Source organism: Mesorhizobium sp. LSJC285A00 (assembly GCF_000503155.1).
Lineage (GTDB): Bacteria > Pseudomonadota > Alphaproteobacteria > Rhizobiales > Rhizobiaceae > Mesorhizobium.
On record NZ_AYVK01000054.1, the window covers coordinates 1 to 41,201 of the forward strand.

General features: G+C 62.9%; 46 protein-coding genes and 1 pseudogene. 24 read left to right on the forward strand and 23 right to left on the reverse strand.

The features are described from left to right. A partial coding sequence (locus tag X726_RS140130; protein ID WP_023673246.1) for a winged helix-turn-helix domain-containing protein occupies window positions 1-325 on the reverse strand: 325 nt, incomplete at its 3' end. Window positions 326-394: 69 nt separating this feature from the next. Here X726_RS140130 and X726_RS140125 point away from each other — a divergent pair. The 3 genes from X726_RS140125 (at window position 395) to X726_RS140115 (ending at window position 1,381) form a co-directional block, all read left to right on the forward strand. Next, window positions 395-598: a DUF1127 domain-containing protein gene (locus X726_RS140125; protein WP_023673247.1), complete on the forward strand. Its 204-nt coding sequence runs from the start codon at window positions 395-397 to the stop codon at window positions 596-598. A gap of 85 nt (window positions 599-683) precedes the next feature. Further along, on the forward strand, window positions 684-1,040 hold the full coding sequence (locus tag X726_RS140120; protein WP_023673248.1) for an NIPSNAP family protein: 357 nt from the start codon (window positions 684-686) through the stop codon (window positions 1,038-1,040). Continuing rightward, on the forward strand, window positions 1,037-1,381 hold the full coding sequence (locus X726_RS140115) for an antibiotic biosynthesis monooxygenase (RefSeq protein ID WP_023673249.1): 345 nt from the start codon (window positions 1,037-1,039) through the stop codon (window positions 1,379-1,381). Before X726_RS140120 ends, X726_RS140115 begins: the two co-directional genes overlap by 4 nt. Before the next feature lie 160 nt (window positions 1,382-1,541). On the opposite strand, the gene mbfA is transcribed toward X726_RS140115, so the two are convergent. After that, a complete protein-coding gene (gene mbfA / locus X726_RS140110; RefSeq protein WP_023673250.1) occupies window positions 1,542-2,525 on the reverse strand; it encodes an iron exporter MbfA in 984 nt (327 codons plus the stop codon). Window positions 2,526-2,690: 165 nt separating this feature from the next. Here mbfA and X726_RS140105 point away from each other — a divergent pair, with 165 nt between their 5' ends. Further along, window positions 2,691-3,011, forward strand: a complete 321-nt coding sequence (locus X726_RS140105; protein WP_031215514.1) for a hypothetical protein — start codon at window positions 2,691-2,693, stop codon at window positions 3,009-3,011. Window positions 3,012-3,127: 116 nt separating this feature from the next. Here X726_RS140105 and X726_RS01000000167625 read toward each other — a convergent pair. The 8 genes and pseudogenes from X726_RS01000000167625 to X726_RS140075 form a co-directional block, all read right to left on the reverse strand. After that, a pseudogene (locus X726_RS01000000167625) lies at window positions 3,128-3,499 on the reverse strand (endonuclease domain-containing protein). Window positions 3,500-3,595: 96 nt separating this feature from the next. Next, window positions 3,596-3,967, reverse strand: a complete 372-nt coding sequence (locus X726_RS140100; protein WP_023673253.1) for a hypothetical protein — start codon at window positions 3,965-3,967, stop codon at window positions 3,596-3,598. A gap of 316 nt (window positions 3,968-4,283) precedes the next feature. Beyond that, window positions 4,284-4,631, reverse strand: a complete 348-nt coding sequence (locus X726_RS140095; protein WP_023673255.1) for a hypothetical protein — start codon at window positions 4,629-4,631, stop codon at window positions 4,284-4,286. 338 nt (window positions 4,632-4,969) lie between these two features. After that, on the reverse strand, window positions 4,970-5,434 hold the full coding sequence (locus tag X726_RS1000000170850) for a hypothetical protein (RefSeq protein ID WP_023673256.1): 465 nt from the start codon (window positions 5,432-5,434) through the stop codon (window positions 4,970-4,972). Between the two features lie 87 nt (window positions 5,435-5,521). Further along, window positions 5,522-6,349 (reverse strand): hypothetical protein, encoded by an 828-nt coding sequence (locus tag X726_RS140090; protein ID WP_023673257.1) that lies wholly within the window; start codon window positions 6,347-6,349, stop codon window positions 5,522-5,524. A 4-nt stretch (window positions 6,350-6,353) separates the two neighbouring features. Then, window positions 6,354-8,075 carry an HD domain-containing protein gene (locus tag X726_RS140085; RefSeq protein WP_023673258.1) on the reverse strand — a complete coding sequence of 574 codons (1,722 nt, stop codon included), beginning with the start codon at window positions 8,073-8,075 and terminating at the stop codon, window positions 6,354-6,356. An 88-nt stretch (window positions 8,076-8,163) separates the two neighbouring features. After that, the gene (gene lepA / locus X726_RS140080; protein ID WP_023673259.1) at window positions 8,164-9,969 is read right to left on the reverse strand and encodes a translation elongation factor 4; all 1,806 of its coding nucleotides are present in this window, start codon (window positions 9,967-9,969) and stop codon (window positions 8,164-8,166) included. Window positions 9,970-10,108: 139 nt separating this feature from the next. Further along, complete coding sequence (locus X726_RS140075; RefSeq protein ID WP_023681256.1) at window positions 10,109-10,480, reverse strand: endonuclease domain-containing protein; 372 nt, start codon at window positions 10,478-10,480, stop codon at window positions 10,109-10,111. A gap of 380 nt (window positions 10,481-10,860) precedes the next feature. Between X726_RS140075 and X726_RS140070 the strand changes: the two genes are divergently transcribed. From X726_RS140070 to msrA, 3 genes are all read left to right on the forward strand, one after another. Further along, window positions 10,861-11,532, forward strand: a complete 672-nt coding sequence (locus tag X726_RS140070; RefSeq protein ID WP_023673261.1) for a DUF1223 domain-containing protein — start codon at window positions 10,861-10,863, stop codon at window positions 11,530-11,532. A 79-nt stretch (window positions 11,533-11,611) separates the two neighbouring features. After that, window positions 11,612-11,896 (forward strand): hypothetical protein, encoded by a 285-nt coding sequence (locus X726_RS140065; RefSeq protein ID WP_023673262.1) that lies wholly within the window; start codon window positions 11,612-11,614, stop codon window positions 11,894-11,896. A 111-nt stretch (window positions 11,897-12,007) separates the two neighbouring features. After that, window positions 12,008-12,733: a peptide-methionine (S)-S-oxide reductase MsrA gene (gene msrA / locus X726_RS140060; RefSeq protein WP_023673263.1), complete on the forward strand. Its 726-nt coding sequence runs from the start codon at window positions 12,008-12,010 to the stop codon at window positions 12,731-12,733. 165 nt (window positions 12,734-12,898) lie between these two features. Here the strand turns inward: msrA and X726_RS140055 are convergent, their stop codons facing one another. Next, window positions 12,899-13,903 carry a cytochrome d ubiquinol oxidase subunit II gene (locus X726_RS140055; RefSeq protein ID WP_023673264.1) on the reverse strand — a complete coding sequence of 335 codons (1,005 nt, stop codon included), beginning with the start codon at window positions 13,901-13,903 and terminating at the stop codon, window positions 12,899-12,901. Window positions 13,904-14,011: 108 nt separating this feature from the next. Beyond that, on the reverse strand, window positions 14,012-15,373 hold the full coding sequence (locus X726_RS140050; protein ID WP_023673265.1) for a cytochrome ubiquinol oxidase subunit I: 1,362 nt from the start codon (window positions 15,371-15,373) through the stop codon (window positions 14,012-14,014). Between the two features lie 269 nt (window positions 15,374-15,642). Between X726_RS140050 and X726_RS140045 the strand changes: the two genes are divergently transcribed. Both X726_RS140045 and X726_RS140040 read left to right on the forward strand, forming a co-directional pair. Then, the gene (locus X726_RS140045; protein ID WP_023681262.1) at window positions 15,643-16,569 is read left to right on the forward strand and encodes an ABC transporter ATP-binding protein; all 927 of its coding nucleotides are present in this window, start codon (window positions 15,643-15,645) and stop codon (window positions 16,567-16,569) included. Next, complete coding sequence (locus X726_RS140040) at window positions 16,566-17,327, forward strand: ABC transporter permease (RefSeq protein ID WP_023736973.1); 762 nt, start codon at window positions 16,566-16,568, stop codon at window positions 17,325-17,327. Before X726_RS140045 ends, X726_RS140040 begins: the two co-directional genes overlap by 4 nt. A gap of 94 nt (window positions 17,328-17,421) precedes the next feature. Here the strand turns inward: X726_RS140040 and X726_RS140035 are convergent, their stop codons facing one another. Further along, entirely contained in the window at window positions 17,422-18,453 is a 1,032-nt protein-coding gene (locus X726_RS140035) for a phosphatidylglycerol lysyltransferase domain-containing protein (protein WP_023673268.1), read from the reverse strand. 133 nt (window positions 18,454-18,586) lie between these two features. Here X726_RS140035 and X726_RS140030 point away from each other — a divergent pair, with 133 nt between their 5' ends. The 3 genes from X726_RS140030 to X726_RS140020 all read left to right on the forward strand — a co-directional run bounded on the left by X726_RS140030 (window position 18,587) and on the right by X726_RS140020 (window position 21,353). Next, window positions 18,587-19,789: an NAD(P)/FAD-dependent oxidoreductase gene (locus X726_RS140030; protein WP_156940727.1), complete on the forward strand. Its 1,203-nt coding sequence runs from the start codon at window positions 18,587-18,589 to the stop codon at window positions 19,787-19,789. A gap of 401 nt (window positions 19,790-20,190) precedes the next feature. Next, on the forward strand, window positions 20,191-20,676 hold the full coding sequence (locus X726_RS140025) for a MarR family transcriptional regulator (RefSeq protein ID WP_023673270.1): 486 nt from the start codon (window positions 20,191-20,193) through the stop codon (window positions 20,674-20,676). Beyond that, window positions 20,673-21,353 (forward strand): GNAT family N-acetyltransferase, encoded by a 681-nt coding sequence (locus X726_RS140020; RefSeq protein WP_023673271.1) that lies wholly within the window; start codon window positions 20,673-20,675, stop codon window positions 21,351-21,353. Before X726_RS140025 ends, X726_RS140020 begins: the two co-directional genes overlap by 4 nt. A 15-nt stretch (window positions 21,354-21,368) precedes the next feature. Here the strand turns inward: X726_RS140020 and X726_RS140015 are convergent, their stop codons facing one another. Then, window positions 21,369-21,593, reverse strand: coding sequence for a hypothetical protein (locus X726_RS140015; protein ID WP_023673272.1), 225 nt, complete (start codon window positions 21,591-21,593; stop codon window positions 21,369-21,371). Between the two features lie 240 nt (window positions 21,594-21,833). Here X726_RS140015 and X726_RS140010 point away from each other — a divergent pair, with 240 nt between their 5' ends. The 4 genes from X726_RS140010 (at window position 21,834) to X726_RS139995 (ending at window position 25,249) form a co-directional block, all read left to right on the forward strand. Continuing rightward, entirely contained in the window at window positions 21,834-22,175 is a 342-nt protein-coding gene (locus tag X726_RS140010) for a hypothetical protein (protein ID WP_023673273.1), read from the forward strand. 4 nt (window positions 22,176-22,179) lie between these two features. Further along, window positions 22,180-22,890, forward strand: coding sequence for a phosphatase PAP2 family protein (locus X726_RS140005; RefSeq protein ID WP_023673274.1), 711 nt, complete (start codon window positions 22,180-22,182; stop codon window positions 22,888-22,890). Window positions 22,891-23,178: 288 nt separating this feature from the next. Then, window positions 23,179-23,448, forward strand: coding sequence for a helix-turn-helix transcriptional regulator (locus tag X726_RS140000; protein ID WP_023673276.1), 270 nt, complete (start codon window positions 23,179-23,181; stop codon window positions 23,446-23,448). Between the two features lie 79 nt (window positions 23,449-23,527). Then, window positions 23,528-25,249 (forward strand): SulP family inorganic anion transporter, encoded by a 1,722-nt coding sequence (locus tag X726_RS139995; protein WP_023673277.1) that lies wholly within the window; start codon window positions 23,528-23,530, stop codon window positions 25,247-25,249. Between the two features lie 18 nt (window positions 25,250-25,267). Here the strand turns inward: X726_RS139995 and X726_RS139990 are convergent, their stop codons facing one another. Then, the gene (locus X726_RS139990) at window positions 25,268-26,125 is read right to left on the reverse strand and encodes an SMP-30/gluconolactonase/LRE family protein (protein ID WP_023673278.1); all 858 of its coding nucleotides are present in this window, start codon (window positions 26,123-26,125) and stop codon (window positions 25,268-25,270) included. A 115-nt stretch (window positions 26,126-26,240) separates the two neighbouring features. Between X726_RS139990 and X726_RS139985 the strand changes: the two genes are divergently transcribed. After that, on the forward strand, window positions 26,241-27,041 hold the full coding sequence (locus X726_RS139985; protein WP_023673279.1) for a helix-turn-helix transcriptional regulator: 801 nt from the start codon (window positions 26,241-26,243) through the stop codon (window positions 27,039-27,041). Between the two features lie 174 nt (window positions 27,042-27,215). Next, window positions 27,216-28,592 carry an adenylate/guanylate cyclase domain-containing protein gene (locus X726_RS139980; protein ID WP_023673280.1) on the forward strand — a complete coding sequence of 459 codons (1,377 nt, stop codon included), beginning with the start codon at window positions 27,216-27,218 and terminating at the stop codon, window positions 28,590-28,592. Window positions 28,593-28,734: 142 nt separating this feature from the next. Here X726_RS139980 and X726_RS139975 read toward each other — a convergent pair whose 3' ends face one another. Then, window positions 28,735-29,031, reverse strand: a complete 297-nt coding sequence (locus X726_RS139975) for a YciI family protein (protein WP_023673281.1) — start codon at window positions 29,029-29,031, stop codon at window positions 28,735-28,737. A 64-nt stretch (window positions 29,032-29,095) separates the two neighbouring features. Further along, window positions 29,096-29,923 (reverse strand): oxidoreductase, encoded by an 828-nt coding sequence (locus tag X726_RS139970; protein WP_023673282.1) that lies wholly within the window; start codon window positions 29,921-29,923, stop codon window positions 29,096-29,098. A gap of 123 nt (window positions 29,924-30,046) precedes the next feature. Here X726_RS139970 and X726_RS139965 point away from each other — a divergent pair, with 123 nt between their 5' ends. Next, window positions 30,047-30,637, forward strand: a complete 591-nt coding sequence (locus X726_RS139965; protein WP_023673283.1) for a TetR/AcrR family transcriptional regulator — start codon at window positions 30,047-30,049, stop codon at window positions 30,635-30,637. Window positions 30,638-30,644: 7 nt separating this feature from the next. Here the strand turns inward: X726_RS139965 and X726_RS139960 are convergent, their stop codons facing one another. From X726_RS139960 to X726_RS139950, 3 genes are all read right to left on the reverse strand, one after another. Beyond that, on the reverse strand, window positions 30,645-31,445 hold the full coding sequence (locus tag X726_RS139960; protein WP_023673284.1) for a hypothetical protein: 801 nt from the start codon (window positions 31,443-31,445) through the stop codon (window positions 30,645-30,647). A 41-nt stretch (window positions 31,446-31,486) separates the two neighbouring features. Then, window positions 31,487-32,422 carry a CHAD domain-containing protein gene (locus tag X726_RS139955; RefSeq protein WP_023673285.1) on the reverse strand — a complete coding sequence of 312 codons (936 nt, stop codon included), beginning with the start codon at window positions 32,420-32,422 and terminating at the stop codon, window positions 31,487-31,489. Window positions 32,423-32,508: 86 nt separating this feature from the next. Beyond that, complete coding sequence (locus X726_RS139950) at window positions 32,509-33,006, reverse strand: CYTH domain-containing protein (RefSeq protein ID WP_023673286.1); 498 nt, start codon at window positions 33,004-33,006, stop codon at window positions 32,509-32,511. A gap of 92 nt (window positions 33,007-33,098) precedes the next feature. On the opposite strand from X726_RS139950, the gene X726_RS139945 reads away from it, so the two are divergent. The 4 genes from X726_RS139945 to X726_RS139930 are packed head-to-tail and all read left to right on the forward strand — an operon-like array spanning window position 33,099 to window position 36,803. Further along, a complete protein-coding gene (locus X726_RS139945) occupies window positions 33,099-33,803 on the forward strand; it encodes a CerR family C-terminal domain-containing protein (RefSeq protein WP_023673287.1) in 705 nt (234 codons plus the stop codon). Continuing rightward, window positions 33,800-34,753 carry an HlyD family efflux transporter periplasmic adaptor subunit gene (locus tag X726_RS139940; protein WP_023673288.1) on the forward strand — a complete coding sequence of 318 codons (954 nt, stop codon included), beginning with the start codon at window positions 33,800-33,802 and terminating at the stop codon, window positions 34,751-34,753. The genes X726_RS139945 and X726_RS139940 overlap by 4 nt, the downstream gene beginning before the upstream one ends. After that, complete coding sequence (locus X726_RS139935) at window positions 34,750-35,670, forward strand: ABC transporter ATP-binding protein (RefSeq protein ID WP_023673289.1); 921 nt, start codon at window positions 34,750-34,752, stop codon at window positions 35,668-35,670. Before X726_RS139940 ends, X726_RS139935 begins: the two co-directional genes overlap by 4 nt. Further along, window positions 35,667-36,803: an ABC transporter permease gene (locus X726_RS139930; RefSeq protein ID WP_023673290.1), complete on the forward strand. Its 1,137-nt coding sequence runs from the start codon at window positions 35,667-35,669 to the stop codon at window positions 36,801-36,803. The genes X726_RS139935 and X726_RS139930 overlap by 4 nt, the downstream gene beginning before the upstream one ends. Before the next feature lie 4 nt (window positions 36,804-36,807). Here the strand turns inward: X726_RS139930 and X726_RS139925 are convergent, their stop codons facing one another. The 3 genes from X726_RS139925 to X726_RS139915 are packed head-to-tail and all read right to left on the reverse strand — an operon-like array spanning window position 36,808 to window position 38,791. Continuing rightward, window positions 36,808-37,407: a DNA-3-methyladenine glycosylase gene (locus X726_RS139925; RefSeq protein WP_023673291.1), complete on the reverse strand. Its 600-nt coding sequence runs from the start codon at window positions 37,405-37,407 to the stop codon at window positions 36,808-36,810. A gap of 17 nt (window positions 37,408-37,424) precedes the next feature. Beyond that, window positions 37,425-37,805: a nuclear transport factor 2 family protein gene (locus X726_RS139920; RefSeq protein WP_023673292.1), complete on the reverse strand. Its 381-nt coding sequence runs from the start codon at window positions 37,803-37,805 to the stop codon at window positions 37,425-37,427. An 8-nt stretch (window positions 37,806-37,813) separates the two neighbouring features. Next, on the reverse strand, window positions 37,814-38,791 hold the full coding sequence (locus X726_RS139915) for a threonine/serine dehydratase (protein WP_023673293.1): 978 nt from the start codon (window positions 38,789-38,791) through the stop codon (window positions 37,814-37,816). Window positions 38,792-38,984: 193 nt separating this feature from the next. Between X726_RS139915 and X726_RS139910 the strand changes: the two genes are divergently transcribed. After that, window positions 38,985-41,006 (forward strand): hydantoinase/oxoprolinase family protein, encoded by a 2,022-nt coding sequence (locus X726_RS139910; RefSeq protein WP_023673294.1) that lies wholly within the window; start codon window positions 38,985-38,987, stop codon window positions 41,004-41,006. Window positions 41,007-41,201: the final 195 nt, after the last annotated feature.

Genomic DNA, 41,201 nt, shown 5'->3' on the forward strand with positions numbered 1-41,201 from the left:
CGCGCATGGCGCCGTCGCGCGGGCCGGGCCGCACCCGCTTGGGGCCGACCGCTTCGGCCACCCCGGTGATCGCCTCGATCATGCCTGCCACCTGCGGCCCCGCGAGGCCGTAATAGCGATGCCGGCCCTGGCTGGCCAAGGTCAGCAGCCCACCCTCCATCAGCTTCGACAGATGCGAGGACGCCGTCGGCAGCGAGACGCCGGCCTCCAGCGCCAGTTCGCTGGCCGTCAAAGCCGTGCCTCCCATCAGCGCATTCAGCATGTTTGCCCGCGCCGGATCGCCGACCAGGCTGGCGATGCGGGCAATGTCGGGTCCTTCACGCATAGTTAGGTCTCCATCGAAGCATTCTTGTCAGATAAGCATTATTGTCGGGCGAGATCAAGGAGAACGCCGATGCCAACCGCTTCCGCCCCACTCGCCAGCCGCCGGCCGTTTCCATTCGTCACCTGGCTGCAACGGCGGCTGCTCGCCCGCTGGTACGACCGCCACCTGCAGCGGCTCGGCCTCGCGGAGATGGACGACCATCTGCTGCGCGATCTCGGCCTGACCCGTGAGGATGTGCGCCGCGAATGCGCAAAATCCTTCTGGCAGGCCTGACCGCCAGCGCTTTTGCTTAGCAGACCCTGCGGCACAACGTTTCGACGCCGCTCGAACTATCCACGCGAAACCCAAGGAGATCACGATGACCATCACCTGCTTCATCCGCTATGAGATCGACCCGTTCGGCAAGCCGGCCTTCGAGCAATATGCCAAGGCCTGGGGCCAGGCGATCCCGCGCTGCGGCGCCGATCTGATCGGCTACTACGCCCCGCATGAGGGCTCGGCCACCACCGCCTACGCCGCCTACAACATCGATAGCCTCGCCGCCTACGAAGCATATCGCGCCCGTCTCGCCGCGGATCCGGCGGGCAAGGCCAATTACGAATTCGCCCGCCGCGAAAAGTTCATCTTGAAAGAGGACCGCATCTTCCTGAAGCTGGTGTCGGGGCCGCATGGACCGCGGCAGCTGTTCCAGACCGCGGTCAAGGAGGAGATATGATCGCTGTCATCTTCGAGGTGCAACCGGCTGAGGGAAAGCGCGATGCCTATCTCGGCATCGCTGCGGAACTCAGGCCGCTGCTCGACGGCATAGACGGTTTCATCTCGATCGAGCGGTTTCAGAGCTTGGTCGACCCGAACCGCGTGCTGTCGCTGTCCTTCTGGCGCGACGAGGAAGCGGTGAAAGCCTGGCGCAACACGGAAGAGCACCGGCAGGCGCAAAAGGCCGGCCGTGGCGGAATCTTTGCCGGCTACCGGCTGCGCATTGCGCATGTGCTGCGGGACTATGGGCTGACGGAGAGGGATGAAGCGCCGGCCGACAGCCGGGCGGTGAATGGGTGACTAGGTATCGGCGTCGCGCCAGGCCCCCTCATCCGGCCGCTTCGCGGCCACCTTCTCGCCGCTGGGGAGAAGAGACTGGCGCAGGCGTCGAAAACCTCCTCTCCCCTCGGGGAGAGGTCAGCCGAGCGAAGCGGAGGCTGGGTGAGGGGGCGCTTGGCGCTCATGCATTCCCGATCAGCACCCCGGCCGCAAACACCAGCGCCCCGCCCAGCACCACCTGAAACGCCGCGCGCAGGAACGGGGTTTGCATGTAGCGGTTCTGCACGAAGGCGATCGCCCACAATTCGAAGAACACCACGACGGCCGCCACCGCCGTCGCCGTCCAGAAATGCGGGATGATGTAAGGCAGCGCGTGACCGAGACCACCCAGCGTCGTCATGATGCCGACGGTGAGGCCGCGCTTGATCGGCGAGCCACGCCCCGACAGCTTGCCATCGTCGGAAGCGACCTCCGTAAAGCCCATCGAGATGCCGGCGCCGATCGAGGCGGCGAGGCCGACCAGCAGCGTCTGCCAGGTGTCGTGCGTGGCAAACGCGGCGGCAAAGATCGGCGCCAGTGTCGACACCGAGCCGTCCATCAGCCCGGCCAGTCCCGGCTGCACATAGGTCAGGATGAACTGGCGCTGCTCGGCGCTGGCTTCCTCGTCCTTCACCTCGCCCGGCACAAGTTTCTGCTCCAGCCGATGCGCCGAATTCTCATGGCTTTGCTCGGCCGCTGCAAGGTCGTTGAGCAGTTTTCGGGTCGAGGCGTCGCTGGTGCGCTTGGCCGCCTCGACATAGAAGCGATAGGCCTGCCGCTCCATCTCTTCGGCTTGGCGGCGCACATGCTCGATGCCCAGCGGCCGCACCAGCCAGTCGGGCTTGCGCTCGTAATAGCCTTTCACGTGCTCGCGGCGCAGCAGCGGAATGCGCTCGCCGAAACGCTTGCGGTAGAGCTCGATCAGGGAATCACGATGCCCGTCCTCCTCCTCCGCCATCGCCTCGAACACTTTCGCCGATTGCGGAAAACTGTCCGCCAGCCCGTCGGCATAGGCGCGGTAGATGCGCCCGTCATCCTCTTCGGACGAAATTGCTAGCGCCAGGATCTCCTGTTCCGACAGCGTTTCGAAAGGACGGCGGCCGAAACCGAAGACACGGGAAAGCATGAGAAATTCACCCCAGTTTAGAACAATTCTAAACTAGGCGCTGCAGTCTCCGCGGTCAATCGCCGGTCAAGAAATGTTGAAGCGCCGGGCTGCCACGCGCCCTTCATTATCAGCGGATGTTCACCTATATAGGTTGCGACACGCAAAGCGAAAGGTATGAGCAAGATGACGGCAAAGCCGCACGACCACTTCGATCCGAAACCCGTCCTCGATCTCATTGCCAGCATCGAGGCCGATTTGCAGCGGCTGAAAGGCCTGGTCGAACAGCAGGTCGAGAAATTCGACCCCGCCAATCCGCACAACAAGGCGCCCGACGGCAAGCTGACCGAGGAGGGCGTCGAATGCTGCTACCGCCTGTTCGACGAAGGCAGGTCGCGCTACTCGGTCGCCCAGCAGATGAAGATCTCGTTTGCCGCCGCGACGCACCGGTTCAACTCCTGGCGCAAGGCGGGCGGGCCGAAGCGGCAGAGGGCGTTGATGGGATAATTGGCGAAAGCCGCGGGGAAACCCGATCTCCCCCCTCGTGGGGGAGATGGCCGGCAGGCAGAGGGGGGCGCTGTCCCGCCGACCTTTCCCTGCCTAAAGCCCAGCACCGGCACTGTTCAGGATGCGCCGCCAAGCCCAGCCGCAATCACAATATGCTGGCAGACATTGTCGATGTCGCGGATGACGTCGTCATTCCAGAACCGCAGGACGGTCCAGCCATCTTGTTCGAGGTGCGATGTCCGCGTTTAATCACCGGCAGCCGCGCCGGCGTCCGCATGCTGGGAGCCATCGACTTCGATGACCAGCTTCTTCTCCGGGCAAGCGAAATCGACGATGTAGGCGGCAATCGGAAATTGTCGCCGGAAGCCAAGCCCCATCAGCCGGTGGGCACGAAGTTCGTTCCAGAGCTTGAGTTCGGCTGGCGTCAGGACTTTGCGCATCGATCTGGCGTTTGCGCGATGTCGAGGCGATAGAGGCGTGTGCGGCATTACGATGCTCGGTGGTTGCGGAGGCTTGCGCTCTATGGCGCCCCCCTCTGTCCTGCCGGACATCTCCCCCACTTGGGGGGAGATTGGCTGTACTTCCTACGGCGTCAGTTCAATCTCTTCCGTCTCGCCGCCATTGCAGGTGTAGCAGCAATCCTCGCATTTTTCCTTGTTGTTGGGGCCGACGCCCCAATAGGTTCCCTCGTCGCCGTCGACCCAGGCGCCGTAGCAGATGGACTCGCCTTCCTCGCACGAGACCGGGATCTGCTTGGTCTCGCCATCGTCGAGATAGAAGTCCTTGTCGTTGCCCGGCCAGACATAGTCGCGGTCCTGGCTGTAGAGCTCGAGGCGCATGGCGTTGGGATGGCTGTTCTTGACGGCAAAGGTGATGTCGGCGGCGTGCGCGGCCGGCGCAAACAGCGCGGCAAGCGAGAGCGCGACGACGACGCGGCGCAGACAAGTGAAAGACATGGTGTTTCCCCCGAGGCAAATCGGCCCCCCGGCCGAGGGAATCAGCATCGCACGATGGCGGCTGACATTGAAGGGCGGGGCGTGACTGATTTTGGGGGGATTGGGAGAGGTTGGTGGAGCTGCTGATCTCCCCCCTCGTGGGGGAGATGCCTGGCAAGGCAGAGGGGGGCGCTGTCCCGCCGACCTCTCATTCCTGCAGCCGCGTCATTTCAATTTTAGGCTTGCTGATCCATACGCTGGCCATCCTTCGCGCCCCCCTCTGTCCTGCCGGACATCTCCACGAGGGGGGAGATCAGCAGCTTCGGCGCCCCGCCCCTCACTCCACCAGATCGATCGTCTCGGTCGTTTTCTCCACACAGATGAAACAGCACGTATCGCAAGGCTGGTCATTATCCGGCCCCACCCCGGCCGAAATCGCATCATTGCCGTTCACCCAGGCGCCGTAGCAGATATTCTCGCCCGGATTGCACGAGATCGGCACCGATTTCTGCGAGCTAGGCTCGATCAGGAACACCTGACCACCACCCGGCCACGACATCTTGCGATCACGGCTGAACAGCTCCACCGCGACTGCCTGCTTGCGCAGGTTCTTGACGAAGAACGCCATATCGGCGGCGTGCGCCGGCGTGGCGATGAGGAGGGCGGCAAGGGTGAGGCGGAGCATGATGGGCGGTCCCGAATCGGAGATGCGAGGGTCGCACGCCGCGAGGGCCGGGCCTAGAGCCACGGCTAGGCAAGTCCCCCTCACCCGGACTGCCAGCCGAATTGCGAAAGACAATTCGGGGCAATCCGACCTCTCCCCGAGGGGAGAGGAGCTCGCTCGGCGCTGGTGCTCGCCTCTTCTCCCCAGCGGGGAGAACGTGGCCGCGAAGCGGCCGGATGAGGGGGCGGCCTCGTGATACCCTACGCCCCCTACTGCCCCACTTCACATGCGGCGCCAGCCGTCGGATCGCGTCAATCACCTCGGCGACTTCAGCAACGTCCATATCCAGCCGGCAAAAGTCAGCACCAGGAACGATAGCCGGCGGCGGGCAGCGGCGCCGAGGTTGGCAGCAAGGGAGAGCCCCACAGCACCATGGCCACCGTCACCACAAACAGCACGGCGGCGATGAGGCCGGTGAGCCGCATCCAGAGTGCAAAGGTGTTCGCCGCGCTGATCAGGACGAGCGCTGCCGCCCACAGCGAGATGCCGCCGACATAGGATGGCACGCTGGCCTCCAGCCCCGCCGCATTGCCTGAAATGATCAAGCTCTCGCCGGCGAGGAAGGTGAGGAACCCGGCCGCGACACAGTCATTGCCCAGCCGCTGGTATTTCATGGTCAGCAGCGCGGTGGCCACCACGAGCGCTGCGCCATCGATCGCCCACAGCGTTTCGCGCAACGGCACGCTGGCGACGAAGGTGCCGGCCAGGCCGAAGGCGCCGCCTATGGCGAGGCCGGTCGCGGCGACGGTGTCGGATGTGCGCATTTGGTGCTCCCTATCAGCGGAAGAGTACCCCCAAATGCGGCTTCGTTGAAGGACGGCGTCAATTCCCTGAAGATCGGTGGACCTGCCTTAATCGAAAACAGGCACCAGATGCACCTCCCTGCCTTCCTCCTCTAGATGTATAACGCCAGCCATTACTCGGACCTCCGAAAGCAGCCTCACTGCATTGTTGCCGGGCATCGCGCGTCCTGCTCGCGCCAAGGACGTGCTTACAATCTGAAACGCCTTATTCTCAGATCTCGTCTCGTGATATCTGCATTCAATTGAGCCGTCCTCCGCCCTCTTTCCTGCGAAGCGCATAAACCAATGAAACATTGGCTTCGTTGGGCCATCAAAGAGCGACAGTTGGTTGTCCGATGACATCTTGACGAATCCGCCGAAAGCACCGGTCCCAAGAAGAAGGCTTGCCCTGCAAAAGACTCTATGCGGGATGTTCCCCTGTCGTATTACTTCAGCGCCTACTGCCGAAAACTCCTTTGGTGATTCTAAGTAACTTCGTTCTAACTTATCGACCCAACTGCGCCGCACAAATATTCTATCGGCTATGCTCCGAACAACCGCCTCCTCTACCTCTCTCGAGGTGCGTGGCACTCGGTCAAGCCTCCCTGCGATTTTGTCGTATACCAGATGAGCGTATTCATGGCATAGTATATACCTCGCGTCGCGACTAGACATAGGGGCAAGCGTAATATTGTTTAACTTCCCCTCACGCGCAATCCTTGCAGTAACGCCGGCCAAGCTGCTCGCGAAGTGAAACGTCAATTCAGGCGACTCTTCAATAAATCTGAAGACGTCGGTGTAGTATCCATATGTATACTTATAAAAGGTCCTCTTGATTAATTCTTCAACTCGCTCCGAGAACTCCGCTGATAATATTGGGTGGTGACCAGCTTCCATCTATCTACAGCACAGCATCAATCGCCTGATCTATGTAATTCTGTATAACGATCCCAATCTTCTCACCAGCAGCTCCATGGAAGCTCAGGTTGTTCCCGACAAACGCCTTCGCCGCGTGCTTGCTGACGGCTTTCCTGTCCTTGGTTGACCGGTTTGACATCTTCTCCAGATCGTCGACCTTTTCCCTGAAGAGCACCTCGAAGGAATCAATCGCCCGCACTTTACCCAAAAAGTACCCGTCAAAAGCGCGCCGCGCCGCGTCTCTCTGATCTTCGCTGAAATTCGGGGATGCAAGGAGGTGAATGCCCCAGAGCCTTTTATGTGACTCTTTAAGCAAATCGAGCCTCGGCTTAACTATTGCATCGTCGATTTCGCTCAATGGAATTTGACGACCGCGCCAATCAACGATCGCTCGAGCGACTTTGGAATTCATTTTACGAGATGGCGGGAAAATCAGCACGTCCCCCGGAGCGCCCCCAGCCCAAAAACTGATGTCGTCCTCAATCTTGGTCCGCAGTTCGGGCTTCTTAAGGACGCTTAGCGCCTCTTCAGCTAGATCGGACCTATCGCCGCCGTCTCCAAACTTATCTATGCCGTACTTTTCGATCCTTTTGTACAGACGGCGCGACATGATGTCAGATGCAAGTCGTTGAGCTACTTCGAGCTTGGGAGCCTTCAATCCAGAAAGGTAATCCAAAAGGCTATCATCAGAATATTTTAGCATTGCAAGCGAATTTAACTTCCCATTGCGAACGGCTTCATAAACAGCTCTTCCAATCATCGCGTCGACAATGATTTTTGCATGATGGAAGTAAACTCGTTCGCCAATCATATACCGAGCTTCGAGCAAACTCGTGAGATCCGTCAGAAGATCGGCGCGAGCTCGGCCTTCATTCTTTTTCCATAGCCTTATTACAGGGAGCGTTTTTTCGATTCCGTCCTCAGATATTACCGAAACATACATGTAGTTTTGTATTCTTTCGGATACGTTTATATTCAAATTTGTAAAGTAACTATCTCGTTTAATATAATCAAATAGATCGGCGCATACGGTATTGCTCACGAGAAAGAAGGTGACTTCGTCGTTTACAGCATTCCCGGTACTTTCCTCTACAGGTATCCGCTTTCTCCCGCCGATTAGGAAGACATTTCTGAAGCGGTCATAAATCTCCGCGCCATAGACCTCGACTATGATCCGTCCAATCTCACTGTTGGGCCCCAATGTTTCTTCAAATCTGGACAGATCGCTATCATCACTCTTTTGAAATTCATCATGCGACGGAAAAATCTTCAGCTCATCTTCTAGAGTATGTCCGAATGGAACATGCGTTATGTCGTGAAGGAGAGCGTAGAGGCGGGCTATGATCCTCTGGCGTGGCGTGATTTCGATCGGTTGAGAGATACTGTATCCCTGGGATATATTGTCGTTAATTTTAAGAATCAACTGATCAACTTCGTGGAGCACACCAAGGGAATGGTCAAATCGCGTATGGAGGGCGGTCGGATAAACATAGCATGAGGCTCCCAATTGCTTGACACGTCTTAGCCTCTGGAAAGCAATGCTGTCGACGACCCTCCATTCGCCATAAGTTAACCGGACGTCTCCACTTACCGCAATTCGAATGGTCTTGACGAACTTAAGAGAGCCATTTGGCATGATGGTACCCCCAACGTCCAAGGCCGGCGCTGGATCAAACTCTAACTTTGTCTGTTGCGATGTAGCCATTGAAAGTCCCTCCCCCTAACATATGGTAAAGAGACGATTAAATTGCAACGATCGGGTAGCTGAGCCGTCAGGGCTGCCGGCCGACTTCTCAATCCCCCATCTTCAGCGCCTGGATAAACGCCTCCTGCGGGATATCCACCTTCCCAAATTGCCGCATCCGCTTCTTGCCCTCTTTTTGCTTGTCCAGCAGCTTGCGCTTGCGGGACACGTCGCCGCCGTAGCACTTGGCGGTGACGTCCTTGCGCAGGGCCGAGATGGTTTCGCGGGCGATGACCTTGCCGCCGATGGCGGCCTGGATCGGGATCTTGAAGAGGTGGTTCGGGATCAGCTCCTTCAGCTTCTCGCACATCTGGCGGCCGCGCTTTTCCGCCGCCGTGCGGTGGACCAGCATGGACAGCGCGTCGACCGGCTCTTCATTGACCAGGATCGACATCTTCACCAGATCGCCTTCCTTGTAGTCGGTCAGATGATAGTCGAAGGAGGCGTAGCCCTTGGAGATCGACTTCAGCCGGTCGTAGAAGTCGAACACGACTTCGTTGAGCGGCAGGTCGTAGATCAGCATGGCGCGCTTGCCGACATAGGACAGGTCGGCCTGGATGCCGCGCCGGTCCTGGCAGAGCTTCAGGATGCCGCCGAGATAGTCGTCGGGCGTCAATATGGTGGCGCGGATCCACGGCTCCTCGATGGCCGAGATCTTCACCACGTCGGGCATGTCGGCCGGGTTGTGCAACTCCTTTACCGAGCCGTCATTGAGCAGCAGCCGGTAGACGACGGACGGTGCCGTGGCGATCAGGTCGAGGTTGAACTCGCGCTCCAGCCGCTCCTGGATGATCTCGAGGTGCAGCAGGCCGAGGAAGCCGCAGCGGTAGCCGAAGCCGAGCGCCGCACTTGTTTCCATTTCGTAGGAAAAGCTGGCATCGTTGAGGCGCAGTTTGCCGACGGCGGCGCGCAGATCCTCGAAATCGGCGGCGTCGACCGGGAACAGGCCGCAGAACACGACCGGCTGCGCCGGCTTGAAGCCGGGCAGCGCATGCGCCGTCTGGCGCTTGTCCTCGGTGATGGTGTCGCCGACGCGTGTGTCGGCCACTTCCTTGATCGAGCCGGTGAAGAAGCCGAACTCGCCGGGGCCGAGCTCGTCGACATTGATGCGGGCCGGCGTGAACACGCCGGTGCGCTCGACCAGATGTTTTGCGCCGGTGCCCATCATGCGGATGGTCGCGCCCTTTTTCAAAACGCCGTCGATGATGCGCACCAGAACGATGACGCCGAGATAAGCGTCGTACCAGCTGTCGACCAGCATGGCTTTGAGCGGTGCTGACGCATCGCCCTCGCGCGGCGGCGGCAATTGGTGGACGATTGCCTCCAGCACGTCGGGAATGCCAAGGCCGGTCTTGGCCGAGATCAGCACGGCGTTGGAGGCGTCGATGCCGATGACTTCCTCGACCTGCTCGCGGATGCGCTCGGGCTCGGCAGCCGGCAGGTCGACCTTGTTCAGCACCACGACGATCTCGTGGTTGTTGTCGATGGCCTGGTAGACATTGGCCAGCGTCTGCGCCTCGACACCCTGCGAGGCGTCGACGACCAGCAGCGAACCCTCGCAGGCGGCCAGCGACCGCGACACTTCATAGGCGAAGTCGACATGGCCGGGCGTGTCGATCAGGTTGAGGATATAGTCCTCGCCATTGTTGGCGCGGTATTTCAGCCGCACCGTCTGCGCCTTGATGGTGATGCCGCGCTCGCGCTCGATGTCCATCGAGTCCAGCACCTGCTCCTTCATGTCGCGCAGCTCCAGCCCGCCGGTGGACTGGATCAGCCGGTCGGCAAGCGTGGATTTGCCATGGTCGATATGGGCGACGATGGAGAAATTGCGGATGTGGTCGAGAGGCGTGCTCATGGCGCGCGCTTTAGCAGGGGCGGGTTGCAGGGGCAAGCGGGGTGGCGGTGCCCTTGCCTTCTCCCCTTGTGGGAGAAGGTGGATCGGCGCGTAGCGCCGAGACGGATGAGGGGTGTTCCAGCTTGACGCCGGCGTTCTTTCACCGCCATGGCTGCAAACTGACATCCCTTACATAAGCGATTATCGTGGTGCAGACGCTGTCCATGTCTTTCAGGACATCGTCGTTCCAAAAGCGCAACACACGAAAGCCTCTCGCCTCCAGTTCCGTTCTACGGGCCTGGTCTGACTCTGAGTCCGCATGCTGACTCCCATCGATCTCGATGATGAGGAGTGATTCAAGACAAGCGAAATCGGCGACGTATTTTCCAACAGGAACTTGGCGCCGAAATTTAATCCGATCGAGCCTGCGGTCACGTAGTTCGTGCCACAGTTTGTCTTCCGCCTCCGTCATTTCACGTCGGAGCGAACGGGCAAAGTTTCGTTTGGCAGGAGCGACGGGCTGATGTGGCATGACGTTAGATTAACCAACGTCTCACTCCGCTGGAACACCCCTCATCCGTCTCGGCGCTTCGCGCCGATCCACCTTCTCCCACAAGAGGAGAAGGCAACGACGCGTCCGCCCCCAATCACGAAGCGGTGAACCATGTAACGAAGCCAGATCGGAAGAGCACACGNTGCTCATGGCGCGCGCTTTAGCAGGGGCGGGTTGCAGGGGCAAGCGGGGTGGCGGTGCCCTTGCCTTCTCCCACAAGAGGAGAAGGCAACGACGCGTCCGCCCCCAATCACGAAGCGGTGAACCATGTAACGAAGCCCCGGGCAGCGACGAAGTGTGGGATGAACCCGCCGCAACGGAGACCCCCGATGACTGGACTTAACCCAAAACGCGCTGGCATGCTGGCTGCCGTAGGCGCGGCGCTGATGATGCTTGGCGGCACCGCCTTTGCCCAGCCGCTCACCGTGGTCGAATTGTTCACCAGCCAGGGCTGTTCGTCCTGTCCGCCGGCCAATGCCAATCTGATCAAGGTCAAGGACCAGCCGGGCGTTCTGGCGCTGTCGTTCAACGTCACCTACTGGGACTATCTCGGCTGGAAGGACATTTTCGGCCGCGAGGAATTCACCCAGCGCCAGGTGCGCTATGAGCCGTCGCTCGGCCGCTCCGGCCCGTTCACGCCGCAGGTGGTGGTCAATGGCGGTGCCGACGCGGTGGGCGCGGCATCAGGCGAGATCGAGCAGCTGATTTCCGCGAATGGCCGCACGAAGGGGCCGACGCTGTCGCTCGACGGCGGCAAGATCAGCATCGGCGTCGGTTCCGCGCCGGCCGGCCGCGCCGATGTCTGGCTGGTTCGCTACAACAAGGGCGTCGTCGAGGTGCCGGTGGCGCGCGGCGAGAACACCGGCCGCACGCTGCCGCATGCCAATGTCGTGCACTCGCTGGAGAAACTCGGCAGCTGGAGCGGCGGCGCCACCACACTGCCATTGCCGGCGGCAAGCGGCGGGCTGAGCACCGCGGTGCTGGTGCAGTCGCCGGGTGGTGGGCCGATCCTGGCTGCAGCCGCCGACTGATTCTTTTTCTACGCAACGCCGCTAGCGCGGCATAACCGGGCTCGCATCCGCGCGCCCTCTTCAAGGAGGAAATACCATCATGACCAAGACCCTGACCGCGCTCGCTTTTGCGCTTTCGATGACCGGCTTCGCCGCCGGCGCCCGTGCCGACGAAGCGACCAACGCCATGAAGCCGGCGATGGCCACCGAGGCGATGAAGCCCGTGACCGATGCCATGGCGCCGGCGACCGATGCCATGAAGCCCGCCGATCCGATGGCGACGAATGCAATGAAACCCGCCACCGACGCCATGAAACCGGCCGATGCCATGAAACCCGCAACGGATGCGATGAAGCCGGCGGACGCCATGGCGCCCGCGCAATAAGGCTTGCACCCATGGCCCGGCCGCACAGTGGCCGGGCCGGCGCACGGCAATTTGAGAAACCTGGCGGGACGTTCTGTCGTATAGTCTTCGCCACCATCAAGGAGATCAGACATGACCGGCATTGCAAGGACGAGAACGCCGATCTTCAAGAGCGCGCTTGCCGCGCTCATCGTCGCCGCCGCCGCGGCCGCCTTCTGGCAGAGCCCGGCCCGTTCGGCCGAGGACGCGGTGGTCATCCCGCCGCCGGCAATGGACGAAAAGGCCGCCAGCGGCAGCGAGAAGGCGATCTTCGCCGGCGGCTGCTTCTGGGGCGTGCAGGGCGTGTTCCAGCACGTCAAGGGCGTGACCAAGGCCGTCTCCGGCTACACCGGCGGCGCCAAGGATGACGCCGTCTACGAAACGGTGGGCAGCGGCCGCACCGGCCACGCCGAATCGGTCGAGATCACCTACGATCCGTCCAAGGTGACCTACGGCCAGCTGCTGCAGGTCTATTTCTCGGTCGCCCACAACCCGACGCAGTTGAACTTCCAGGGCCCGGACTCGGGCACCCAGTACCGCTCGACCATCTTTGCCGAGAATGGCGAGCAGCAGAAGATCGCCCAGAGCTACATCGCCCAGCTCGACCAGGCGAAAGTGTTTGCCAAGCCCATCGTCACCACGCTGGAGACGGGCAAAACCTTCTATCCGGCCGAGGAATATCACCAGGACTTTCTGACGCTGAACCCGACCTACCCCTACATCGTCTACAACGATCTGCCCAAGGTGGCGAATTTGAAGGCGCTGTTCCCGGGGTTGTATAGCGAGAAGCCGGTGCTGGTGCTGGCGGGGAAGAGCTGAGCACCTAATCTCCCCCCTCGAGGGGGAGATGTCGCCGGAGGCGACAGAGGGGGTCGGTCCGACCGGACGCGACCTCCTGCGGCAGAAGAAGGTTAGCGCTCCACGCGCGGCGACCCCCTCTGGCCTGCCGGCCATCTCCCCCTCAAGGGGGGAGATCAGCTCCCTTCAATCATACGTCAGATCCGTCGCCTTGCCCCCAAACACCCGATACGCATAGAACGAATAGAAGATGATCACCGGCAGCACGACCACCGTGCCGGCGAGGATGATGGCGAGGCTTTCCGTCGCCGACGCCGCCTGCCAGATGGTCAGCCTGTCGGGCACCACGAAGGGGTAGAACGACCAGGCAAGCCCGGCAAAGCCGAGCGCGAAGATGGTGGCGAGCGTCAGGAACGGCCGCAGCGCATGGCGGTCGTCGGGCTTGGGCAGGTGGAAGGTCTGCCGCCACAGCCACATGAACAGCAGCGCCGACAGGATCGGCAGCGGCGACAGATAGAGCATTTCGGGCCAGACGAACCATTTGGCGAAGATGCGCGGGCTGGCGAATGGGGTCGCCAGCGACACCGCCGCCATGCCGAGCGCGGTCAGCACCAGGGCCGTGCGCAGCCAGGCCACCGCCTTCCTCTGCAATTCGCCCTCGGTCTTGTAGATGACCCAGGCCGCGCCCATCGCTGCATAGGCCGCCGACAGGCAGAGCGCCACCAGCGCCCCGAAAGCGATGCCGCCAAAACCGACATCGAGGCCAAGCACATAGACGCCGAGCATATAGCCTTGCGCCAGCGAGGCGATGACGGAACCGAGGAAGAAAATGCGGTTCCAGCGATGCTTCTTGCCGGCGGGCACCTTGGCGCGGAAATCGAAGGCGACGCCGCGCAGGATGAGGCCGACCAAAAGCACGAAGACGGGAATGTAGAGCGCGGTGAGGATGACGCCATGCGCCAGCGGAAAGGCGACCAGGAGCAGGCCGACGGCCAGCACCAGCCAGGTCTCGTTGGCATCCCAGAACGGGCCTATTGCCGCGATCATGGTGTCCTGCTCGGCATCTTCGGCGACCGAGAACAGGATGCCGATGCCGAGATCGAAACCGTCGAGAATGACGTAGATCAGGATGGCGAGGCCCATCAGGCCGGCGAAGATCAGGGGCAGCGCGGTTGGCCAGTCGAAGCTCATCGGTCTGTCATTCCTCTCATCAACGGTTCTGCCCTTCGCTATTGCTCCGGGCGTTCGTCATTCGAAAAGCCAAATCGTTGGCTTTTCGTCCGCTACGCGGACCATTCCTCACTCCGCTGCGGCCGGTTGCGACATCGCCGTCTTCATCACGCCCGGCAGCGGCGAGGTATCGCCGTCCTTGGCGGCCTTCAGCGCCAGGTGCACCAGCACGCCGAGATAGGCGATCAACAGCAGCACATAGAGGATGAGATAGATGGCGAGCGTCAGCGCGACATGGCTGCCGGCGACCGGGCCGATAGCGTCGGCGGTTTTCAGCACGCCGGTGACCAGCCAGGGCTGGCGGCCGATTTCGGTGGTGTACCAGCCGGCGAGCGTCGCCAGCCAGCCGGAGAGCGCCATCGGCACCATCAGCATGGCCAGCGGCCTCGGCAGGCTGTGCCGGCGCTTGAGGAAGAAGGTCGCCGACCACGAGACGATGAGCATCAAAATGCCGGTGCCGACCATGATGCGGAAGCCCCAGAACACTGGGAACACCGGCGGGTGCAGGCCGGGGTAGTCGTTGAGCCCCGGAACGATACCGCTGGTGGCGTGGCGCAGCACCAGGCTGGCGCCGTCGGGAATGGCGATCTCGAATTTGTTTTCCTTCGCCGCCTCGTCGGGCAGCGCAAACAGCACCAGCGGCACGTTGGGGCCGGTGTTCCAGTTCGCCTCCATGGCGGCGATCTTCTGCGGCTGGTGCTCCAGCGTATTCAGCCCGTGCTGGTCGCCGGCAAAGATCTGGATCGGGATCAGGATGGCGGCGGTGAAGACGCCGGTGCGCAGCGCCTTCCACATCGATTCCGACCGGTCGCCGGTGAGGTAGCGCAGCGCCGACAGGCCGGCGATCAGGAACGACACCGTCAGGCCGGAGGCAAGCAGCATATGCGTCAGACGGTAGGGCATGGACGGGTTGAAGACGATCGCCCACCAGTCGACGGGATGCGCCTTGCCGTCGATCATCTCGAAGCCGGCCGGCGTCTGCATCCAGGAGTTCAGCGCAATGATCCAGAAGGCCGACAGCGTGGTGCCGCCGGCGACCAACACCGTCGCCAGCGTGTGGACGCGGTTGGAGACGCGGCGGAAGCCGAACAGCATGATGCCGAGGAAGGCCGCTTCGAGGAAGAAGGCGGTGAGGATCTCGTAGGCAAGCAGCGGCCCGGCGATGTTGCCTACATGCTCCATATAGCCCGGCCAGTTGGTGCCGAACTGGAAGCTCATGGTGACGCCCGAGACCACGCCCATGGCGAAGGACAGCGCGAACACCTTTACCCAGGTGAAATAGGCGCGCATCCAGGCGGAATCGCCGGTGGCGTTGTAGCGGAGCTTGAAGAACAGCAGCACCCAGCCAAGCGCAATCGTGATGGTCGGAAACAGGATGTGGAACGAGATATTCGCCCCGAACTGCATTCGCGACAGGATGAGCGGGTCCATGCGGGCTCCGGCTGCTGTTTGTTGGCGCAGAATAGGCGGCGGATGCGGTTCGGTCAAAGCGGCTTGGCGTCACGCGGGGCGCGTTGTCGCAGCAGATCGTATCAAACCGTCAGCGCCCGACACCCCCATGACGAAACGGCAAAAGGGGAACGTTTGTCCACAATTGTCAGCAGCGGCATTGACTTCCGAGCCTGCACACCGACATTCAGCGCAATAATAATCCCCGCCTCTTTCAAACAGTCGTTTTCGGCCTCATGTCTTCCACGAATTTGCCTTCCATCATTTCGATTGCCGGGGTCACCAAGACCTACGCCACCGGCTTCAAGGCGCTGAAGGAAATCAACCTCGACATCGAACGCGGCGAGATTTTCGCGCTGCTGGGGCCGAACGGCGCCGGCAAGACGACGCTGATCTCGATCGTCTGCGGCATCGTCAACCGTTCGTCGGGAACGGTGACCGTCGACGGCCACGACATCAACCGAGACTACCGCGCCGCGCGCAGCCTGATCGGGCTGGTGCCGCAGGAGCTGACCATCGACGCGTTCGAGAGCGTCTGGGCAACCGTCACCTACAGCCGCGGCCTGTTTGGCAAGCCGCCCAATCCGGGCTTCGTCGAAAAGGTGCTGCGCGACTTGTCGTTGTGGGACAAGAAGGACGCCAAGGCGATCACGCTGTCGGGCGGCATGAAGCGGCGGCTGATGATTGCAAAGGCGCTGTCACATGAGCCGCGCATCCTGTTCCTCGACGAACCCACGGCCGGCGTCGACGTCGAACTGCGCCAGGACATGTGGGCGATGGTGCGACGGCTGCGCGACGACGGCGTCACCATCATCCTCACCACGCACTATATCGAAGAGGCCGAGGCGATGGCCGACCGTGTCGGTGTCATCAACCGCGGCGAGATCATCCTGGTCGAGGGCAAGGCCGAACTGATGCGCAAGCTCGGCCGCAAGCGCCTGATCGTGGAATTGCGCAACCCGCTCACCGCCATTCCCGATGCATTCTCGCACTACGCTTTGGAGCTGTCGGGCGATGGCACACAGCTGACCTACACCTATGACAACCAGAGCGAACGCCCCGGCGTCGCATCGCTGCTGCGCGAACTCGAGACGGCCGGCATCCAGTTCCGCGACATGGACACGCAAAACAGCTCGCTCGAGGAGATCTTCGTCAATCTGTTGAGGCAAGAGCCATGAATTGGCGAGCAGTATGGGCGATCTACCGGGTCGAGATGGCGCGTGCGTTCCGCACCGTGCTGCAGAGCATCGTCTCGCCGGTGATCTCGACATCGCTTTATTTCGTCGTCTTCGGCTCGGCCATCGGCTCGCGCATCACCGAGATCGACGGCATCAGCTACGGCGCCTTCATCGTGCCCGGCCTGATCATGCTCTCACTGTTGACGCAGTCGATCTCCAACGCCTCCTTTGCCATCTATTTCCCGAAATTCGTCGGCTCCATCTACGAGCTCCTGTCGGCGCCGGTGTCGTATCTGGAGATCGTCATCGCCTATGTCGGCGGCGCCGCGACCAAGTCGATCATCCTCGGCCTGATCATCCTGGCGACGGCCTCGCTGTTCGTGCCGCTCACCATCCAGCATCCGTTCTGGATGCTGGCCTTCCTTGTGTTGACGGCGGTGACCTTCAGCCTGTTCGGCTTCATCATCGGCATATGGGCGAAAAGCTTCGAGCAATTGCAGCTGGTGCCACTGTTGATCATCACGCCGCTGACCTTCCTCGGCGGCAGCTTCTATTCGATCAACATGCTGCCCGAGACCTGGCGCACGGTGACGCTGTTCAACCCGGTCGTCTACCTGATCAGCGGTTTCCGCTGGAGCTTTTACGGCAAGTCCGATGTCTCGGTCGCCGTCAGCCTCGGCATGACGGTCGTGTTCCTCGCCATCTGCATCACCATCGTCGCCTGGATCTTCCGCACCGGCTACCGGCTGCGCAACTGACCCTGCCACTCTAAATCAGGCGGTCGCCCATGCGCCGGTCAAATCAACAGTTTTCCTGGGGGCAAATTGGCCACGTTGGCCGCCACGCTTCTTGCTAGATCGCCTTGATGAGGCGCAGCAACCCCAGCATCTCGATCAGCCTGCCCTCGCGGAAGGCGATGTAGGTCGGTTCTTCGACGCCATGGAAGCGGCGCTTGAACGCCGCCTGGCCCTTGAGGTTGAACTTGCTGCGGTTGACCCAGGGCGACTCATAGGCCCGCTCGAAGGCGTTGCGCCAGAAGCTCGATTCGGCAAAGCTGTTGGCTCCGACATCGAGCATCGGCGACAGGCCGAGCGTGACGACCGAAATGCCCTCATTGCGAAACCGGTCGACGGCGAATTTGGTCAGCCCGATTTCGGCATGCGGCGAGGCATCGATGTGCTTGCGCTTGAACGAGGTGGTATAGCCGATCACCTTGCCATCCCGGAACATCGGATCGAAATCGAGCAGAGCGACGAGCTCGCCTTCCGGGCTGTAGAGCACGAAACGGCGCATATCGATGCCGAGATGATCGGCAAAGGGGCGGTTGAGGAACGCCATCTCCCAGCGCTTGACGATGCGGTCGGCCCGCCAGTTCTGTGACAGGCGCTGGACCTCGTCGAGATAGACCGCTCCTTCGCCAAAGGAAAACCCCTTCTTCAAGAGCCAGCGTTCGGAATAGCGCACGGTTTCGTTGCGCTTGCCGGAAAAATCGTGAGCCGGCAGCTCCAGCCGCGTGTCGACGCCGAGGCGGTTGACCTGGTAGCCGAGCCCTGCCAGAACGCGCGCCGTCGGTTCGCCGATCTGCACGAACCACGGGCTGTCGGCGGCTTCGACAAAGCGCCTGATATAGTCGGGCCGATCGGCCGGATGGGCGACCGGGTCACCGAGCGCGAAATGGTGCTTCATCTTGGTGCCGAAGGCGATGTAGCCGTCGGCGTCGCCGAAATAGGACAGTTTTTGCTGCACGGCGGTCGAATAGGCCAGCGAGAAGTCGCCGTGCCGGCGGACAAGCGCCAGCCGCTCGACATGCGAAAAATCCTGGCGCGGCACCTTGGCTGCGGCGCCCTCCAGCAGTCTGTCGAGAAAGATGCGCAAGGAGGGCATGGTCGAGCTTCCGCGTGCCGATGATAAACAGAGGCTTGCCCCCAAAGCCTCGAATCAGTCGCATTGACGCGACCTCATTATCGATCATATCGCCCCTGTGCCATATGGGACGTGCCATATAGGACGGGTCCCCATGGCGCACCTGAAAGGAAATCTCGACCGAATGGCGGCTACGACAAGCGAAACGATGCCTATCGTCCTGGGGCCGAAAGGACCCGACTATACGGTTATCGTCATCGGCGCCGGAGCGGCGGGGCTGGCGGCCGCCGACGCGCTTGGCCGGCGCGGCGTGCGGGTCGTCGTGCTTGAAAAGGAGCCGCGGATCGCCGAACCGTGGCGACGGCGGCACGAGAAGCTGACCCTAAACACGCATCGCGCGCTGTCGACCCTGCCCGGCCTTGCCTATCCGCCCCGCACCGCCGCCTTTCCGAACAAGGATTCCATCGTCGGTTATCTCGAGGATTTTGCCCGCGCGCGCGGCATAAGGGTCGAATTCGGCACCGCCGTCGAGCGGATCGAACGCAGAGGCAATGGCTGGCTCGTCCATACGGGCCGGGAAACGCTGAGCGCCCGCAATGTCACCGTCGCCACCGGCCGCGACCGCTTGCCATGGACGCCGGACTGGCAAGGCAAGGCGACTTTCACCGGCAAACTTAGCCACGCCGCCGATTTCGGCACAGCACAGGACTATGTGGGCAAAAGCGTGCTGGTGGTCGGAGCCGGAAATTCCGGCTTCGACGTGCTCAACCACCTCGCCCGCGCCGACACCAAGGCCATCTGCTTGTCAGCCAGGCAGGGTCCGTCGCTGATGCCGAAACGGATCGGCAAGGTCGCCGTGGCGCGCTTCGGCGGTTTCATGGCGATGCTGCCGACGTGGATTGCCGATGCCGCGATTGCCGCGACGCAGCGGCTGGTGTTCGGCGACCTCGCCCGCTTCGGCCTGCCGCCGGCGCCGAAAGGCGGCGCCAGCCGGCTCGGCGTCGAGCAGATCGCTATCGCCGTCGACGACGGCGCCGTCGCAGGAATGAAGGCCGGACGGATTTCGGTGGTGGCGCCGGTGGCGGCTTTCGAAGGCGCCGGCGTGCGGCTGAACGACGGCACGGTGCTCGAGCCGGATGTAGTGATCGCGGCAACCGGCTATCGCACCGGCTTGGAGGCCATGCTGGGCGATCTCGGCGTGCTCGACGCCAAGGGCGTGCCGAAGGCCAATGGCGGCACCCCGAGCGGCCAGCCCGGCCTGTGGTTCATCGGCATGCGGCCAAGCCTGACCAGCTATTTTCACAGCGCCGGCCTGCAGGCCGAAGCAATTGCCCGTCAGATCGCCAAGGGGTTGTAGACGAGCGCTTCTGGACGGAGAACCACCGCGCACTTCGGGCTGCTGCTGTGGTGCGGACTGGTGGTTCAACGCATCTGCAAGACGGGATCGAATATCCTGGCAATTGGCTGAAACGGCCATCCTGTCGTCATCCACGGGCGAAGCAAGGAGCGTAGCGACGCGGCGCAGACCGAGGATCCATACCGTGACTTCTGAGCTACGCTGCGTTGCAGGTTCTGCTCCGCTGCTTCCATGGCCAAGGTGCCGGCATAGATCCTGGGTCTCCGCGACGGAGCTTCGCTCCTGCTTCGCCCAAGGATGACGACGTTGAGATGCTTGCGGCCAACCTCCAAAGCAGGCGCTTGAACTCGTTCATTGCCTTGTTATATAAGATGTTATAGTTATCCAACAGACGGACACCCATGGAAGACATCATTCGATCCCTTGGCTACCTCACCCTCGGCAGCAGGCTGAAGCGCATCGGCGAGCAGTTGCAGGCCGATACGCAGCGCATGCTCGATGGGCTGGAGGTGCCGGTGCAGTCCAGCCAGTATCCTCTGCTGGCCGCGCTGGACCGGCTCGGGCCGCTGCCTGTCGGCGAGCTGGCGCAGTCACTGGGGATCACCCAGCCGGGGGTGACGCGCAGCGTGGCGCTGCTGGCCGAGTTGGGGCTGGTCGAGGCCGCGCCATCGAACGACGACCAGCGCCGCAGGATGATCTCGCTGACCGCGAAGGGCCAGCGCCTGGTCGATAAGGCGAAGAGGGACGTTTGGCCGCGCATCGAGAACGCCGTTGCCGACTTGTGCAAAGGCCTTGCAGGGCCGCTTCTCGAACAACTCTCGGCAATAGAGGACGGCCTGGCCGCGGCCCCGCTCGACCGTCGTGTGAAACAGGATGCTGCGCCATGAGCCATGTCCTCGATCGTCCGGTCTGGAGCGCGCTCGACACGCGGCATCGGATCTTTGCGTATGGCGACAGGCTCGCCAGGCGCTATCCCTCCTCAATCGTCCCCTTCGCGGCTTCCGGGGCAGACGGCGCTGAGAGCCTGCAGGCGCTCGCATGCCTCATTCCTGCAGGTGAGAGCGTGTTCATGCTCCAGGCGGACCCCATTGCCTTGCCGCCGGAACTGACCGCGACCGTGACCGCCTTCGGCGTTCAGATGGTTGCCGAGGCGCCATTGCCTTCCGTGTCGGACGAGCGTGTGCAGCAGCTGACGCAGGACGACGCGGCCGAGATGCTTGCTTTGGCGTCACTGACCAAGCCCGGCCCGTTCACGCTCAAGGCGCTGAGCCTCGGCGAGTTCTGGGGCGTGAAGATCGGCGGCCGGCTGGCGGCGATGGCCGGCGAGCGCATGAAGCAGCCCGGCTACAGCGAACTCAGCGGCGTCTGCTCGCATCCCGAATTTCGCGGCAGCGGCCTCGGCCGGCTGCTGTCGGTGTTCGTGGCCAACCGAATTTTTGCGCGCGGCGAAGTTCCCTACCTGCATGCCTATGCCAGCAATGCCGGCGCGGTCCGGTTGTACGAGTCCATCGGCTTCAGGCTGAGGGCAGAGATGAATGTGGCCGTCGTGCAGCGCGCCGGATAGGCCGCCTTGCGGGCCTCAGGCTGATTTCGGCTCCAGCCTGCGGAAACCCACGGTTTCCATAAGCATATCTTCCTCGACCATCCCGGCATTGTGCAGCGCAAGCAGGTTCAGCGCGATCTCCCGCGCCTCCGCCGAATCGGGATGCACGTCGCGCCTGCGGCAGGCTTCGTCGAACACGCGTTGCAGCCTGGCGATGTCGTCGGGTTTCAGCAGGCCACGGTCATAGACGGACTTTGGCATGGCACTCTCCTCCAGAAGAGGTAGGGCGCCATGTTTAAATGTCCATTCTTTTCCGGGGCTTGGGTGGGCAGCTGCCTGGGTTTGCGTTAATCCGGCCCGAGCGTTGCAATCAGACCGCGATCGTGCTGCCATTCATTCAGCCACCTCTCGTCATCGTCGGGCCTGTTCCGCCGCAGTCTGCTTGACGTGCCGCCACGCTTGCGAAACAAGGGCTGCCACAAACGACAGCGAGGCACAAAAGTGAGTTTCTGGGGACTGGCGCAGCTCGTCGTTTCGACGGTGATTTTCCTGCTGGCGGCAATCGCGGCCAAGCAATGGGGGCTGGCGCCAAGCCTTGGCAAGATCGTGCTGACACTGGCGCTGTATACGGCGGGCAATCTGATGATGCTGCGGCTGGTTCGTGAGTTCGGCATGTCGGTGTCGTTCAGCCTGTCGGCGGTGATCCAGCTGGTGGCGGTCAATGTGGTGGCGCTGGTGTTCTTCGGCGAACGCGTCAATGCCTTGCAGGCGACCGGCATCGTGCTGGCCATCGCGGCGGTGGTGCTGATCTCGCTCGGGCCTTACCTGCAGGGGCGACTGTAATCCGATGAAGACCCCGCGTGCGTTCACCAACTGGCTTGAATTTCCGGTGCTGCTGGCCGGGCTGGTGATAGCCGCCGGGCTGTGGGGCTTCGAGGAACTGATGGAGGTGGCGCGGGCCACCACGCCGCACGCTTTCGATACTGAGATCCTGCTTGCTTTCCGAAAAGTGGGTCAGCCGGATGTTCCCGTCGGCCCGGCATGGCTGGAAGGCGCGATGCGCGACATCACCAGCCTCGGCAGCTCCAGCGTGCTGGTGCTGATCGTAACGGCGGTGATCGTCTATTTCCTGCTGATCCGTAGGCCGAGGACGGCGCTGCTGATCTTTGTCGCGGTGGCTGGCGGGCAGCTGCTGTCGACCTTGCTCAAGGCCGGCATCGACCGGCCGCGCCCCGATCTTGTCTCGCACCTGGCCAACGAGACGTCGCTGTCGTTTCCCAGCGGCCACGCCATGCTGTCGGCGGTGACCTATCTCACGCTGGGCTCGCTGGCAGCGCGCTTCCTGCCGGGACGAACGACGAAAATCTATGTCCTCAGCCTGGCGGTGCTGGTAACGCTGCTGGTCGGCGTCAGCCGCGTCTATCTCGGCGTCCACTGGCCTTCCGACGTGCTGGCGGGATGGTGCGCCGGCTTCACCTGGGCGACGCTGTGCTGGCTGGCGGCGCGAATGCTGCAGCGGAACAAGGCGGTGGCCGGTGGCAACGAGCCCGAAGACTGACGATCCGGAGCGACATTCAAATCAGCCGGTTGATCAGCCCGTGTCCGCAGCCTGCCAGCAGAAAAACCGCCGACAGCAAGGCTGCCGACGTCGTCAAGGTCCTGAAAATCTTCAACTGATATTTCCCCGCCAATAAGAGCCAAGGCGGTTAACGTAGCATGCTCATCCCGTATCCCGCCATCCGGCTTTGTGAGGAGATCATGTTTCATGTATGCTTTATGATGGTTGAAACATCACTATGATTGTATTACACGTCGTCTCCGCAGACTCAGACGGGGGTTCCGACCGATGATCACTGCCGCCCAGATGCGCGCCGCGAGGGCGCTGGCCGGCATCGATCAGAAGACACTCGCCGAGCGTGCCGGCGTTTCGCTTCCGACAATCCAGCGCATGGAAGCGAGTGACGGCGTGGTCAGGGGTGTGGTCGATACGCTGATGAAGGTTATCCAGGCTCTCGACGAGGCCGGGGTGGAGCTCATCGGCGAGAACCAGACCAGCGAGCGCGGCGGCCGGGGCGTGCGCCTCAAGCCGGTCGCGCCGCCGAACCCGCAAGGCTGAGCCGGCATATAGTCGCGACGGCGACCGCCGACAGTCCTGCCGACGATCCCGCCGCCTTCACGCAAGCGGAAGGCAGTCCATGGATCAGATCCGGCGGGCAGTGCATCAACCGGCCCAGAAGTCGGCAAAGCCGACATTTTCAGAGCTGTTCACGCCCAAGCTGGTGACGGTCTGGCGCGAAGGTTACCGCCTGCCGCAGTTCAAGGCCGACTTCATGGCCGGGCTGACCGTCGCTATTGTCGCGTTGCCGCTGTCGATGGCGATTGCGATTGCTTCGGGCGTGACGCCGGAGCGCGGCCTGTTCACCGCCATTGTCGGCGGCTTCATCGTCTCGGCGCTCGGCGGCAGCCGCTTCCAGATCGGCGGCCCGGCCGGCGCCTTCATCGTGCTGGTGGCGGCGACGGTGCAGCGCGAAGGCGTCGACGGACTGCTGCTGGCGACGATGATGGCCGGCATCTTCCTGCTCGCCATCGGCTATCTCCGGCTCGGAACCTATATCAAATTCATCCCTTACCCGGTGACGGTCGGCTTCACCGCCGGCATCTCGATCATCATCTTCTCCGGCCAGATCGTGGAACTGTTCGGGCTGAGGCTTGCCGGGCCGGAGCCCGGGCCGCTGCTGCCGAAGCTGATGGCGATCGGCCACGCGGCCGGCACGCTCAATATCTCGGCAACGCTGGTGGCGGCGCTGACCATCGCCACCATCGTCGGGGTGAAGCGCTGGCGGCCCGGCTGGCCGGGCATGCTGATCGCCGTCGGACTGGCCTCCCTTGTCGTGGCGCTGCTTTCGCTGCCGGCGGAAACGATCGGCACGCGCTATGGCGGCATTCCGCGCAGCCTGCCGTTGCCGGCACTGCCGGGACTCAACCTCGACAAGGCGATTGCGGTGCTGCCGGATGCGGTGGCTTTTGCGCTGCTCGGTGCCATCGAATCGCTGCTCTCGGCCGTGGTCGCCGATGGCATGACCGGGCGGCGTCACCGTTCCAATTGCGAACTGGTGGCGCAAGGCTTTGCCAACATCGCGTCTGCCCTGTTCGGCGGCATCTGCACCACCGGCACCATCGCCCGCACCGCCACCAATGTGCGGGCCGGCGCGCATGGGCCGGTTTCCGGCATGCTGCATTCGCTTTTTCTGCTGGTCTTCATGCTGGTGGCCGCACCGCTGGCCAGCTACATCCCGCTTGCCGCCCTTGCCGGGGTGCTGGCGGTTGTCTGCTGGAACATGTTCGAGAAGCAGGCCTTCGCCACGTTGTTGCGCGCTTCGCGCGGCGATGCCCTGGTGCTGATGGCAACCTTCCTGATCGTCGTCTTCCGCGACCTCACCGAAGGCATCGTCGTCGGCTTCGCGCTAGGCTCGATCCTGTTCATCGACCGTATGGCCAAGTCGATCGCCGTGGAGGCGGATTTGCCGCTGGTGCAGGACGATGTCGCCGACAGCAGCGGCTGCGCCTACGATGCAAGCGAGGCAAGCGACGCCGACACCGTCGTCTATCGCATCTCCGGCGCCTTCTTCTTCGGCGCCGCCTCGACTGTCGGCACGGTGCTCGACCGCATCGCCGACCAGCGCAAGAACTTCATCCTCGATTGTTCGGCGGTGCCGTTCTTCGATTCCACCGCGGCCAATGTCATCGAGGGCGCGGCGCACAAGGCGAAGCGCGCAGGGGTGCGTTTCATCATCGCCGGTGCCTCGCCGCAGACACGGCGCATGCTGATCAACCACGGCGTCAAGCGCCCGCTGGTGACCTTTGCCGCTTCGATCAAGGATGCGCGGGCGCAACTCAAAGCCGCGCCCGTTGGCTGAGCGGGCAAATGTGCGCCGTCAGTCCAGGCTCAGCACCACGATCTCGCCCTCGTTCATCAGCGGCACGAAAATCCGCGTGCCGTCTGTGCCGATATCGGCGCTGCCCGGCTTGAACTGCTCTACAGCCTCCGGCGCCTCGCCGACTTTGTACCGATAGAGCGTGCCGGTCATGAAGGCGGTGGCGTAGATGCTGTCGCCGATGGCGACGACGCCGTCGAGGTCGGCAAAGTTTTGTGCGCCAGGCAGCGGCGTCACGGCTTTCGTCGCGAGATCGACCGACAGCAGGCCCCCGGGCGCGGCAGTGCTGAAGTCCGGCTTGATGCCCTTGCCCCAGGACGCCACGATCAGCCGATCGCGATCGGCAAAGATGCCGTTGGGTGCGGCGAGCTTCGCATCCTTCACGAACAGTTCCGGCTTGTCGCCGTCAATGCGGTAGATCGCATCGGCCAGCATGTCGGTGACATAAACCTTGCCCGAACTGTCCGATGTCACGTCATTGAGGAAAACGGCGCCGGGCACATCGATCGTCGAGATGAGCTTGCCGCTGGCGAGATCGACGATGCGCACCTTGGTGATGTCGGCGACGTAGAGCTTGCCGCCAGAGATCGCCGAGCCCTTCGGTGCATCCATGCCGGCGGTCCAGTGCCGGCTAACGACCTTGCCGTCCAGCGACAGCACCGAGAGATAGCCGTTGCCGTCGGCCTCCCCGGGATTGCCGACGATGTTGGAGACGATAATGCGATTGTTGGCGGCATCGAACAGCGCCGATTCGGGTTGCTCGAAGCCCGAGGCGCGCCAGAGTTCGGCGGCCTCGGCCGCAGGCACGAGCGCGATACCGAAGGCGGCGAGACAAATAGAGGGGATGAGGGTTTTCATGGCCAGGTCTCCTGTGATGGATGGCGGAGAGGTAGGAGTTTCGATACTTTTCCGGAAGGAAGATTCGAGCTAGTATCGGAAACCGATACGAAATGGCGCAAAAGAGGTGCATTCCATGAACGGCTTGATTTTCGAGGCGCTGAAGCGGACGCTGAAGGCCAAGGGCGTCACCTATCGTGAGCTTGCCGGGCGGATGGGCGTTTCCGAGCCGACGGTGAAGCGCATCTTCCACGAGCGCAACTGCAAGCTCGACCGTCTCATCGGGATCTGCGCTGCCGCCGGCGTCGAGCTGGAAAACGTGCTGGGGTCGATGAACCGGGGGCCGGGACCGGTCAATCGCATCGCGCCGGAGATCGAGCGCAAGCTCGCGGGACGGCCGGCGCTGCTGTTCATCTTCGTCATGCTGTCGGAGAAGTTCACGCCCGAAGGCGTCATGCGCTCGCAAGGCTTGAGCGAAGCCTCGATGTTCCTTTATCTGCGCGATCTCGAAGCGATCGGCCTGATCGCATTGGGCAGCGGGCTGTCGGCACGGCTGCTGGTCGACACACCGATCCAGTGGAATTTCGAAGGGCCGCTCAGGCCGCTATTCGAGATGACAAACAAGAATTTCATCGGCTGGGCGATCACCCATCTGGAGCGGGAAGCGACCTTCGTCTCTTTCTCCAGGCGGATGCGGCCGGAGACGGCGGAGATGGTGAAGCGCGAGGCGGAGGAACTGGCCGAGCGCGCCAAACTGCTCGCCCATCACGACCAGCACACGACGCCGGAAGACGGGCTGACCGGCTACAAATGGACGTTTGCTTTTGGCGCAACCCCGTTTCCGGCGATCATGCCGATCGGCCCGCACCCCAGGGATGCCGGTGCGTCCGACCGGCCCACCGCTCCGGCAAAGGGACGCCGCCCGTTGCCGGCCTGACTGGGCCATCATCCGAGCAGGATTGCATCTGGCGGCTGAGCTTGTCGCGCTCCAGTCCGGAGGTGCTTCAAAAATGAAGCCACATTCATGATAGAGTTCGCGCGCTGATTTGCCAGACTGTACGGGGCGGGTTTGCCGAATGCGTGACCGTCCCCGCAAAATCGAAGTGATCCTATGCCGACCGCGCCAACACTTGAACTTCGCCGCTATTCGCGCCTGAAAAATTTGCGGGAGCGCGCAGAACGCCAGGGTGCTGCATTGCAGTTCTGGGCGCGCACGGCATCGCTCGCCGTGATCTCCTGCTTCTTTTCCTTGATCAGCCGCTGGGATGCCTCGCTGCTCTTCGTGCTGGCGGGCCTCGCGCTGTTCCAACTCGTCGGCCTGATCCAGTTTCGCTTTGCGCGCCGTCGCAACGCGCCATGGTGGATCGGTTACCTCGTCGGTACGCTGGACATCATTCTGTTGACCGTTCTGCTGGTAACGCCCAACCCGTTTTCCCTCGAGGTCGCGCCGGCCGCGATGCAACTGCGCGAGGGCAGCTTCAAATTCCTGCTGATTTTCGTATGCCTTGGCGCGCTGACCCTTTCGACACGATTGGCGCTCTATCTCGGCGCGCTCGCGGCCTTGACGTGGACGATCGGGGTGGGATGGGTGGTTTTTCATGCGGGAACCGTCATTCCGGCAACGAACCTCTATTCGCTGCCGATGACAGAGCGACTGAATCTCTATCTCAACCCCAATTTCGTCGATACGTTCGCGCAGGCGACCAATGTGTTGGTTGTGCTGATTATCGGCGCGATCATGGCGCTGGTCGTCTCTCGTTCCCGACATCTGTCGGAAGACTATGTCAAGGCGGAGCGCGCCCGCGCCAATCTCGCCCGGCATTTTTCGCCCAATGTCGTCGACCAGCTCGCCACGGATGACGAGCCCTTCGGCCCGGTCCGCCGGCAGGATATCGCGGTGCTGTTCGCCGACATCGTCGGCTTCACACACTATTCCGAGGATCATCCGGCCGAAGCAGTGTTCGAACTACTGCGTCAGTTCCACCGTCGCATGGAGCAGGTCGTTTTCGACCACCATGGCACCGTCGACAACTATATCGGCGATTGCATCATGGCGACCTTCGGGGTTCCGCAAGCCAGCCATGACGACGCAACCCGGGCCATCCGGTGCGCTGAAGCGATGATCGCCGCTATCGAAGACTGGAATGTCCAGCGTGTGTCCAGAGGATATCCGCCGCTGGACGTTCGGATCGGTGCACAATATGGCGCCGTCGTCCTCGGCGCGGTCGGCAGCGAGCGCAACCTGTCCTTCGCGGTGGTGGGCGACACCGTCAACGTCGCCAGCCGTTTGCAGGCGCTCTGCCGGGAGCTTCAGGCGAATATTTGCTTTGGGTCACGACTGATTGAGGCCGCGAAGGCGGAATCGCTCGGGACACAGCTGAATGCGCGCGATCATGGACCGGTTAGCATCCGCGGCCGGGACGAACCGGTCCATGTCTGGGTCGAACACAGAGCCGAAAACCAGGGCGCTATTGCGGTTTCGGCGTGATGCAGGCCGCCATGTGAGACGCCTGCACCTCGGCAGGATGGACGCCAGAAACCTCGACAGGATCGCGCCCGCCAGCGTGCGCAAAGCTGGCCCGTTCGAGAGCGACTTTCGCTGCCGCATCGATGCGGTTTGGTCGAAATGGTTAGCCGTGCGTTTTCAAATGCAGCATCGGATGGTGTTCGTAGTGCCCGGCGCCATTCTTCACGATCGGGTCCTCCGAGGTGATCGCCTCTATGTCCAGATCATCGGCAATCCGATAGAGCGACACCCCATAACCGCCAGCCGGGTCCATCACGGGGCCGTGCGCGACGATAAGCCTCTTTTCAAGCAGGTCATCCAGGAATGCTCCGTGCTCCTTCATCCACTCTTCCTCATCGGTGGTCATCGTTGCCAGAAAGTCGGAACGCGGCGGAATATATTTGCACAAATAGGACTTCATTCGTCGCTCCTCGGCGAAAGGAGGCTCGCCTGCCGGACTGGCCTGGCGATGCCGTGATTTTAGATCAATCGGCCACGCCCATCTGCTTGCGGAAGCTCTTGTCGAACATGTTTTCGGGCACGAAGCGCCGCATGAAGCGAAGACGGCCTGCCGTTTTGCCAGGCGTATAGCGCATGCTCGGCGTCTTTTCGGTGGCTGCCTGTACCACTTTGTCGGCCACGGCTTCCACCGGATCGCCGCTCGCGATTCTGTTGCGCCAGGTCGAATTCATGGCTGAGCGCCCCTGTTCGTAGACGCCGGAAATCCGGTCAGGCTGTTCGGCGTTCTCTTCCAGTCCGGTGCGGGTGAAGGCGGGCTCGACAAGGGAAACCCTGATGCCGAACGTTCGAAGTTCGTGATCGAGCGACTCGGAATATCCTTCGACTGCGTGTTTGGTGGCGGTGTAGAGGGCGGTGAATGGCCCCGGCAGGAAACCGGACACCGAACTGATGTTGATGATCCGGCCCTCGCCCTGTCTGCGCATGATGGGCAGCACTTCATTGGTCATGCGAACGATGCCGAAGACATTTATGTCGAACAGGCTTTGGGCTTGAGCGACCGATGATTCCTCGGCGCCGCCGATCAGGCTGCGGCCCGCATTGTTTACCAGTACGTCGATCCGGCCGGCGAGGGCGACAACTTGCTTGATGGCGTCTCTGACGGACCCATCATCGGTGACGTCGCAAGGGACCATGTGAATGCCCTGACGCACTTCGTTGGGCGCAGCTCGGCGGCTGGTGCCGAACACGCGATACCCCGCCCGGATGAGCGCAAGTCCGGCCGCATGCCCGATGCCACCCGAAGCGCCGGTGATCAGCGCGATCTTCTCGGCGCGCGACTGAACTTGTGTCATCTCAACTTTCCTGCCTAATGATTATGATCGTAATCATTAGGTGATAATGACCGCCATAATCATTGTCAAGCGCCTCCGCCACGTCTTATATGTCGATTATCATCAATAGGAGAGGATGCGGTCGTGAAGGTGAGCAAGGAGATGGTCGAGTTAAATCGAGAGCGGGTCATCGATACCGCCGCAAAGCTCTTCCGCGAACAAGGGATCGACGGGATCGGCATTGCCGATCTGATGAGCGCGGCCGGGCTTACCCACGGAGGCTTCTACCGACAATTCAAGTCGAAGGACGACCTCATCGTTCAGGCCATGCAGCGGGCCTTCAGTGACATGAGCGCCGATCTATCCGCCCGGCTCGCTTCGACCGATACTCCGTTTGAGACGCTCGTGCGCCACTACATCTCGGACCATCATCGCGACAATCCGGGGCACGGATGCAGCCTCACCGCACTGGCGGCCGATGCCGCCCGGCACGACGATCCAGCGCTTCGATCGTTCTTCGGAAGCATCGTCAGCAATTATGTCGCGTTGATCATTTCACTCCTGCCGGGAAGCGACCCGGCCGCGAAGCGGAGTGCCGCGATCGCATTCCTAGCGGAAATGGTCGGATCGGTGATCCTCTCCCGCGTCGTGCCCGATCCGACGCTTTCCGCTGAGATCATCGACACTGTCTCGAATGATCTCATAGGGCGCCACTCGCCATCGGCGCCGGTTTGAATGGTTGCTATTCGGCGGCCTTCGCCTCAGCGGCCCTATCTTCCCAGGTCACCGCCCGGTAGTCGAAACCAAATTCCAGCGTCGGTTTCACGATGCGGAAGAAGGGCGACAGGTCGAAGTCGCGCGGCGTGTAGAGCGAGTGGTGGCGGATGTGCAGGATTTCGCGGCGCGAATAGTTCGACTGCGCCGAGGCGCGGCCGGGCGCGCGGGTGATCTCGGGCAGGATCGGGTAGCGGATCTCGCCATAGGCTTCGGCGATCAGCGTCGAGCAAATGGCGCGCGTCGGATCGCCGGAACCGAAAGCCAGCATGCGGCGGCGCCAGCGCACCGGCACCGGTGGCGTCGGCAGCAAAAAGCGCAGCAAGTCGAAAATGTTCTTGAGATCGTATTTCAGGCCGAGCTTGCCGATCATGAAGGCGACGACATGGTCGCGGTCTTCCGGCGCCAGCCCGCTCGCCCGGCAGATACGGGTGTTGTAGGTGCGGTAGCGCGACAGCGGCACGGCGACACAGCCTTCGCCGAGCGTGACTTCGATCAGCCGACGCCGTTCCGATCCGTCCTCCGGTTCGGACAACGCATCGCCGATATAGAAGGCCGCATGCGACCAGGTCGACTGTGTCAGGTATTTGATGGCCGCGGAGATCTTCTGGTTGCCTTCGATGAGCAGGATGTCGCCGGGTTCGAGCGTGCGCCGCAACGTCTCGGCGTCGGACGGCGTGTAGGGCTCATAGCCCGAGGATTCGTCCTGCAGCCGGCCGGCAAGCCAGCGGCCAAGGCGGTCGAGAATCGTGTCGCGCGGCGCGGTCATGGCAAAGTGTGACTAGCACGAGGTGACGTCCTCGGCCATGATCAACCGACCGGGACCTCTTTCGACAATACCGGGCCGGCGAGGTCGTCGCGCGCATTGCGCGCGAGTTTCTTTGTCGAGCGCTTGGGGCTGTCGCCGAACAGCTCGGCCGCTCCGGCGAGGCAGCTCTTCTTCAGGCTTTTTTCCGAGCGCTTCAAAAGCTTGCCAAGAAGCCTTTTCTCCTGCGCATCGCCGAGCGGCTCACCGTCGGCCTCGAGCAACACGCGCATGACGAAGACGTCGTGCAGTTCGCCGAGCCTTTCGCCCAGTTCGTCGACCGCCTTGCGCCGCACCTTGATCGGCGTCGGCCACAGCCGGCCGAGCAGCGACAAATGCATCGAGTGGGTCTTGGCAGCCTTGCGCAGATCGTGGAAATCCTCTGCTTCGCCGCGCGATCCCGCCCGGTCCAGCGCCTTCCTGGCACGGCGCAAGGTCTTGCGAGCGCCTTCCGCAACCACATCGGCTGCATGCTCAGGCAGATCGGGGAGCAGCAGCCGCTCGATCCGGATCAGGCCTTCCTCGCAGGCGGCCGTGGCCGCGCCTATGGCGGCGTCGAGGCCGGCGCCGGCATGCATTTCATGCTGGCGGGCAATCAGCCGGTCGCGCACGCTGTCGAGGCCGCCGCCGGCAACCTGCTCGGGAAAGGCGGCTGCCAGCCGGTCGACGGTCTCGACCAGCGCGGTCGCCTCGCGCGGCCCGGCAAGCAGCGCCGCCACCTGACGGTAGCATTGGTTCTCAGTCCGACAGAATGTTTCATTTCCGGAACGGACCAGCCGCAGCAAGGCGCGCNTCTTCAGCCGCTTGCGGCATTTGTGCAATGCCTGCTCCGGCTGGTCGCGCGCGACGGCCAGATGGGCAAGCGCCTTGCCGATCTCCTCGCCAAGGATACGCCTGACCTCGCCGGTCAGCGGCAGGCGCGGATCGATGCGAAAGCTCATGCGGCGATCTCCGGAATCCCCCTAGAGCATGATGCCGAAAAGTGTGAAGCGGTTTTCGGACGACATCATGCTCCATCTCTTTTGATTTAGAGCCGGATTCCGATTTTAGGTCGACCCGACCTCAAATCATCCGGCTCTAGGGCGAGCGACGCGTTGTAAAATCTCTGCTCGCCGGTCACTTCGCGGCCGAGCCAATCAGGCAGCATTTCGTCAGGTACATCCTCCGGCGTCTCCAGCTCGGCCACCACAAGGCCGGCTAGAATCCCGCCGAAAACATCGACTTCGTAGAGATAGCCGCGATGCCTAACATGGTGGCGTGTCTTCTCGATGACATGTCCGATGGCGAAGGCCAGCATTTCCTCTGCGTCCGCCAGTGGAATTTCATATTCGTATTCGTCACGCTCGCGGATCCTGCTGCCGAATTTGAGCGTCAGCTTCGCCGAACTGCCGTCGCTGATGCGCACGCGCACGGTGCGGCCAGGTGCTGCGGCAAGGTAGAACTGGCGAATGCGTATATTCGCCTCGGCCATTTCTAGCCATTCGGCGGTGGAGACCAGGAACTTGCGTTCGACTTCCTTGCCCATGGCCGCGCACTAAAGCGTCTGCGGCCCGACATGGCAAGCGGCCGTAGATAATCAATTTGACTTTAATCAATCGATTGATTAAACACGCCGACATGATCAAATCCGCGCCCGACAAAATGCCCCGCCAGGAGACATCGCCCGCCGAGCAGACGCGCGCCGCACTGGTGCTGGCCGCGCTCAAACTGTTTGGGCGGCAGGGCTTCGACGGCACCTCGACGCGCGAGATCGCGGCGGAGGCGAAGGCCAACATCGGCTCCATCGCCTATCATTTCGGCGGCAAGGAAGGGCTGCGCGGGGCCGCCGCCGACCACATCGTTGAGACCATCCAGGCGGTTGCCGGCCATGCGCTCGGCGGCATGCAGCTGCAAGGTCAAGCCAGTTCAGAGACGGCGCGGGCGCAGCTCTCGACCGCATTGGAGCGGATGGTAGGATTTGTCGTCGCCAGGCCGGAGGCGGGCGAGATCGTACAATTCGTACTTAGAGAGTTGTCGCATCCGACGGCCGCCCTCGACCGCATCTATGACGGGGTGTTCGAACCGACGCATCGCCGCCTCTGCCAGATCTGGGAACAGGCGACGGGCGAGCCGGCCGAAAGCGAGGCCACCAAGCTCGTGGTCTTCACGCTGATCGGCCAGGTCATCTATTTCCGCATCGGCCGCGAAGCAGTGATGCGTCGTATGGGCTGGCGCGAGATCGGTAACACCGAAGCCGCCAAGGTGGTGGCGGCGGTCACAAGCAATCTTGGCGCCATACTGGCGGCCCGAAATCCGGTCGCCCGCAAGGAGGGCAAGCGATGAGTTTTCTCTGTTCCCTGCCGCTCGCAGCCCAGCTGTTCGGCGCCTGCGCGCCGGCAGCGCCGCTTGCCGTCGGCTATGTCGAGGGCGACTATGTCTTGCTGGCGCCGATCGAAGTGGCGCAGGTCGAGACCGTCGCGGTCAAGCGCGGCGACCGTGTTGTATCAGGCACGCCTGTGGTGACTCTCGAAAGCGCCGACGCAAAAATCGCCGTCGCCCAGGCAGAGGCCGCGCTCGCCCAGGCGCATGCGCAGCTGGCCGACCTGCAGATCGGCAAGCGGCCGGAGGAGATCGCGGTGCTGAAGGCCGAGGTCGACATGGCCAAGGCCCAGGCCACGGATGCCAAGCGCAAATACGACCGCGCCGCCGACCTGTTCAAGCGCGGTGCCGGCACGCAGGCCGACTACGACACCGCAGCCGCGACGCTGGAGACCGCCAATGCGCAGGTCGGCCAGGCGCAGGCCAACCTCGCCGTCGGCGGTCTGCCTGCGCGTCCCGAAACGATCAAGGCGGCAGACAATCAGGTCAAACAGGCGCAGTCGGCGTTGAAGCAGTCTGAGTGGCGGCTGTCGAAGCGCGTGCTGGCGGCACCCTCGCCCGGCCGCATCAATGACGTCATCCGCAATCCCGGCGACACCGCCGGTCCGACCGCGCCTGTCATTTCGATGTTGCCGGACGGTGCGGTAAAGCTCAGCGTCTATGTCCCGGAAAGTGCGTTCTCGTCGATCAAGGTCGGCACGCTGCTTGTCGTCCATTGCGACGGCTGCGGGCCGGAGGTGAAGGCGCGCGTCAGCTATGTCTCGCCCGACCCGGAATTCACCCCGCCGGTGATCTACTCGCTCGAGAACCGGCAGAAGCTGGTCTACCTCGTCGAGGCGCGGCCTGAGGGCAAGGCGCAAGCGCTGCAGCCGGGACAGATCGTCGATGTCGAGCTGGCGGCCTCCGCAAAATGAACGCCATCGACGTTCATGGCCTGGTCAAGCGTTTCGGCGACAAGACTGTCGTCGACCATGTGACGATGACGGTGGCCGAGGGCGAGATCGTCGGCTTTCTCGGGCCCAACGGGTCCGGCAAGACGACGACCATCCGCATCATGTGCGGCCTGCTGACGCCCGACGAGGGCGAAGGTACGGTGCTGGGTTTCAACATCCGCACCGAGTCGCTCCGCATCAAGCGCGAAGTCGGCTACATGACGCAGAAATTCTCGTTCTACGAGGATTTGACGATCGGCGAGAATCTCGAATTCGTGGCGCGGCTCTACCGGCTGAAGCCGGTCGAGGAGCATGTGTCGAAAACGCTGGAAGAGCTTGGCCTGACGAGCCGCCGCAACCAGCTCGCCGGCACGCTGTCGGGCGGCTGGAAGCAGCGGCTGGCACTGGCCGCCTGCATCATGCACAAGCCGAAGCTGCTGCTGCTCGACGAGCCGACCGCCGGCGTCGATCCGAAGGCGCGGCGCGAATTCTGGGACGAGATCCACCGGCTGGCGAGCGGCGGTCTGACCGTGCTGGTGTCCACCCACTACATGGACGAAGCCGAGCGCTGCCACCGCATCAGCTACATCTCCTACGGCAAGATGCTGGCCACCGGCACGGTGGACGAGGTGGTGACGAATGCCGGTCTGACCACCTTCGTGCTGCAGGGACCGCGCCTCGACCAGGTCGCCGATGCACTCAGGGACCGGCCCGGCGTCGACCAGGTGGCGCCGTTCGGCGCGACGCTGCATGTCGTCGGCTCCGACAAGGCAAAGCTCGAAAAGGCGCTCGCCGATGTCGAGAAGGAGCACAAGGGCGTCAGCGTAAAACCCGGCGAGACCAGCCTCGAGGACGTCTTCATCCAGTTCATGTCCGGCTCGAAGGACAATATGGCATGAACAGCGTCTTCTCCTTCGCCAGGCTCGGTGCGCTGCTGATCAAGGAATTCATCCAGATGCGGCGCGACCGCATCACCTTCGCCATGATGCTGGGCGTGCCGCTTTTGCAGCTGGTGCTGTTCGGCTACGCCATCAACAACGATCCCAAAAGCCTGCCTGCCGCACTGGTGGCGACCAGCAACGACCCCTACACCCGCGCCATTGTCGCGGCCCTGCAGACGACCGGCTACTACCGCTTCGACCATGTTGCGCAAAGTGCCGAGGCTGCCGAATTCCTGATGGCCCGCGGCGATGTCGCCTTCGTCGTCACCATCCCGGCCGATTTCGGCCGCCGGGTGGAGCGCGGCGACAATCCGCAGATACTCATCGAGGCCGACGCCACCGACCCGGCCGCCGCCAGCGGCGCCATCTCGACGCTAAGCAAAGTGGCCAGCCAGGCACTGCTTCGGGCGCAAGGCACGCAGGAGGCGGCGAGTGAGGCCGCCAGGGGCCAGCTCGATGTGGTGGTGCACCAGCGCTACAATCCGGAAGGCATCTCGCAATACAACATCGTGCCCGGCCTGCTCGGCGTCATCCTGCAGATGACCCTGGTGATGATGACCTCGATCGCGCTGACCCGCGAGACCGAGCGCGGCACGATGGAAAACCTGCTCGCCATGCCGTCCAGCCCGTTCGAGATCATGCTGGGCAAGGTGCTGCCCTATCTTGTGGTCGGTGGCGTCCAGGTGGTGGTGGTGCTGGCGGCGTCGAAGCTCTTGTTCGCCATCCCCTTCACCGGTTCCATGTCGCTGCTGCTTACAGCCGTATTGGTGTTCGTGCTGGCGCTGGTGCTGCTTGGCTACACCATCTCGACCATCGCCCGCACGCAGATGCAGGCGCTGCAGCTGACCTTCTTCTTCTTCCTGCCGTCGATCCTGCTGTCCGGCTTCATGTTCCCCTATCGCGGCATGCCGGGCTGGGCGCAGACCTTCGGCGAGATTTTTCCGCTGACGCATTTTCTGCGCATCACCCGCGCGGTGATGCTGAAGGGCGCCGAACTGCCGGCGGTTGCGGGCGAGATCGCCTGGCTGGTCGGGTTCGTGGCCTTGTTTGCCGGCGTCGCATTGGTGCGGTTCAGGCGCACGCTCGACTGAGCGTTCAGGAATTGAGCGATCGCGGACCGCTGACGAACGGACTGCCCCTGACATAGAACCGCAGCGGGCGGTCCGCATCCTTCGTGATGCCGATGCGGATGCCTTGGCCGATGTCGCCGGCCTGATGCTCGTCGGCTGCCAGCCATAGCGGGCCTTGGCGGCACAGATCGAGGCCGTCCAGCGAACGGTCGATCCGCAATGCCTGGGCGAGCCGCCCCGGCCCGCGCGCCAGGTCGCGCAGGCGCTCCACGCCCCGGTTCAGCCGCATGATGGCGATGCCTTCGAGCGGCTCCAGCGCCCGGATCAGCACGCCGGTGCCGGTGCCCGGCCCCTCGCTCGAGACATTGAGCATCCAGGAGACCCCATAGGCGAGGTAGACGTAGGCGTGTCCGGGCCCGAGGAACAGCGAACGGTTGCGCGGCGTCATGCCGCGATAGCCGTGCCCGGCGGCGTCGCCGGTGACATAGGCCTCGGTCTCGACGATACGGCCGCTGACGATGCCTTCCGGCAGCTCCCGCACCACGAGCTTGCCGATGAGATAGCGGGCGAGATCGGCCGTATCATCAGGCAGTTCGGCACGATCGAGCGGATGGTGGCCGGTCATGCTACCGCCGCCGTGTTTCAAGGTATCCGTTCGACCCATTGCGCGCGCGACTGCCCCGGCTCGAACGGATCGCCGAAATACTGGGTCTCGCGAACCACCTTGCCATCGACGAACTCCATTATGCTCACCCTATAGGACGGAATCCCGTCATAGGTCAGGACATATTCGGTTATCCAGAGGTCGCCTGACCCGGTGATCCGCCGCATGGCAAAGCGCTTCCGGTTGGGCTGCGTGGCGCGCGACGACTGGATGTTGTGCCGTCCGCTGATGCGCTCGCCTGATTGCGGATAATCGAGCACCGCGTCCTCGCGATAGATCTGATGCTCCGTCTCGAGATCATTGGCATCGGAGGCAGCCCAATGGCGATCGAGAGCCGCCCTTATCTCAGCGTCTGCCATATCGGTTCTCAGGCCGCGGCCATGATCTCGGCATAGGTGGTGAAATCGACATTGCCGCCTGACAGCACGACGGCGACGCATTTGCCCGACAGTTCGATCTCGCCTGACGAGAGCGCCGCCAGCGCCACGCAGCCGCCGGGTTCGACCACCAGCTTGAGATGGGCCATGGCGTCGCGCACCGCCTGTGCGGCCGCCTTGTCGGAGACGGCGATGGCGCCGGCGAGGTTCTTGCGGTTGATCTCGAAGGTGATGGCACCGGGCTCTGCGGTGAGGATGGCATCGCAGATCGAACTGTGGCCGGGCTCGTTGGAAACCCTTTTTCCCTCGATCAGCGAGCGGCGGGTATCGTCGAAATGCTCGGGCTCAACGGCCCAGACTGCCGTGGCCGGCGAGGCATCCTTGACGGCGATCGAAATGCCGCTCGTCAGGCCGCCGCCTCCACAGGGAATGACGACCGCGTCGAGGCTGACGCCGAGCGCTTTTGCCTGGCGCATCAGTTCGAGACCGATCGTGCCCTGGCCGGCGATGATGGCCGGATCGTCGAAAGGAGGCACCAGCACCATGCCCTTGTCCATGTAGGGTCGCACCACCGTCATGCGGTCGTCGCGAAAGCGGTCGAACGGCACCACTTCGGCGCCCATCTTGCGGACATTGGCGATCTTCATCGCCGGCGCGTCGGCCGGCATGGCAATGACCGCCTTGACGCCGAACATGGCAGCCGCCGCGGCGACGCCCTGAGCATGGTTGCCGGAGGAGAAGGCGACGACGCCGCGGCTGCGCTCTTCTTCGCTCAGCGAAGACAGTTTGTTGTAGGCGCCGCGGAACTTGAACGAGCCGGTGCGCTGCAGCGTCTCCGGCTTGAACAGGATGCGGCCGCCGAAGCGCTTGTTGAGTTCCAGCGATTCGATCAAGGTCGTTTCGGCGATCAGGCCGGAGAGCCGCGCGGCGGCGGCATGGATGTCGGCGATGCCGGGAAGCGTGGTCATGGCGAAGTCCTGAAAGCGATGAGATCGGCGCATGGTGCACGCAAAGGCAGGCCACGCACCAATGAAAAAATGTGACCGTTACAAAGTTTGACGGGCATGAGCGGCGACGAGGTCAAACTGGCCCACCTCTCCCGCCTTTATCCGCCGGGCCGTATCGGCTAAGGGCGGGGAGCAGAATTCCGGACCGCCAGAAATGACCGCCAAGCCAAAACCCCTGTTCCTCGGTATTGACACCGGTGGCACCTATACCGATGCCGTGCTGTGGTCGGAACAAGGCGGGCCAAAAGGCAAGGTGCTGGCCAAGGCCAAGGCGCTGACGACGCGGCACGATCTTGCCGTCGGCATTTCCGGCGCGGTCGATGCGGTGCTGGAAAAATCGGCCACTGATCCGGCCGCCATCAAACTCGTGTCGATGTCGACGACGCTCGCCACCAATGCGCTGGTCGAGGGCCAGGGTGGGCGTGTGGCGCTCATCATGATCGGCTTTACCGGGGCCGACCTTGCGCGCGACGGGCTGAAGACCGCGCTCGGCACCGATCCGGTGGTGTTTTGTCCGGGCGGCCATGACGTGCACGGCAATGCGGCCAAGCTCGATCTGTCGGGGCTGGAAGCAGCACTCCCTGAACTCGGCGCCTCGGTGTCGGGCTTTGCCGTGTGCGCCTATTTCGCCACCCGCAACCCGGCGCATGAACTCGCCGCGCGCGACCTCATCCGCGAAAAGACCGGCCTGCCGGTGACCGCCAGCCATGAATTGTCGGCCAAGCTCGGCGGTCCGCGTCGCGCGCTCACCACCTTGCTCAACGCCAGGCTGATCTCGATGATCGACCGGCTGGTGGCGGCAACCGAAGGATTTTTGGAAGCCCGCAACATCGCAGCGCCCCTGATGGTGGTGCGCGGCGATGGCGCGCTGGTTTCGGCGGCGTTTGCCCGCCAGCGGCCGATCGAGACCATCCTCTCCGGCCCGGCCGCCAGCCTGGTCGGCGCCCGCCACATGACGGGCCTGGACAACGCCATGGTGTCCGACATTGGCGGCACCACCACCGATGTCGCCGTGCTCGATGGTGGCCGGCCCCGGCTCGACCCCGAAGGCGCCACCGTCGGTGGCTTCCGCACCATGGTCGAGGCGGTCGCCATGCGCACCTTCGGCCTCGGCGGCGATTCCGAAGTGGCGCTGGAAGATGGCGCGCTCAACCCGAAGATCCTGCTCGGGCCGCGCCGCCTGGTGCCACTGGCGCTGGCCGGCATGATGCATGGTGTTTCCGTGACATCGGAGCTCGAGCGCCAGCTCAGGGTGCCCAACCCCGGCCGCATGGACGGCCGCTTTGCGTTGCGCACCGGCGTGCCGGACAGGCTCGCCGCCGGCCTGACCGCGCCCGAGGCGAAACTGTATGAACTGATTGGTGCCGTGCCGCTCGCCATCGACAGGCTGCTCACCTCGAACGCCCAGAACGCCACGCTGAACCGGCTGGTCTCGCGCGGTCTTGTGCATATCTCGGGCTTCACCCCCTCGGACGCCGCCCATGTGCTCGGCAAGCAGGCCAACTGGGACCCGCTTGCGGCCCGGCTCGGCGCCGAACTGTTTGCCCGCAAGCGTGATGGGCGAGGCCAGTACATCGCGCCGTCTCCGGAGGTGATTTCCGAACGCGTGCTGCTGACGCTCACGCGCTGGTCGGCCGAATACATTCTGGAGACAGCCTTTGCCGAGGATGGGCTGGATGGCGCCGCCACCGTCGCGCATGCGCTGGTGCAGCGCGCCGTCGATTCCCATCCCGGCATCGCAAGGCTCAGCGTCGCGCTCGATCGTCCGGTCATTGGCCTCGGCGCCTCGGCGCCGCTGCACTATGCCGGCTTGGCCGAGCTGGTCGGTAATGAGTGCGTGGTGCCGGAGGATACTGATGTCGCCAACGCGCTCGGCGCTGTCGTCGGCCAGGTCCGCGTCTCCGCCGAAGCCCGCGTCAGCCAGCCCAGGGAAGGTTTGTTTCGTTTGGCGTCGGGGCAAACGGTGCGCGACTTCACGGACGAGGCCGAGGCGATCGCGGCAGCGGAGGCTGATGTGCGGGCGATTGTGGCCGAGCGGGCGAAAAATGCCGGCACCGACAACGCTGAGATAGAAGTTTCGACCGAGTTCAAGGTGTCTACGGTTGAGGCCCAACGGATGTTTATCGAAGCGCATGTGGTGGCGGTTGCATCGGGTCGGCCGAGGATTGCGGTTTAATGCATGTCGCCCAGAAGTGTGCCGCGGTTCTGGGACAACAACATGCATCAAAACAAAGACTTAAAGCGCGTCGTATGAATCCGTTCAGCGCGACGCGCTTTAGGGCAATCTCCCCCCACAAGGGCATAGGCGCTAAGATAGGTATTGCCTTGCGGAATCGGGTGTGATTCTACGCTGCGATGACACACGAATCGC

Excerpts from the sequence above, each read along its gene's own strand:
- X726_RS140125 (WP_023673247.1), top strand. The coding sequence starts at position 395 with ATGCCAACCGCTTCCGCCCCACTCGCCAGCCGCCGGCCGTTTCCATTC.
- X726_RS140120 (WP_023673248.1), top strand. The coding sequence starts at position 684 with ATGACCATCACCTGCTTCATCCGCTATGAGATCGACCCGTTCGGCAAG.
- X726_RS140115 (WP_023673249.1), top strand. The coding sequence starts at position 1,037 with ATGATCGCTGTCATCTTCGAGGTGCAACCGGCTGAGGGAAAGCGCGAT.
- mbfA (WP_023673250.1), bottom strand. The coding sequence starts at position 2,525 with ATGCTTTCCCGTGTCTTCGGTTTCGGCCGCCGTCCTTTCGAAACGCTG.
- X726_RS140105 (WP_031215514.1), top strand. The coding sequence starts at position 2,691 with ATGACGGCAAAGCCGCACGACCACTTCGATCCGAAACCCGTCCTCGAT.
- X726_RS140100 (WP_023673253.1), bottom strand. The coding sequence starts at position 3,967 with ATGTCTTTCACTTGTCTGCGCCGCGTCGTCGTCGCGCTCTCGCTTGCC.
- X726_RS140095 (WP_023673255.1), bottom strand. The coding sequence starts at position 4,631 with ATGCTCCGCCTCACCCTTGCCGCCCTCCTCATCGCCACGCCGGCGCAC.
- X726_RS1000000170850 (WP_023673256.1), bottom strand. The coding sequence starts at position 5,434 with ATGCGCACATCCGACACCGTCGCCGCGACCGGCCTCGCCATAGGCGGC.
- X726_RS140090 (WP_023673257.1), bottom strand. The coding sequence starts at position 6,349 with ATGGAAGCTGGTCACCACCCAATATTATCAGCGGAGTTCTCGGAGCGA.
- X726_RS140085 (WP_023673258.1), bottom strand. The coding sequence starts at position 8,075 with ATGGCTACATCGCAACAGACAAAGTTAGAGTTTGATCCAGCGCCGGCC.
- lepA (WP_023673259.1), bottom strand. The coding sequence starts at position 9,969 with ATGAGCACGCCTCTCGACCACATCCGCAATTTCTCCATCGTCGCCCAT.
- X726_RS140075 (WP_023681256.1), bottom strand. The coding sequence starts at position 10,480 with ATGCCACATCAGCCCGTCGCTCCTGCCAAACGAAACTTTGCCCGTTCG.
- X726_RS140070 (WP_023673261.1), top strand. The coding sequence starts at position 10,861 with ATGCTGGCTGCCGTAGGCGCGGCGCTGATGATGCTTGGCGGCACCGCC.
- X726_RS140065 (WP_023673262.1), top strand. The coding sequence starts at position 11,612 with ATGACCAAGACCCTGACCGCGCTCGCTTTTGCGCTTTCGATGACCGGC.
- msrA (WP_023673263.1), top strand. The coding sequence starts at position 12,008 with ATGACCGGCATTGCAAGGACGAGAACGCCGATCTTCAAGAGCGCGCTT.
- X726_RS140055 (WP_023673264.1), bottom strand. The coding sequence starts at position 13,903 with ATGAGCTTCGACTGGCCAACCGCGCTGCCCCTGATCTTCGCCGGCCTG.
- X726_RS140050 (WP_023673265.1), bottom strand. The coding sequence starts at position 15,373 with ATGGACCCGCTCATCCTGTCGCGAATGCAGTTCGGGGCGAATATCTCG.
- X726_RS140040 (WP_023736973.1), top strand. The coding sequence starts at position 16,566 with ATGAATTGGCGAGCAGTATGGGCGATCTACCGGGTCGAGATGGCGCGT.
- X726_RS140035 (WP_023673268.1), bottom strand. The coding sequence starts at position 18,453 with ATGCCCTCCTTGCGCATCTTTCTCGACAGACTGCTGGAGGGCGCCGCA.
- X726_RS140030 (WP_156940727.1), top strand. The coding sequence starts at position 18,587 with ATGGCGCACCTGAAAGGAAATCTCGACCGAATGGCGGCTACGACAAGC.
- X726_RS140025 (WP_023673270.1), top strand. The coding sequence starts at position 20,191 with ATGGAAGACATCATTCGATCCCTTGGCTACCTCACCCTCGGCAGCAGG.
- X726_RS140020 (WP_023673271.1), top strand. The coding sequence starts at position 20,673 with ATGAGCCATGTCCTCGATCGTCCGGTCTGGAGCGCGCTCGACACGCGG.
- X726_RS140015 (WP_023673272.1), bottom strand. The coding sequence starts at position 21,593 with ATGCCAAAGTCCGTCTATGACCGTGGCCTGCTGAAACCCGACGACATC.
- X726_RS140005 (WP_023673274.1), top strand. The coding sequence starts at position 22,180 with ATGAAGACCCCGCGTGCGTTCACCAACTGGCTTGAATTTCCGGTGCTG.
- X726_RS140000 (WP_023673276.1), top strand. The coding sequence starts at position 23,179 with ATGATCACTGCCGCCCAGATGCGCGCCGCGAGGGCGCTGGCCGGCATC.
- X726_RS139995 (WP_023673277.1), top strand. The coding sequence starts at position 23,528 with ATGGATCAGATCCGGCGGGCAGTGCATCAACCGGCCCAGAAGTCGGCA.
- X726_RS139990 (WP_023673278.1), bottom strand. The coding sequence starts at position 26,125 with ATGAAAACCCTCATCCCCTCTATTTGTCTCGCCGCCTTCGGTATCGCG.
- X726_RS139985 (WP_023673279.1), top strand. The coding sequence starts at position 26,241 with ATGAACGGCTTGATTTTCGAGGCGCTGAAGCGGACGCTGAAGGCCAAG.
- X726_RS139980 (WP_023673280.1), top strand. The coding sequence starts at position 27,216 with ATGCCGACCGCGCCAACACTTGAACTTCGCCGCTATTCGCGCCTGAAA.
- X726_RS139975 (WP_023673281.1), bottom strand. The coding sequence starts at position 29,031 with ATGAAGTCCTATTTGTGCAAATATATTCCGCCGCGTTCCGACTTTCTG.
- X726_RS139970 (WP_023673282.1), bottom strand. The coding sequence starts at position 29,923 with ATGACACAAGTTCAGTCGCGCGCCGAGAAGATCGCGCTGATCACCGGC.
- X726_RS139960 (WP_023673284.1), bottom strand. The coding sequence starts at position 31,445 with ATGACCGCGCCGCGCGACACGATTCTCGACCGCCTTGGCCGCTGGCTT.
- X726_RS139950 (WP_023673286.1), bottom strand. The coding sequence starts at position 33,006 with ATGGGCAAGGAAGTCGAACGCAAGTTCCTGGTCTCCACCGCCGAATGG.
- X726_RS139945 (WP_023673287.1), top strand. The coding sequence starts at position 33,099 with ATGATCAAATCCGCGCCCGACAAAATGCCCCGCCAGGAGACATCGCCC.
- X726_RS139940 (WP_023673288.1), top strand. The coding sequence starts at position 33,800 with ATGAGTTTTCTCTGTTCCCTGCCGCTCGCAGCCCAGCTGTTCGGCGCC.
- X726_RS139935 (WP_023673289.1), top strand. The coding sequence starts at position 34,750 with ATGAACGCCATCGACGTTCATGGCCTGGTCAAGCGTTTCGGCGACAAG.
- X726_RS139930 (WP_023673290.1), top strand. The coding sequence starts at position 35,667 with ATGAACAGCGTCTTCTCCTTCGCCAGGCTCGGTGCGCTGCTGATCAAG.
- X726_RS139925 (WP_023673291.1), bottom strand. The coding sequence starts at position 37,407 with ATGACCGGCCACCATCCGCTCGATCGTGCCGAACTGCCTGATGATACG.
- X726_RS139920 (WP_023673292.1), bottom strand. The coding sequence starts at position 37,805 with ATGGCAGACGCTGAGATAAGGGCGGCTCTCGATCGCCATTGGGCTGCC.
- X726_RS139915 (WP_023673293.1), bottom strand. The coding sequence starts at position 38,791 with ATGACCACGCTTCCCGGCATCGCCGACATCCATGCCGCCGCCGCGCGG.
- X726_RS139910 (WP_023673294.1), top strand. The coding sequence starts at position 38,985 with ATGACCGCCAAGCCAAAACCCCTGTTCCTCGGTATTGACACCGGTGGC.